The following is a 56451-nucleotide window of genomic DNA, read 5'->3' on the forward strand; positions in this document are numbered from 1 at the left end:
CGCGGCCGGCCAGTAGAAAAAGATCAGGACGATCGCGAGTTGCGGGGCAACCAGCGCGTAAGGCAACAGCTTTGATTGAAAAATGGCTTGCTTTTGCATGATCTCGGAAGAATTGGCAGGCCGCGCTTGCGGCCTGCCGGATGGTCTCAAGGCATCATGTCAGTGGACGGCGGTCTTTTCAAACTGCCGCAGCATCTGATTGCCGCGTTCGACGGCCGAGTCCAGCGCCTGCTTGGCGGTCTTCTTGCCGGCCAGCGCCTGCTCGATCTCCTCCGACCACATGTCGCGCAGCTGCACCATGTTGCCGAGGCGCAGGCCGCGGGAATTCTCGGTCGGCTCCTTGTTGGTGAGCTCGAGCAGCGGGGTCTCGAGATAGGGCTGGTCCTTGTAGAAGCCCTCTTCCTTGGCCTTGGCGTAGGCCGCCTTGGTGATCGGCAGATAGCCCGAGGCCTTGTGGATCCAGACCTGGCGGTCGGTGTCCGAGAGGAAGGTCAGGAACTTGGCGATGCCCTTGTATTCCTCCGCCGACTTGCCGCCCATGATCCAGAGCGAGGCACCGCCGATGATCGAGTTCTGCGGCGCGCCCTTGACGTCGGGATAATACGGCATCGGCGCCGCGGTGAAGTTGAACTTGGCCTGCGCCTTGACGTTGCCGAAGAAGGCCGACGAGGTCAGGTAGATCGGGCATTCACCCGAGGTGAAGCGGCCTTCACCGGTGTTGGTGCGGCCGGCGTAGTCGTAGGTCTTGTCCTTCTGCAGCTCGACCAGGTTCTCGAGATGCTTGACCTGCAGCGGGCCGTTGAATTCGAGCACGGTGTCGAAGCCGTCGAGGCCGTTGGCCTTGCTGGCGAGCGGCACGTTGTGCCAGGCCGACAGCTGCTCGAGATTGACCCAGGTGACCCACGAGCCGGAGAAGCCGCAGGTGGTGTAGCCGGCCGCCTTCAGCTTCTTGGCGTCCTCGAACACTTGCGGCCAGGTCTTCGGGATCTCGGCGATGTTGGCCTTCTTCAGCGCGTCGAGGTTGACCCACATCACGGTCGACGACGAGTTGAACGGGAACGACAGCATCTCGCCCTTCGAGGTCGAGTAATAGCCGGTGATCGCGGGCAGATAGACGCTCGGATCGAACTTCTCGCCGGCGTCGGCCATCAGCTTGTAGACCGGTTTGACGGCGCCGGTGGCGGCCATCATCGTCGCGGTGCCGACCTCGAACACCTGCATGATGTGCGGCGCGTTGCCGGCGCGGAACGCCGCGATGCCGGCATTCATGGTGTCGGCGTAACCGCCCTTGTAGGTCGGGATCACCTTGTAGTCGGACTGCGAGGCGTTGAAGTCGGTGGCCAGCTTGACGATGACGTCGTTGTTGGCGCCGGTCATCGCGTGCCACCACTGGATCTCGGTCACCGCAAATGCAGGCGACGCGAATGCAAGCGTAGCAGCGGCTACCGCAGCAGCGCCTAATCGTCGGAAAATCATCAAAGCCCCTCCCGGTTGGAACGTCATCTTTCGTTGCGCGCGTTATCAGCGCCGGATGACGTTCAAATGACCGTATAAACGAAAGCCATCGTAGGGGGGAAGCCGCGACAAAGGGAAGCGGTAAAAAAGGCGGAGATCGCAGCCGCCGCCCTGCGGTGCAACGCCGGACGCGACGCTGCACCGCGGGGCTGACGGATGGTTGTGTCAGCGCTTGCGCTGGGGACCGCAGACCACGCCCTTGTCGACCAGGCCGTTGATCTCGTCGCTGGAGTAGCCGAACTCGCCGAGCACCTCCGCAGCGTGCTGGCTGAATTTCGGCGGTGTGCGGCGCAGGTTCGGCTTGGTGCGTTCGAGGCGGATCGGCGAGGCGACGCCCTTGTACCAATCCTTCTCGATGACGTCGCCGCGATGGATCGTGTGCGGGTTGGTCAGCGCCTGGTCGATCTTCTGCACCGGGCCGGCCGGCAGGCCGGCGGCGAGCAGCCGGTTGCACAGCGGCTCGGCCTCGTGCTGGCTGAACACGGCGGCCAGCTCGGCCCGCAGCGCATCGCGGTTGGCGATCCGGTCCTTGTTGCGGGCAAAGCGCGGATCGGTGCCGAGCTCGGGCTTGCCGATCTCCTTGGCGAGCTTGCGGAAGGTGCCGTCATTGCCGACGCCGATGAAGATGTTGTCGGTCTTGGTCGGGAAGATCGCATAAGGCACGAGGTTCGGATGCTCGTTGCCGGTCAGCTGTGGCGGCTTGCCGTGCATGAAATAGTTCGCGGTGTGCGGATGCATGATCGCAAGCCCGGTCTCGTACAGCGTGGTCTCGAGGAACTGGCCGAGCCCCGAGCGCTGCCGCTCCGACAGCGCCATCAGGATGCCGATCGCGGCATAGAGCCCGGTGGTGATGTCGACCAGCGGCACGCCGATGCGCATCGGGCCGCTCTCCGGCGAGCCGGTGGCCGCGATCATGCCGGTCATCGCCTGGATGATCGCATCATAGCCGGGATTGCCGCCGCGCGGGCCGTCGGCGCCGAAGCCCGAGATCCGGCAATGCACCAGGCGCGGAAATTTCGCGCGCAGCACGTCGTTGCCGATGCCCCATTTGTCGAGCGTGCCGGGCTTGAAATTCTCGATCAGCACGTCGGCGGTCTCGAGCATCTTCATCAGCACCACGCGGCCGCCCTCGGAGGCGAGGTCGAGTCCGATCGAGCGCTTGTTGCGGTTGATGCCGACGAAATAGGCCGCGTCTTCCTCGTGGAAGGGAGGGCCCCAGTCACGCACCTCGTCGCCGGCGGGCGGCTCGACCTTGATCACGTCGGCGCCGTGGTCGGCGAGGATCTGGGTGCAATACGGGCCGCCGAGCACGCGCGTCAGATCGATCACGCGCAGTCCTGTCATCGCGCCCGTGGCCGCTGGGGTATTCATGGAAACAACCTTCGCTCAGTTGGGATAACGAGGGTCCCAGAGCTAACGGTCTTCAGGCGAGGCAGCAATGCTTTGATCGGCGCTGGCCCATGCAGCGGGCAGCGCGTGCGTTCGCCACGCACCAAAAGTAATGGTCCGCCACGTTGTCGCGTGGCGGACCATTGCGTGATGTGGAATTAGACGACGGTCAGCTTGACGTCGACATTGCCGCGGGTGGCGTTGGAATAGGGGCACACCTGGTGCGCCTTCTCGACCAGTGCTTCGGCGTCCGCGCGCGACAGGCCGGGCAGCGAGACGGCGAGCTCGACGGCGAGGCCGAAGCCGCCTTCCGAGCGCGGGCCGATCCCGACGGTCGAGGTCACCGCGGCGTCGGCGGGAACCTTGGGGCCGCCCTGCGAGGCCACGAACTTCATCGCGCCGATGAAGCAGGCGGCATAGCCGGCCGCGAACAGCTGCTCAGGATTGTTGCCGGCGCCACCGCCGCCACCGAGCTCCTTCGGGGTGGTGAGCTTGACGTCGAGCGCGCCGTCGAGCGTTGCCGCATGGCCGTCGCGGCCGCCGGTTGCCTTGGCGCTGGTCTTGTAGAGCACGTTCACAGACATCGTGGTCTCCCTTGGTTTGGCTTGCTGGTTTCGAGTGGGTTTGAAATCAACGGCCGCATGTATTGCATTCAATTGAATTGTGCGCAATATAAATTGCGCGGCCTCACATTTAATTGTTCGCAATTGAATTGGCGGTCCCGTGAGCCCAAAATGACCCGCAAACGAGATGGATTCGATGGGAATCATGGTCAGGAAACAGACGGCGGCGGATCAGGCGCTGCGGCTCGATAACCAGATCTGCTTTGCGGTCTATTCGACCGCGCACGCCTTCAACCGCGTCTACAAGCCGCTGCTCGACCGGCTCGGGCTGACCTATCCGCAGTATCTCGTGATGCTGGCGCTGTGGGAGCGCGACGACGTGCCGGTCAAGGATATCGGCGAGCGGCTGTTCCTGGATTCCGGCACGCTGACGCCGCTGCTGAAGCGGCTGGAAGCGGCCGAGCTGATCAGGCGGACCCGCAGCACCGAGGACGAGCGCGTGGTGCTGATCGCGCTGACGCAGCAAGGCCACGCGCTGCGCGAAAAGGCCAAAGCCGTCCCGCAGTCGATCCTCGCCGCGTCGGACTGCTCGGTTGGCGAATTGCTGACGATGAAGGACGAGATCGTCGCGCTGCGCGACCGGTTGAATGCGGTGCTGGGGGAGTAGGCGGACGGCGTGGCCGCGGTTAGAGGCGCTTCTTGGCGAAGGCGCAGTACCAGACGAGTTGCCAGGGTTTGAATTTTGAAGTGTGGGCGGACTTGCCGGCGTTGTGCTCGGGAATCCGTCGTTTCAGATCCTCGGTGGCGCCAACATATTCCTGATCAGGGAAGTCGATGCTGCGGATGATATAGACGTACCACATTCGCATCTACGAATAGCCGGAGTACGGACGCCTAGCAGGGACAGCTTAGCCTATCGATCGGGAGCGGACTTAGAAAGTGGCGGTTGAACCAGTCCGTCTTCGCCCTTCGGGCTACGCCGGACACCACGCTTCGCCCTTCAGGCAACCCGTAGCTGCGCCACGCGTAGCCCGAAGGGCGAAGCGTGGTGGAGCCAGGCGGGATCGAACCGCCGACCTCTTGCATGCCATGCAAGCGCTCTCCCAGCTGAGCTATGGCCCCTTATCCCGTGGGACGATCCTGGGGGATCAGTCCCTGCCCGCGCGGCCTAGACGACTCGCGCGGCAGCACCGTTGATCACAGATCTGCGCCGATCTCAAGTCTCTTCGTCGCCTCCGACGTCACCAATGATGTCGGTGACGTCCTCATCGCCCTCTTCCTCGTCGGCGATGAAGGTCGAATCGTCGTCATCATCGTCGTCGATGGTCTCATCGACCTCGATATCGTCCTCGGATTCCGGAACCACGGCCTTGACCTTGCCGGTGTTCTCCTCGGCATCGGCCTCCTCGAGCGAGACCAATTCCTCGGCTTCGGCCGCCTCGGGCTCGGCTGCGGTTGCCGGCGAGTTCACGGGCGCGCCACGGCCCCGCGCCGGCGCGACGGGCGCAATCGGCACGACCTCGCCGGTGTAGGGCGAAATCACCGGATTCTTGTTGAGGTCGTAGAACTTCTTGCCCGTGGTCGGGCAAATGCGCTTGGTTCCGAGCTCGGACTTGGCCAACGTGGTCATCCCAGAATTTTGCTGAAAAACGGTGCTTCACTTGGCTAGTTGAGCAGCCGCTGTCAATAGCGGTTTGCGCGCAAGTGACGGGCGCGTGACGCGGTGTTGCCTATGTGATACCTGCCGCGGCGCGAGAGGACACAATCTTGGCCCATTCTGACACCCCGACCCCGCTGGAATCCCGCGCTTGCGGCCCCCTGGCTGGCAAGGTCCGCGTTCCCGGCGACAAGTCGATTTCCCACCGTGCCCTGATCCTGGGGGCGCTTTCGGTTGGCGAAACCCGGATTTCCGGCCTCCTGGAGGGCGAGGACGTCCTCAATACCGCCCAATCCATGCGCGCGCTGGGCGCAAAAGTGGAGCGGACGGCGCCGTTTGCCTGGTCGGTATCCGGCGTCGGGGTCGGCGGCTTCGCCCAGCCCGCAGCGCCGCTCGATTTCGGCAATTCGGGCACCGGCTGCCGGCTGGTGATGGGCGCGGTTGCAGGCTGTCCGATCGCGGCCGTCTTCGACGGCGATGCCTCGCTGCGGTCGCGGCCGATGCGCCGCATCCTCGATCCGCTCGAGCTGATGGGCGCCCGGGTCAGCGATATCCGGGAGGGCGGCCGGCTGCCGCTCACCCTCCACGGTGCCCGCTATCCGGTGCCGATCGTCTACAAGACGCCGGTCGCCTCGGCCCAGATCAAGTCGGCGGTGCTGCTGGCGGGCCTGTCCGCGCCCGGCATCACCACCGTCATCGAGCAGGAGGCGAGCCGCGACCACACCGAGCTGATGCTGAAGCATTTTGGCGCCGAGATCTCCTCGGAGAAGGAAGGCAGCCACGGCCGCAGAATCACGCTGAACGGCGAGCCCGAGCTGCACGGCGCCGAGGTCGTGGTGCCCGCCGACCCGTCCTCGGCATCGTTCCCGATCGTTGCAGCGCTGATCGTCGAAGGCTCCGACGTCGTGTTCTCCGACGTGATGACCAATCCGCTGCGCACCGGCCTGTTCACCACGCTGCGTGAAATGGGTGCCTCGATCGAGGAGAGCGAGGTGCGCGGCGATGCCGGCGAGCCGATGGCGCAATTGCGCGTGCGCGCCTCGAAACTGAAGGGCGTCGAGGTGCCGCCGGAGCGCGCGCCGTCGATGATCGACGAATATCTGGTGCTGGCGGTTGCGGCTGCGTTTGCCGAGGGCACCACGATCATGCGCGGCTTGCAGGAGCTGCGCGTCAAGGAGTCCGATCGGCTCGAAGCCACCGCGGACATGCTGCGCGTCAACGGCGTCAAGGTCGAGGTCTCCGGCGACGATCTGATCGTCGAGGGCCGCGGCCATGTCCCGGGCGGCGGTCTTGTCGCCACCCACATGGATCACCGCATCGCGATGTCGGCGCTGGTGATGGGCTGCGCGTCGGATCGGCCGGTGAAGATCGACGACACTGCCTTCATCGCCACAAGTTTTCCGGACTTCATTCCGATGATGCGCGCGCTCGGAGCTGATTTCGCATGATCATCGCCATCGACGGACCCGCCGCCTCCGGCAAGGGCACGCTCGGCAAGCGGCTCGCCCACCACTACGGCTACCGCCATCTCGACACCGGCGTGATCTACCGCGCGGTGGCCTATGCGATGATGGCGCAGGGCGCCGACCTCAATGATGAGGCGCTGGCGGTGGCCGTGGCGCTGGAGCTCGACCCCGAGAAATTCGGCAATCCGATCCTGAAGACCCAGAAGGTCGGCGAGGGGGCATCCGTCGTCTCGGCCTTTCCCAAGGTGCGCGAGGCGCTGGTCAGCTTCCAGCGCCAGTTCGCCGCCGATCCGCCCGGTGCGGTGCTGGATGGGCGCGACATCGGCACCGTGATCTGCCCCGATGCCGACGTGAAGATCTTCGTGGTCGCCGATCCGCAGGTGCGGGCGCGCAGGCGCACGCTGGAGGCCCGGGCCCGCGGCGAGGACGCCGACGAGGCGGCGGTGCTCGCGGACATCCTCAAGCGCGACGAGCGGGACCAGAATCGGGCGATTGCGCCGCTGCGGCCGGCCCCGGACGCCCACACGCTGGACAATTCCAACCTCGACATCGAGGCCGGCGTGCGCGCCGCCATCGCCATCGTCGAGGCAGCGCGCGCCAAACGCTAAAGCGCGATGATATTTGGTTGAATCGTCATCGCGCTTTAGCTCTTTGTTTGAGCATGATCTTTTCGGAAAACCGCTTCGCACTTTTCCGGATCATGCTCTAGAATCAGCGGCATCGAAGCGCCCTTTCGGCTCGAAAACCCAGCAAAATGGGGCATTTCCTGCTTGCCGAAAGCAGGGCTCAGGGCTATATCAGCGCCGTTCGGCGCCACCATCGACCATGTCGAGGCCGTGTCTGAGCGGGCCGGTGCTGGGTTTGAGCCCTCGCCGCATCTGGAGGAACGCCCGCTCCCAGGTCTTGCAGTCGATATTTTCGCTTCGGGCTCCGGACTATCAAACGTACCGAACGTGCAGTCTTGCTGCCGGCCCGCTGTTGCTCCTCCTGCAACGAGCGGTCGTCAGGGTTTGCGGAACCCTGACACTTCACGCGCGGTGCGCCCAACAACCCGAACGGCCGGCGAGATCCCGCATCTGGAGAACCAATGGTTTCGAATTCTGCGTCTTCCTATTCCCCGACCCGCGACGATTTCGCGGCGATGCTTGATGAGTCCTTTGCCGGCGGCAATCTGCAGGAAAGCTCGGTCATCAAGGGCAAGGTTGTTGCGATCGAGAAAGACATGGCCGTCATCGACGTCGGCCTGAAGACCGAGGGCCGCGTCGCGCTGCGCGAATTCGCCGGCCCCGGCCGTGAGAGCGACCTGAAGGTCGGCGACGAAGTCGAGGTGTTCCTCGACCGTATCGAGAATGCGCTCGGCGAAGCCGTGCTGTCGCGCGACAAGGCGCGCCGCGAGGAAAGCTGGGGCAAGCTCGAGAAGGCGTTCCAGAACAACGAAAAGGTCAACGGCGTCATCTTCAACCAGGTCAAGGGCGGCTTCACGGTCGACCTCGACGGTGCAGTGGCCTTCCTGCCGCGCTCGCAGGTCGACATTCGTCCGATCCGCGACGTTGCGCCGCTGATGAACAACTCGCAGCCGTTCCAGATCCTCAAGATGGACCGCCGCCGCGGCAACATCGTGGTGTCGCGCCGCACGGTTCTCGAAGAGACCCGCGCCGAGCAGCGCCAGGAGCTGGTGCAGAACCTCGAAGAAGGTCAGGTGATCGACGGCGTGGTCAAGAACATCACCGATTACGGTGCGTTCGTTGATCTCGGCGGCATCGACGGCCTGCTGCACGTGACCGATATCGCCTGGCGCCGCGTCAACCACCCGACCGAGGTGCTGACCATCGGCCAGACCGTGAAGGTCAAGATCATCAAGATCAACCACGAGACCCACCGCATCTCGCTCGGTATGAAGCAGCTGCTGGATGATCCGTGGCAGGGCATCGAAGCCAAGTACCCGCTGGGTGCCCGCTTCACCGGCCGCGTCACCAACATCACCGACTACGGCGCGTTCGTCGAGCTCGAGCCGGGCATCGAAGGCCTGATCCACGTCTCCGAGATGTCGTGGACCAAGAAGAACATGCACCCCGGCAAGATCGTTTCGACCTCGCAGGAAGTCGAAGTGCAGGTCCTGGAAGTGGATTCGGTCAAGCGACGCATCTCGCTCGGTCTCAAGCAGACCATGCGCAATCCCTGGGAAGTGTTCGTCGAGAAGTTCCCGGTCGGTTCGGTGGTCGAGGGCGAAGTCAAGAACAAGACCGAGTTCGGTCTGTTCCTGGGTCTCGAGGGCGACGTCGACGGCATGGTCCATCTCTCCGACCTCGACTGGAAGCTTCCGGGCGAGCAGGTCATCGACAACTTCAAGAAGGGCGACATGGTCAAGGCCGTGGTGCTCGATGTCGATGTCGAGAAGGAGCGTATCTCGCTCGGCGTCAAGCAGCTCGAAGGCGACCCCTTCGCCGAGCCGGGCGACGTCAAGAAGGGCGCGGTCGTGACCTGCGAAGTGCTCGAAGTGAAGGAAAGCGGCATCGAGGTCCGGATCTCGGGCACCGAGTTCACCACCTTCATCAAGCGGTCCGAACTGGCCCGCGATCGCAACGACCAGCGCGCCGAGCGCTTCGCCGTCGGCGAGAAGGTCGATGCCCGCGTCATCCAGTTCGACAAGAAGGCCCGCAAGGTGCAGGTCTCGATCAAGGCGCTGGAAGTTGCCGAAGAGAAGGAAGCCATCGCGCAGTACGGCTCCTCCGATTCGGGAGCGACGCTTGGCGACATCCTCGGCACCGCGTTGAAGAACCGCGGCACCGACAAGTAAGCGTTCGCACCATTCTCGCGAACAATCGGGGCCCCGGCGCAAGCCGGGGCCCTTTTGTTTGCCGGATTGCGGGCCTTGTTTTCTTCATATTGCGTCGCAATTGATGTATTTGGCTAAGCTGATAGTGACGCTGCGACGGCAAAACGCGCGGACCTTCGCGCTGACCATTTCTGGAGAGACCGATGTCGCTGGATTCGGACGTGATCGTCGACCGTCGCCGTATCAGGCGCAAGCTGACATTCTGGCGCGTCGCCGCTGCGGTCATTGCGATCGCGGCCATCGTCGGCGTGGGCGTGATCGCCGCCGGCGGACGCGGCGGCTTGTCGACGTCGAACGCGATCGCGCGGATCAATATCGACGGATTGATCCGCAGCGACCAGCAGCGCGTCGAGGCGCTGGAGCGGCTCGGAAAGTCGAGCTATGCGGCGGTTGTCGTGCACATCAATTCGCCCGGCGGCACCACCGCGGGCTCCGAGCAGCTCTACGACTCGCTGATGCAGTTGAAGGCGAAGAAGCCGCTCGTCGTCGTGGTCGAGGGATTGGCCGCATCGGGCGGCTACATCACCGCGATCGCCTCCGACCATATCGTCGCCCAGCAGACCTCGCTGGTCGGCTCGATCGGCGTGCTCTTCCAGTTCCCCAACGTTTCCGAATTGCTCAAGACCGTCGGCGTGAAGATGGAGGAGATCAAGTCCTCACCGTTGAAAGCGGCGCCCAATGGCATGGAGCCGACCAGCCCCGAAGCCCGTGCCGCGATCGAGGGGCTGGTCAAGGACTCCTATGCCTGGTTCCGTGGATTGGTGAAGGAGCGGCGCGGCATGGACGATGCGCTGTTGGAGAAGGTCGCGGATGGACGCGTCTTCACCGGCCGGCAGGCGGTCGATCTCAAGCTGATCGATCAGCTGGGAGATGAAAAGACCGCGATCGCCTGGCTGGTTGCGGAGAAGAAGGTCAAAAGCGACCTGCCGGTGCGCAATTACACGCTTAATCCGCGATTCAGCGACCTGACCTTCCTGCGCACCGCGGCGTCGATGACGCTCGATGCGTTCGGCCTTGGCGCCATCGCGCGGCGGATCGAGCAGGGTGGCGTGGCCCAGGCCGTCGACCGGTTTGGGCTCGACGGCATGCTGGCGCTGTGGGCGCCGGGAGGAGCCGACTAGTCGGGTGCGAAACGCGTGATGATCAAGGTATTCCCGCTCTGCGGGAATCGCCGCATGCCCCAATTGGGCTATTTGTCACGCGATTTCACGGCGTCCTAAATCGATTTAGCGTCTTGACAGTGCACGGCATTTTCACGGAAATGGGTTTCCGCAAGAGCCCGGATCCCATTTTCGATGATCAAATCCGAACTTGTTCAGCGTATCGCCGAGCACAACCCGCACCTCTATCAGCGGGACGTCGAGAACATTGTGAATGCGATTCTCGATGAAATCGTCGCGGCGCTGGCGCGTGGCGACCGCGTCGAGCTGCGCGGTTTCGGCGCATTCTCGGTGAAGCATCGCCCGGCGCGTGCCGGCCGCAATCCGCGTACCGGCGAGCATGTGCCGGTCGACCAGAAGAGCGTGCCGTTCTTCAAGACCGGCAAGGAAATGCGCGAGCGCCTCAATCGCGACGAGGCCGAGGCGGGAGCCGCCAAGATCGACGCGCCCAAGGCTGATGCTTAAGGCTGAGGCCTGAGCGCCGCCTCCGGCGTTGTCGTGCTGCGGGCGAAGGGCCCGCACTTTCTCCATCGCTGCGAGAGATGGTCATGCGAAAGTTCTTCACGGCAGTGGTCGTCATTCCGCTCGGACTGATCTTCATCATCTTCGCCGTCGCCAACCGTCACTGGGTGACGGTGTCGTTTGACCCGTTCAATTCTGTGACGCCGACGGTTGCGGTCACACTGCCGCTGTTCGTGGTCATCATCGCTTCCGCGATCCTGGGCGTGATCGCGGGCGGCATGGCGACCTGGTTCAAGCAGGGGCGCTGGCGCCGCGCCGCCCGGCAGCACGAGGCCGACGCCCGCCACATCCGCGCCGAGCTCGCCGACCTCAGGGCCGCGGCCTCCCGGGACGACGCGCAGCGCCGCCCGGCCGCGGCCCAGCTCGGCTTTTACGGGCCCAATGGGCGAGACAAGCAGGGCGCGACGTTGTAGAACCCGCCCCGTCCGACCAGGGTTCACCCCGGTTCCGGCCGCCCGAAAACCTGTTTTGAGACCCGTTTCGAGACCATGCCCCTGCTCGTCAAAATCTGCGGCCTGTCAACGCGCGAGACGCTCGACGTCGCGCTGGAGAGCGGCGCCGACATGGTGGGGTTCGTGTTCTTTCCGCCGTCGCCGCGCCATATCAGCCTAGAGACCGCGCGCGAGCTCGGCAAACAGGCCAAGGGCCGCGCCGTGAAGGTCGCGCTGACGGTCGATGCCGACGACGCGACCATCGAGAACATCATCGAGACGCTGCGGCCGGATATCCTGCAGCTGCACGGCAAGGAGACCACCGCGCGGCTGCGTGATCTCAAGCAGAAATTCGGCCTGCCGCTGATGAAGGCGCTGCCGGTCGAGACCGCGGCCGACCTCGCGCCGCTGCCGGGTTATGCCGGCGTCGCCGACAGTATCCTGTTCGATGCCCGCGCGCCAAAGGATGCGACGCGGCCAGGCGGTCTCGGCGCGCCGTTCGATTGGCACGTGCTGGAAAATCTCGACCTCGCGCTGCCCTACATGGTCTCCGGCGGGCTCAACGCCGAGAACGTCGCTGAAGCCGTCCGCGTTACCCGCGCCGGCGGCGTCGACGTCTCCTCGGGTGTCGAGCGCACGCCCGGCGTCAAGGATCCCGAGCTGATCCGCGCCTTCATCCGCGCCGCACGCGCAACCCAAAGTACTACCCAAGAACTGATGGTTCGATGAATCAAAACCTGCCCAATTCCTTCCGCAGCGGCCCCGACGAGCGCGGGCATTTCGGCATTTTCGGCGGACGCTTCGTCGCCGAAACGCTGATGCCGCTGATCCTCGATCTCGAAAAGGCCTATGCCGACGCCAAGGCCGATCCGGCGTTCCAGGCCGAGATGAATGTCTATCTGAAGGACTATGTCGGCCGGCCGTCGCCGCTGTATTTCGCCGAACGGCTCACCGAGCATCTCGGCGGCGCGAAAATCTATTTGAAGCGCGAGGAGCTCAACCACACCGGTTCGCACAAGGTCAACAACGTGCTCGGCCAGATCATGGTCGCGCGCCGCATGGGCAAGAAGCGCATCATCGCCGAGACCGGCGCCGGCCAGCATGGCGTGGCGACGGCGACGCTGTGCGCGCGCTTCGGGCTCGAATGCGTGGTCTATATGGGCGCGGTCGACGTCGAGCGGCAGCAGCCGAACGTGATCCGCATGGAGATGCTCGGCGCCAAGGTCGTCCCGGTGCAGTCGGGCGCGCGCACGCTGAAGGACGCGATGAACGATGCGCTGCGCGATTGGGTCACCAACGTGCACAACACCTTCTATTGCATCGGCACGGTGGCGGGTCCGCACCCCTATCCAATGATGGTGCGCGACTTCCAGTCGATCATCGGCCACGAGACGCGCAAGCAGATGCAGGAGGCCGAGGGCCGCCTGCCGGACTCGCTGATCGCCTGCATCGGCGGCGGTTCCAACGCGATGGGCCTGTTCCATCCGTTCCTCGACGATCCCTCGGTCGAGATCTTCGGCGTCGAGGCAGCCGGCCACGGGCTGACGCAGCTGCATGCGGCCTCGCTTGCCGGCGGCCGCCCCGGCGTGCTGCACGGCAACCGCACCTATCTTTTGATGGACGCCGACGGCCAGATCGAGGAAGCGCATTCGATCTCGGCCGGCCTCGACTATCCCGGCATCGGCCCCGAGCACGCCTGGCTGCACGAGACCGGCCGCGTGACATATCTCTCGGCGACCGACGAGGAGGCGCTGGCCGCATTCCAGCTGCTGTCGCGGCTCGAAGGCATCATCCCCGCGCTGGAATCCGCGCATGCGATCGCGAAATTGTCCGAACTCGCGCCGCAGCGGCCGAAGGATCACCTGATGGTGGTCAACCTCTCGGGCCGCGGCGACAAGGACGTTCCGCAGGTCGGCGACATCTTGAAGGCGAGGCAGAAGTGATGGGCTGGGCGCTCCTTCCTTACCTCTCCCCGTTGGGGAGAGGTCGGCTGCGCAGCAGCCGGGTGAGGGGTCTCTCCACTCATTCGAACCGCAGCGATGTTTCGATCATCTCGAGCACACCCTCGCGATTCTCATACACATCGGTCTTGGTAACCCGCACGACGAGAAAGCCGCAAGCTTCGAGGACTTTGGTCCTGGCTTCGTCGCGTTTCAGTTCTGATGACGTGGAATGTGTTACGCCGTCGACTTCCACGATCAGTTTGCCGTCGAGCGTGACGAAATCGACGACGTATCGGTCAATCGGGTGCTGGCGACGGAATTTCCATCGCGCTAGCCTGCGATTGCGCAGCGCCTGCCAAAGCTTCGCCTCGGCGTTTGTCTGTGACGCGCGGAGGCTTCGCGCTCTTGCTTTGAACTGCTCCATCCCCCTCACCCGGCTGCTACGCAGCCGACCTCTCCCCGGAGGGGAGAGGTATAGCACAGCGACTGTCCAACCATGACTACCCGTATCGACGCACGTTTCGCCGAGCTGAAGCAGCAGGGCCGCTCCGCCTTCGTCACCTTCGTGATGGCGGGCGACCCCGACGCCAAGACCTCGCTCGATATCCTCAAGGCGCTGCCGAAGGCCGGCGCCGACGTCATCGAGATCGGCATGCCCTTCACCGATCCGATGGCCGACGGCCCGTCGATCCAGGCCGCCGGCCTGCGTGCGCTCAAGGGCGGCATGACCTTGCGCAAGACGCTGGCGATGGTCCGCGACTTCCGCAAGGAGGACAACGCCACGCCGATCGTGCTGATGGGCTACTACAATCCGATCTACATCTACGGCGTCGACGGCTTCCTGACTGACGCCAAGACCGCCGGCGTCGATGGCCTGATCATCGTCGACCTGCCGCCGGAGGAAGACACCGAGCTCTGCATCCCGGCGATGAAGGCCGGGTTGAACTTCATCCGGCTGGCGACGCCGACCACTGACGACAAGCGCCTGCCGGCGGTGCTCGCCAACACGTCGGGCTTTGTCTATTACGTCTCGATCACCGGCATCACCGGCAGCGCTGCGGCCGACTCCAACGCGGTTGCGGAAGCGGTCGCGCGCATCAAGCGGCACACCAAGCTGCCGGTCTGCGTCGGCTTCGGCATCCGCACCCCTGAGACGGCGCGCGCGATCGCCGAGAGTGCCAACGGCGCCGTGGTCGGCACCGCAATCGTCGATGCGGTGCGTGCCAACCTCGATGCCGAGGGCCGCGCCACGCCGAAGACCGTGAGTGCGGTGGCGGACCTGGTGTCCGCGCTGGCGCAGGGGGTCCGGGGCGCCAAGCAGGCCGCTGAATAAGCCACATTTTGCGGCAACAAGGCCGCAGACGGCGGCTTGCCGGGTTCGCCCGGCCCGCCATATATCCAGCTGGTGCGGGACCGACCCGCATTTCGGAGCGAACCATGAACTGGCTCACCAACGTCGTCCGGCCGAAGATCCGCAACATCCTGCGCCGCGAGACGCCGGAGAATCTCTGGATCAAGTGCCCGGATTCCGGGCAGCTCGTGTTCTACAAGGACGTCGAGGCCAACCAGTTCGTGATCCCCGGCTCGAACTACCACATGCGCATGGGCGCGGTGGCCCGGCTCAAGTCGATCTTCGACAATGAGACCTGGTTCGACGTCGCGCTGCCTGACGTCGCGGCCGATCCGCTCAAGTTCCGCGACGAGCGCAAGTATGTCGACCGCATCAAGGACGCGCGCGCCAAGACCGGACTGAACGACGCGATCAAGGTCGGCTACGGCAAGTTAGAGGGAGCCGGCGTCGTGGTCGCGGTGCAGGATTTCGATTTCATGGGCGGCTCGCTCGGCATGGCGGCCGGTGAAGCGATGGTGCGCGGGCTCGAGCTCGCGGTCGAGAAGAAGTCGCCGTTCATCGTGTTCGCCGCCTCCGGCGGCGCGCGGATGCAGGAAGGCATTCTGTCGCTGATGCAGATGCCGCGCACCACGGTCGGCGTGCAGATGCTGCGCGAGGCGCGCCAGCCCTACATCGTCGTGCTGACCAATCCGACCACCGGCGGCGTCACCGCCTCCTATGCGATGCTCGGCGACATCCACATCGCCGAGCCCGGCGCACTGATCGGCTTTGCCGGCGCGCGCGTGATCGAGCAGACCATCCGCGAGAAGCTGCCCGAAGGTTTTCAGCGCGCCGAATACCTGCGCGAGCACGGCATGGTCGACATGGTCGTGCATCGCCATGAGATGAAGGCCACGCTGGCGCGGCTGTGCCGGCTGCTGACCAAGGCGCCGGCGCTTGAAACCGCATCGAAGCCCGCAACTCCGGTCACCGAGCCGGCCCAGATCGTGACGGCCCCGGAGACGGTGCCGGCCGCGCCGCACGCGTGACCGCAAGCGCCGCCCCATCGCAGGCCTCGTTCGAGGCGCTGATCGCGCGGATATCGGCGCTGCATCCCAAGCGCATCGATCTCAGCCTCGATCGCATGCGCGGCCTGATGGAGCGGCTCGATCATCCCGAGCGCAAGCTGCCGCCGGTGATCCATGTCGCCGGCACCAACGGCAAGGGCTCGACGGTCGCATATCTGCGCGCGATCCTCGAAGCATCGGGCCTGCGGGTGCACGTCTTCACCTCGCCCTATCTGGTGCGGCTCAACGAATGCTACCGGCTCGGCGCCGTCGGCGGCGGCAAGCTGGTCGGCGACGATGAGCTGCACGCGACGTTCGAGCATTGCGAGCGTGCCAATGCCGGCAATCCCATCACCATCTTCGAGATGGAAACGGCGGTCGCGTTCTGCCTGTTCGCGAAGCATCCGGCCGACGTTGCGTTGCTCGAGGTCGGCCTCGGCGGCCGGCTGGATTCGACCAATGTGGTCGAGATGCCGCTGGCTTCGGTGATCACGCCGGTCAGCATGGACCATATGGAATTCCTCGGCGACACGCTGGCCCTGATCGCCAGCGAGAAGGCCGCGATCATCAAGCGCAAGGTGCCGGTAGTGTGCGCCGAGCAGGCGCCCGATGCGATGGCGGTGATCGAGGCGGAGGCGCACCGCATGCGGGCGCCGCTGCACGCCGCCGGCCAGCAATGGCATGTCGGCGTCGAGCGTGGCCGCCTGGTCTATCAGGACGAGCGCGGCCTGATGGATCTCGCTGCGCCAAAACTGTTCGGTCGCCACCAGTTCGACAATGCCGGCCTTGCGATCGCGACGTTGCGCGCGATCGACGCGTTCAAGCTCAACCTCGCCGCCTTCGAGACCGGCATCGTCAGTGCGGAATGGCCGGCGCGGATGCAGCGGCTGGTCTCCGGCACGCTCGTTTGCCAGGGACCGCAGGGCTCCGAGGTCTGGCTCGATGGCGGCCACAATGCCGAGGGAGGCCGGGTTGCGGCCGCCGCGCTCGGCGATCTCGAGGAGCGCGTGTCGCGGCCGCTGGTCGTGATCGCAGGCATGATGGCCAACAAGGATGCCAGCGCATTCCTCGCCAATTTCGCCGGATTGACGCGCCACATCATCGCGGTCCCGGTGCCCGGCCGCGACAACGGCATGGCGCCGGACAAGCTTGCCGACGCCGCGCGTGCGCTCGGCATGCGCGTCGAGATCGCGACCGGCGTCGACGCCGCGCTGCGACGGCTCGCTACGCTGGCCTATGAGGTGCCGCCGCGCATCCTGATCACCGGCTCGCTGTACCTCGCCGGCCCGGTGCTTGCGGCCAACGGCACGCCTCCTGCATAACAGGCCTCGCGTCCCTGCTGCGGTACGCATGAGGGAGGACGAGACACATGCGTTTTGCTGCGATCGCCGACATCCACGGCAATCATCTCGCGCTCGAAGCCGTACTGTCGGACATCCGCGCCCAAGGGATTTCCGACATCGTCGATCTCGGCGACATGGTCAGCGGACCGCTCGACGCGCAGCCGACCATCGATATGCTGATGGCGCTCGATGCGGTCCATCTGCTCGGCAATCACGACCGCTATCTGATCGACCGCCCGCATGAGAAAATGGGCGCATGGGAGCGGCTGGTCCATACCCAGCTCGAGCAGCGGCATTTCGACTGGCTGCGCACGCTGCCGGCCAATGCGGTCTATCGCGACGCGGTGTTCCTCTGTCACGCAACGCCGCAGGATGACGAGACCTATTGGCTCGACACGGTGCTGCCGGGCGGCGAGGTGTGCATCTCTTCGCCCGGATCAATCGAGGCGAGGGCCGCAGGCATTGCGCAGTCGCTGATCCTTTGCGCCCATACGCATACCGCGCGCGCCGTGCGGCTTCGCGACGGGAGGCTGATCGTGAATCCCGGCAGCGTCGGCTCGCCCGGCTATCGCGACGTCCATCCGTATCCGCATGTGGTCGAAGCCGGCTCACCCGACGCGCGCTACGCGATCCTCGAAAGGGTTGGTGGCGACTGGGATGTCACCTTCCGCCACATCCCCTACGACCACGAAGCGATGGCGGCGCTGGCGCGGCGCAATGGCGAGGCCGAGCTCGCCTCGGCGCTCGCGACCGGATGGATCAGGTAAAACAAAACGGCCGGCTTTCGCCGGCCGTGTCGCAAATCAGCTAATTCAAAGCGGATCAGACCGCAGCGGTGATCCACTGCTGCAGCTTGGCCTTCGGCGCGGCGCCGACCTGACGCGACGCCATCTCGCCGCCCTTGAAGATCATCAGGGTGGGGATCGACATCACGCCATACTTCGACGCGGTCTTCGGGCTCTCGTCGACGTTGAGCTTGACGATCTTGACCTTGTCGCCCATCGCGCCGGAAATCTCATCGAGAGCGGGCGCGATCATGCGGCAGGGGCCGCACCATTCGGCCCAGAAGTCGACGACCACCGGCCCGGTCGCCTTGAGCACTTCGGCTTCGAAATCGGCGTCAGAAACCTTGCCAACGGCCATGTGAGTACCTCGTTCAGTTGAGACAAAAGGGCGCGGTGGAGAATCGCGCCCGGGAGCATGCGGCAAACGTATGAACGCCCCCTTGCCGGGTCAAGCTCGCTCACGCCGACATGAACTTATGCCAGCCCGGCGTCCAGCGCGGAGGCGGAAATCTCCATCATTTCAGGGGTTTCGGTCCAGAGCAGGGCGGCGTGGATGATCCTTTGGGGATAAAGTTTCGCCAGCACCGCGCGGTACAGCGCGAGCTGCCGGATATAACCCTTGGGGGCGTCGGCGGCGGTCCTTGGCGGGGCGTTGTTGGTCTTGAAATCGACGATCAGGACCTCGTTCGGCGTCACCACCAGCCGGTCGATCTGGCCGGAGACCAGCGCCTTCGGCAGGCCCGGCCGCTCCAGCCGGCCGACGATCGACACTTCGGCACGGCTGCCGGGGGCAAATACCGGCGCGAAGCGCAGGTCGACGGTCAGGGCGACCACCTGCCGGGCCAGCGCCGCGCGTTCGTCTTCGCTCCAGCCATCGGCGTTGCGCGCAAGATAACCGAGCGCCGCGCCGAGCCGCCGTTCCAGCGCGATTTCGGGCAGCGATTGCAGCAGGCGATGCACCAGCGTGCCGCGTTGCAGGGCGCGGGCGCGCAGCTGCACCGATTCGCCGGATCGTATCGGATGGCTGTCGCCGTCGGACGGATCGGACGGGCGCAGCACGCCCGCGGCTGAGGCTTCGGGTGCGGCCGCTTCACGAAGCCAGGACGGCAGCGCGACCGGGGCCGCTTCCGTTGGCGCGGCCGGGCCCGAGAGATCCGCGATGTCATCCGGCCGTGAATAGCGCATCACCTTGCCGGCCGGCGTCTCCTCTTCCTCGAGCTTGAGCCCGGCATTGGCGAGCCCCCTGGTGATCAGATCGTACCAGGAGGATTTCCGCACCGTGCTCATGTTGCCGGGCATGCAGCCGCCGACGATCAGCCGGTCGGCGGCACGGGTCATCGCGACATAGAGCAGGCGGCGATATTCGTCCTCGGTGTCGCCGAGCATCGCCTTGCGCGCATCGGCGACGGCGGGCGGATCCTCGGCCTTCTTGCCGGCCCACACCACGACGCCGGGCGCGTTCGGCGCGGCATTGCCCTGCGGCAGATGGATCAGCCGCAGCCGCTGGGTGTCCGACGGCGAGGTCGTGGTGTCGACCAGGAACACCACCGATGCCTCGAGGCCCTTGGCGCCGTGCACGGTCATCACGCGCACCTCGTCGCGCGAGATCTCCATGTCGCGCTTCACCTCGGTGTCGGCGGCGCGCAGCCAGGCGACGAAGCCCTGCAGCGAGGCCGGCGCCTTGCGCTCATAGCCCAGCGCCAGTTCGAGGAATTCGTCGAGCGCGTCATTGGCCTCGTGGCCGAGCCGGCGCAGCATGCGCGCCCGCCCGCCGTCGCCGCCGAGCAGCCAGGCGTAGAACGCGAACGGCGTCTCCTGGGTGAAGCGGCGCTCGCACTCTTCCAGGCGCTGCAGCGCCGCCGAAAAACGCTCGTCGGTCGGCGCCTGCGCGGTCAGTGCTTCGCGCAGCGAGCCGCGGCGCTGATAAGCGAGCTTGAACAGATCGTCGTCGTCGAGCCCGAACAGCGGGCTCTTCAGCGCCACCGCGAGCGCGAGGTCGTCCTGCGGCAGCAGCAGCGCGTCGGCAAGGTTCATCAGGTCGATGATCGCGATGTGCTCGGTCAGCTTCAGCCGGTCGGCGCCGGCGACCGGAATGCCCGCGTGCTTCAGCGCCTGGATCACCGCGTCGAAGGCGTTGCCGCGCCGCCGCACCAGGATCAGCATGTCGCCGTAACGCAATGGCCGTCGTCCACCGGCGCTCCCGGTCATGGTGCCGCTGGTGACCAAGCGCTTGATCTCGGCCTGGATGCGCCGTGCCAGCTTCACCTCGGGGCTGGTCACCGCGACGCCGTCGAACGGCGCGCGCCAGCCCTCGATGTCCTGGCGGTCGTCGGCAACCGCGAGATCCCACAGCTCGATCAGGCTGGGGCCGGCGTCAGTCATCGCATTGTGGATCGGATAACCGTTCTCGACCGCATGGATGCTGCGGAAGATCTCTTGCTCGCGGAACACATGGTCGACCGAATGCAGGATCACCGGTCCCGAGCGGAACGAATAGGTGAACGACACCGGATCGAATTTCAGCCCGGCCTCCTCGAACCGCCGCCTCAGCTCGCGGCGGCGCAGATCGAACTCACGGGGCGCCGCGCCCTGGAACGAGAAGATCGACTGCTTCTCGTCACCAACCGCGAACACCGTGCGCACCAGGCCGTCGCGCGCGCCGGCGCCGGAGGTGAATTCCGAGATGATGTGGGCGACGATGTCCCACTGCCGCGGGCTGGTGTCCTGCGCCTCGTCGATCAGCACGTGATCGACGCCGCGGTCGAGCTTGTAGTGCACCCAGCCGGAGGAGACCCGGTCGAGCATCGCAAGCGTCTTGTCGATCAGATCGTCATAGTCGAGCAGGCCGCGTTCCAGCTTCTCGCGCCGGTAGTGCGCAGCCGCTGCCGTGGCGATGTGGATCAGCGCCTCGGTGCGGTCGCGCGCCACCACGGCGCGTCGGCGTTCGATCAGCGGACCGAGCCGGTCGATCTCTGCATCGAACCTGTTGCCTGCGACCGGATTCTTCTTGATGAAACTGTTGGTGATGACGGAGGCGCGCGGCGCGCGGTCATCGGTCAGGAACACGCCGAGATATTCGTCCACTTGAGCTGCACCGGTGAAGGTCAGCGCCGCCCGCAGCCGCTCGGCCTGCTTCTGATCCGCCTTGCTGCTGGTGTCGAGCAGCGTTGCCATCTCCTTCCAGCTCGACCGCGGCAGGTTCGGCCCGTCGACGATCTCGCGTTCGACATCCTCGATGCGATCATCAGCGGAGACGCCGAGCGCGGCCGACATCTGCGCGGCGGCGGCGGTGGCGTTGCCGGCGGCATCGGTCCAGGCCATGAAATGGTCGCGGCTGAGGCAGGCCTCTCGGACCACCTCCTTGAAGGTGACGTCGGCGGCATTCGCCATCGCGGTCCGCAGCGCGCGGCCGATCGGACTGTCGGGAATCCGCGACGCCTCCAGGAACACCGCTAGATTGGCGCGTTCCATCATCTCGTTCTGGTCGCGGTCGTCGAGCACGGCGAAGCGCGCCGGCACGTTGGCCTCGAACGGGAACTGTTGCAGCAGACGGGTGCACAACGCGTGGATGGTCTGCACCTTCAGACCGCCGGGCGTCTCCAGCGCGCAGGCAAACAGTTTTCGCGCCTCGCGCCGCAGCGAAGCGGATGGATGCGCGATGCCGGCCTCGCGGATCGCGGCATCGAGCCCGGCGTCATCGAGCGTCACCCAATGGCCGAGCGTCGTGAACACGCGCTCCGCCATGTTGGCCGCGGCGGCCTTGGTGAAGGTGATGCAGAGGATCTTCTCCGGGGGCACGCCTGACAGCAAAAGGCGGATCACGCGCTGCACCAGCACATGGGTCTTGCCCGAGCCGGCATTGGCCGACACGAAGGTCGATGCCTTCGGATCGGACGCGCGTGCCTGCGCATCGCGCACGGCCGGCGGGATCGGACGTGGGGCCTTCACCATTCCTCGATCCCCAATCCGCCTGCAGCGGACCATTCCTTGATCCGCGCAAGGTCGTCATAGGCGCCGTAGCGGTTCGCCCACATCGAGAGGTTCAGCGAGGTGTAGGGCTGCTGCTCGTCGTCGAAGGCGCGGATCAGCGCTTCGAGCTTGCGCCGCGCAGTGTCGGCGGCTTCGTCGGGCGGCTGCGGCGTGTCGCTGGTCTTGATCTTCAATTCCAGCGAACGCTGCTCGCCCGGCGGATTGTTGCCGCTCAGCCTGACATAGACGAGGTCGCCGACCGAGGCGTCCGCCGGAATCCCGGCGAAGCCGCCCTCGCGCAGGATCGCGGCCTCCAGCGTCAGCTGCGGCGACAGGCCCATGCGCACCTGCTTGCCGGTCGGCGGCTGGCCGGTCTTGTAGTCGAGGATCGCAAAGCTGCCGTCGTCGCGCCGCTCGATGCGATCGGCGCGCGCGGAGAGCACGAATGTCCTGGCGTCGTCGAGCGGAATGCCGATCTCGCCGCGGATCTCGGCCTTGATGGCGTCGATGCTGCCGCGCCGCGCCTGTTCCCATTCGGCAAACCACGCCGCGATGCGCTGGAAGCGCGGCCACCACAGCGCGCGCGCTTCGGGCCGTTCCATCAGCGGCTTGAAATGCTTGGCTCCGATATCGCGCAGCGCGCTCTTGATGTCGTCGGGCAGCGCGTCGGCATAGGTTTGCGTGAACTCGCCGAGCGATTCGTGGATTGCCGAGCCGCGATCGGCCGCCGACAGCGGCATGTCGACCGGGTCGAGCGGATCGAGCCTGAGGATGTAGCGCGCGTAGATCGTGTAGGGATCGCGCAACCAGTCCTCGATCGCGGTGACCGACATCTTCAGCGGCCGCGCCTCGCGCGGCGGCCGCGGCTCCGGCTGCGGCATCGGCTCGACCTTGTCGGGCTGGTCGAGCTCGGCGGCATATTTCACATAAGTCTCGCCGGCCGATGTAGCGGCCTTCCAGCGCGCTTCGCCCGCGACTGCTTCGAGCCGGTGCAGGAAGCGCGAGGCGACCGCCGGCGCGCCGCCGACCTTGGCGGCATGGGTGAGGATCACCTCGTCATGGCCGAGCAGCTGCGCGAAGTCGTGTGCGGACAGGCCGATGCGTCGCTCGGGAAGATCGAGCCCGAGCTCGTGCCGCATCGGCCGGCTCAGCCACGGATCGATCCGCGGCGCCGGCGGCCAGACACCCTCGACCAGGCCGCCGAGGATCACGCGATCGGATTCGGTCAGACGCGCCTCGAGCTGGCCGAAGATGTTGAGCTGCGCGCGCGCCGATTCCGGCCGCCGCACCATGCGGTCGGCGAACGCGGTCTGGAACACCTCGGGATAATCCGACAGCGGCGTCATCAGCCCGCTCGGCTGCTGCCTGGCGAGCAGCTCGTCGAAGGCAGACGCCAGCGACGCACCGGCGCGTTCCTCGAACACGATGGCGACGTCGTTCTGATCGGCCGACAGCGCGATCAGCGCCTCGCGGTGGCGCGCCGCCAGCTCGGCAAAATCATACGGCTTTGACGCGGCCATGCCTTCCAGCGGCGCCAGCGCCGCCTGCAATCGGGTTATCAGGCCCTCGGCCTGATTGAGCTCGTTGTCGCGCAGCCGGGCGCGCGGCTCCATGGCATGCAGCGACGAGGTCTCGCCGCCGTGCAGCTTGACCAGCTCGGCGCGGAAGCGGGCGAAGTCGCGCGCAAGCCCGCCGGTCCCTGGTTGCGGCCGCGTGCCGCGCAGCAGCGCGATCTCCAGCACCTCGATCGCGCGCTTCAGCGCGCCATGCGAGCCGCCGAGCCGGAACAGCGGATGCTTGAGCAGCGCGAGCAGCGTCGGCGGCTCCAGCCCCTTGGCGGCGGCCTCCGCGGTGAGGCGGGCGAACACGCCGGCCGGCGTTTCCATCAGAGCGTCGCCGCCGGAATCATCGAACTCCAGCTTCCAGCGGGTCAGCGAGGCCATCACGCGGCGTGCCAGCGCGCGATCCGGCGTCACCAGCGCGGCCGATTTGCCGAGATGCCGCGCCTCGCGCATCGCGACCGCGATTGCCAGCGCCTCCATTTCCGGATTGGGCGCCTCGACCACGGTGAGATTGGTCATCCCGGCGGAAATCCGCGCCACGATCTCGGGCCGCTCCAGCCGGTCATGCCATTGTGCCGTGGCGGTCGACGGACGCATCGTCTCCGACACCAGCACCTCGCGCCCCTGCGGTGCCGGCTCGGCGAGGCTCTCGACGTCGCGGCGCTTGATGCCGAAGCGATCGAGCAGGGCGTGCATCGCGAACTGCGGATGGTTCGACGACGGCGGCAGGGTGAAGCGACCGTCGTCGCCGCGCTCGCCGCCGATCGTATCCCAGGACTCTTCGTCGAGATCGGTGTCAAGCCCGGGCAGCACCACGGCGCCGTTCGGCAGCTTCGCCACCGCGTGCAGGAATTTCGCCGTGGCCGGCATCGAGCCGGTCGAACCGGCGGCGATCACCGGGCCCGTGGGATGCGCGGTCAGCCGCGCCGCTTCCGCCTCGATCAGGAGATCGCGCCGTGCCGCGGGTTCGATCCGGCCGATCTCCTTCAGATAATTCGGCCAGGCGTCGCGCGCGATGCGCAGGAAGTCGAGCGAATGCTGCCAGTATTTGTCGAGCTGGTCCGGCACCAGGCGGTCGAGCGCGCGCCAGTCGACGCCGCGCGTCACCATGTCGTCCATCAGCCGCGCCAGGTCGCCGGCGAGCTGCAAGGTCGAGGCCGGGCCGCCGACCACCAGCGGCGCTGACACCGGCGTCTTCGCCCAGGCCGCGACCAGATGCGCCAGGGTCAGCCGTCGCTCCAGCTCGCCGAGCCGGGGCGGAATCTCCAGCGGCGCGGCGCCGCCGACCTCGTCGCCCTGGTCGGCGAAGGCGAGCTCGTCCTCGTCGATCTCGCCGAGCGCTATGATGCGCGGCAGCACAGCGGCGTCGGAATCGAGCACGTCGAGGAAGATTTCGCGCGCCAGCCGTCCGGCGCGGCGGGTCGGCAGATACAGTGTGGCGTTGGCGAGCTTGGCGGGATCGTTGCGCGCCTCGAATCCCGCCACCAGGCGGCCGTCGACCAGCGCCGCGATGACGGTGCGCAGGAACGGCGCGGAAACGGGAACGCTGAAAACGCGCATGGGCTGCCTTGTTCGAATCAGGCGCCAATATAGGAAGTGGCGACGGTCGTTAGCCACCCCTGCCGGTCAGCCATGACAGCTCAATGTCGCAGCCGGCCGGCGCAGCGATCGACGGCATCCAGGAACCAGCGCAGCGCCGGATCGTCAGCGGCACGGCTGGTATGGATCAGGTCGATCGCGAAGGCGGGAATCTCGATCGGCGGCGCGACGACGGCGATGTCGGCGAGATGCGTGAAGCGCCGGGCGACGCGTTCGGACAGCGTGGCTATGAGATCGGTGCCGGCCACGGCGAACGGAACGGCCACCACATGCGCAAGCGTCACGGCCAGCCGCCGCTTCAGCCCGTGGCGCGCCAGCAGCGCATCGATCACGCTCGGCAGGCCGTCGCCGCCCGCCGCCGAGAACAGCGCGTGCGGGAGGCCGGCATAGTCTTCCAGGCTCAGGCGTTCCGATCGGCTCGCGCGCGCGCCGTCGCGGATGCAGACAAAGCGTTCCTCGAACAGCCGGTGCCGGATACAGCGCGGCGTCTCCGGCAGATGGCCGCCGATCACCGCATCGAGTTCACCGCGCTCCAGCTTGGCCAGCGCCACGGTCGGATCGGTGAGCGGACGCACGGCAAGATCGATGCCTGGTGCTTCCATGCGCAACAGACGGGTCAGTTCCGGCACCAGGACGAGATCGCCGTAATCGGTCGCAGCGATCGTGATGCGCCGCCGCGCGGTGGCCGGATCAAAGCCCCGGTCAGGCGCCAGCGCGCCCCGGATCTGCCGCAGTGCCTCGCCGATCGGGCCCGCCAGTGCCAGCGCCCTCTCGGTCGGCTGCATGCCGGCCCCGGCGCGCAGGAACAATTCGTCCGCAAACAGCGCGCGCAGCCTCCGCAACGCGCTGCTCATGGACGGTTGGGCGAGGCCGATGCGTTCGGCCGCGCGGGTGACGTGGCGCTCCTCCATCAGCGCCTCGAAGGCGACCAGCAGGTTGAGATCGACAGTGGCTAAATTCATCACAGCAATAATGGACATAATAATAATCGATTTCAACAATGATCTGGCTAAGCCTAGGGTGTAGCGGGCATGACGACGAGGCCGGAAGATTTGGGACAATCATTTGCGAGACTGATGCCGCGCGGGCCGACCTTGCTGATCATCGGCGTGCTGGCCGGGCTGGCCTTCCCGGCCCTGGCGCAGGGCGTGCGCCCGCTGATGACGGTCGCGATCTTCGTGCTGGTGCTCGGCACCTTCCTCCAGGTCGATGGCGCGGCGTTCCGCCGTGCGTTGCTGCGTCCACGGGTCTGGCTGCTGTTGCCGGCGCTCGCGATGGTGGTGTGTCCGCTGGCGGTCGGTTTCGCGGCGCGCGGCGCCGGATTTGCGCCAGAGCTGATCGTCGCGCTGCTGCTGTCGGTCTGTGCGCCGCCGTCGAGCGGCACCGCGGCGGTCGCACGCATGCTCGGCTTCGATGCCACCGTTCCGCTCGCCGTGACGCTGCTGTCGATGGCGCTGGCCCCGGTCACCGTGCCGCTGATCGCCGCGGCATTTGCCGGCCTTGCGCTCGATCCGCTGGCGCTTGGTGCGCGGCTGGCGCTGCTGGTCGGTGGTGCCGGCGCACTGGCGTTGCTGCTGCGCCGTCAGGCGGCGGCACATTTGGCGCGGCATTCGGGCACCATCGACGCCCTCGTGCTCGCCTCGCTTTTACTGTTCGCAATTGCCACCATGGCCGGGGTGCGCGCGCAGATCGCGGCCCAGCCGATCGCCGCGGCGACTTGCGTCGGGCTTGCCTTCGCCTGCAATCTTGCCTTGCAAGGGCTTGGCGCGCTGCTGACGCCGGGTCCGCTGGCCGAGCGGTTGACCACGGGCCTCGTTCTCGGCAACCGCAACGTCGGACTGGTGTGGTCGGCGATGGGTGCGGCGGTGTCGCCGATGACGGCGCTGTTCTTCGCGGCGACCCAGTTTCCGATCTACATGACGCCGCGCCTGATCGAGATGCTGGTTCGGCGCGGGCGAAAAGAGGAAGCCTCACCATGAGCGAGATCATTCTGACCGAACAACTCGCCGTCCGCTTCGCGCGCATCGCGCTCGGCCATGTCGGCCGCGAATATCCGAACAAGCCGGATCACGTGTTGGCAGGGCCGCAGGATGCGCGCACGCCGCGCGAATTGCATCCGGTGTTCTTCGGCAGTTACGACTGGCACTCCTGCGTCCACAGCTACTGGATGCTTGCCCGGCTGCTGCGCCGTTATCCGGCCTCCGATGCGGCAGATGCGATCCGCGCTTTGTTCGACGAACAGTTCGTCGTGGAAAAGATCGCTGCCGAGTGCGCCTATCTCGCAGCCCCGACCGCGCGCGGCTTCAAGCGGCCCTATGGATGGGGCTGGCTGTTGAAGCTCGCGGCCGAACTCTGGCGGCTCGAGGATACGCGGTGGCGCGAGCAAATTGCTCCACTCGCCGAAATCTTCGCGCAGCGCTTTCGCGATTTCCTGCCGCTCGCGACCTATCCGGTGCGGGTCGGCACCCATTTCAACACCGCGTTCGGGCTGCGCATGGCCGCCGACTACGCCGCGGCGACGCAGGACGATGCGTTCAGCGCGCTGCTGCGCGACACGGCGCTGCGCTGGTACGGCGCCGACCAGGATTGTCCTGCCTGGGGCGAGCCGAGCGGCGACGATTTTCAATCGTCCGCGCTGATCGAAGCGGAATGCATGCGCCGGCTGCTGGCGCCTCGTGACTTCCTGCCCTGGTTCGACCGCTTCCTGCCGCACCTCGCGCAGCGCGAGCCGGCAACCCTGTTCCGGCCGGCCAAGGTGACCGATCGCAGCGACGGCAAGCTTGCGCATCTCGATGGACTCAATCTCAGCCGTGCCTGGTGCTGGCGTGCGCTGGCCGGTGCATTGCCGGAGGGCGATGCCCGTCGCCCGGTTCTGATGGAAGCCGCGCGACACCATCTCGATGCCGGCCTGCCGCATATCGCCGGCGACTATATGGGCGAACACTGGCTCGCGAGTTTTGCAGTCCTCGCGATCGATGCAGATGGCTAACGACAACTTTGCTTAAAGCGGGATGAGTTTCGGTCGATCGGCTTGGCATGGTCTCGGTTCACCTCTCCCCATCGGGGAGAGGTGAGCTCGCGACGTCGTTCTAGCTCAAGCTAATCTCATCAGACTCTAAGCGACGCTTTCCAGGAAGGCTTCTTCCGCGGCCTGGATCGCGTCGGGGGTCCCGACATGCATCCAGACGCCGTCGAGGCGGAGGCCGAACAGGCGCTCCTGCTCGTTGGCGCGATCGAACATCCGGGTCAGCGAGAACTCGCCGGCCGGAGCGTCGGCGAACAGCGCCGGCGACATGATCGCGGCGCCGGCATAGACGAACGGCACCACCTGGTTTTCCCGCCGCTTGCGCAGCGCGCCATCGGGCAGCATCGAATAGTCGCCGCGTCCGCTGTAGCCGATGCTCGAGGCGGTCGGCGCCATCAGCAGCAGGATATCCATCCGCGCCGGATCGAAGGTTTCGGCCAGCCGCGCCAGATTGGAGCGCACGCCGTCGATCCACATCGTGTCGGCATTGAGATGGAAGAACGGCGCATCGCCGAGCAGCGGCAGCGCCTTGACGACCGCGCCGCCGGTGCCGAGCACCTGGTCGCGCTCGTCGGAGATGATCACGTGCGGGCGGCTACGGGTCTTGACGTGCTCGATGATCTGGTCGGGCAGGTAATGCACGTTGACGACCGCTTCGCTGACGCCGGCGCCGGCGAGCTTGTCGAGCACATGGTCGAGCAGCGGCTGGCCGGCGACGCTGACCAGCGGCTTCGGCATCGTGAGGGTCAAGGGGCGCATGCGCACGCCGAGGCCCGCAGCTAGCACCATAGCCTTGTGGGGAGTGACAGGCATTTTCCGGATATTCTCGGTCATCATCTCTCGGCGCCGATCCTATCACGGCGATTCGGCAAGCACATCAACCAGACGCCATAGTCATAGGACATGACGGCCGTAAGACGGCATTAACGACGAGCCTTTGTTGGAGCATGATCTTGCCGGAAAGCCGTCTCCAATTTTCCGGATCATGCTCTAGACGTCGGCTTGCGCACCGCGTCTGGCAGTTTTCTTCTTCTTGTCGCCTTGTTTGAGGAAGTTGACTCCAATCTGGTCGCCGTTGACCCAGGCCAGTTCGCAGCGGCGATAGGCCAATCCTGTGGACGACAGCAGCAGAAAAAACTCCTTCAGGGCGAGGCCCTCGACCGAACCCTCGACGGTCAGCTTGGCGCCCGTCTCGGATACGTCTTCCATGGTGCAGTCGCGCCGCCAGGTGCCGTCAATGCCCATCATGTGCGCGGCTATGCCGCGCTCAAACGTGACACGATCGCCCCTGCGACGTTCCGTCCCCATCGTGTGGTCCCGCTCCCGATCCGGCCACGCCATGAGGTGCGGCCTCGACAATCTTAGGGGACCCAAGGCTAACAAGCCGTAAACTAAGGTACTGGGGGAGGGACGTTGGCGGTGTACCAGATGCGGAAGGTCGTCAGCGCCGGATGGGCGAGCGAGCGCTCCAGATAGGTCCAGATCCGCGGCTGATGCTTGAGATACTGCGGTTTGCCGTCGCGGCGGTTGAGCCGCGCGAAGGTGCCGAGCAGGCGGGTGTTGCGCTGCGCCGACATGATCGCATAGAGCTCGGCGAAACCGGCCGGATCGAAGCTCTCGTCGGTGGCGCGCCGTGCCTTGATGTAGCGGGTCAACAGCGACAGTTCGAGCTGCTCGGGCACGTCGATCCGCGCATCCTGCAGCAGCGACACCACGTCATAGGCCGCGGGGCCGAGCAGCGCGTCCTGGAAGTCGATGATGCCGACGCGCAGGATGCCGGTGCGCTCGGCCAGCCAGATGATGTTCGGCGAATGGAAGTCGCGGATCACCCAGGTCCGCGGCGCCGCGGCGGGCTTTTCCAGCAGGCCACGCCACATCCCGAGGAAATCGGTGCGCAGCTCCTCGCTCGGCTGCACGCCGCGGTCGGGCAGATACCATTCCAGCATCAGCCCGATCTCGATCAGCCAGGCGTCGATGTCGAACACCGGGATGTCGTAGCTCTCGTCCGGTGTCACCGGCAGCTGCCGCGGCAGCGCCTCGCGGTGCAACGCGGCCAGCATGTCGACGGCGGCCTCGTAGCGCTCGGCGATCGGGCGCGGCGGATCGCCCTCGATCACGCCTTCGCCGCCGAGATCCTCGGTGATCAGAAAGCCGGATTCCAGATCGGCGTGCCGGATCGCAGGCGCGGAGAAGCCGTGCTTGCGCAGGCCGTTGCCGATCGCAACGAACGGCCGGACGTCTTCGGCGAGATGCACCGCTGCACTGTAGGGCCGGCCGTTGTAGATCGCCGGGCCGTCGGGGCGGCGCGGCGAGTTCATCAGGATGACGCTGCCGTCGTCGTTGCGCAGCCGCGCGTAGGAGCGCGTCGAGGCGTCGCCCGGCATGCGCTCGCGCCGCGCGCTGAGGAAGCCTGCGCGCTCGAGGAATCGGCGCAGCTCATTGAGCCGCGCGACCTTGGCCGCGGCCTTGCCGTAGCCGGTGATCTCGGCGGCGCGCGCGGCCGATCCGAGCGCCGGGCGGTGGCTGAGTGCGATGTCGATGCGATCAGCGGGCATCGCGTCCGGCGCGCGCTCCGGCCACTCGATCAGCACCACGATGTCGTCGGGCAGCGGCGCCAGCCCGATCTCCTCGAGCTCGCTCGCATCATTGATGCGGTAGAGATCGGCATGAACCAGTGGGAACGACGGCAGCTCGTAGCTCTGCGCCAGCGTGAAGGTCGGGCTCGGCACTTCCAGCGTATCGTCGGCGGCGAGGTAGCGGATCAGGGCGCGGGCGGCCGCGGTCTTGCCGGCGCCGAGGTCGCCCGACAGCGTGATGACGTCGCCGGCGCCGATCAGGAGCGCGAGGTCCGCCATCAACTCGGCCGTCGCGGTTTCGTTCGCGAGCGCCACCGAGAATGTCGAGGTCGCCGTCATTCCGCGGCGTTGCGATGTGCGGTCTGGTCGATCGGGAAGTCGCAGGTCACGGTCGTGCCGCGGCCGACGGTCGAATCGACGCGGACCCTGCCGCCATGCAGCTCGACGAAGGAGCGGACCAGCGACAGGCCGAGCCCGGCGCCACGATGCCGCGAGCCGTGCGAATGGCTCTCGAACCAGTTGAACACCTTGTCGCGCATCTCGGCTGGAATGCCGGGACCGGCGTCGGTCACCGCGAACACTACGCTGTGCGCGGTGCGGTGCGCGCTGATGGTGACGGTGGCGTCATGCGGCGAGAAGCCGACGGCGTTGGCGAGCAGATTGTACAGCACCTGCACCACGCGCCGCTCGTCGCCGACGAAGGCGCCGATGTTGGGCTCGATATCGACCTTCAGCGTGATGCGGTCGGTGGCGAGGCGATCCTGGATGCCTTCGGCGGCGGCCTCGATCGCCTGGCCGATATTGACCGGGCCGAGCTCGAGCTTCATCGCGCCGGCGTCGATGGTGGCGAGATCGAGGATGTTGTTGGTCAGCGCCAGTAGCGCGTTGGTCGATTTGGTGACGTAGTCGAGATACTCGGCCTGCTTCGGCGTCAGCGGTCCGGTCGAGGGATCGCTGAGGAAATGCGCGAAGCCGATGATCGTGGTGAGCGGCGCGCGCAGCTCGTAGGAGACGTGGTGGACGAAATCCACCTTCATCTGGTCGGCGGTTTCCAGCGCCTCGTTGCGTTCGCGCAGCGCCCGCTCGACATTCTCGGTGTCGGTGATGTCCTGGAAGGCGAGCAGGGTCTTGCCGTCGGGCAGCGGGATGGTCATGCAGTTCAGCACGCTGCCATCCTTGCGCTCGAGCTTCAGCGCGACCTGGGCGCGGTTCTCGATCGCGGTGATCTGCTCGCGCAGCGTCCGCCAGGTCAGGGCGTCGTCGAACAGCGGCCGGCACAGCGCTTCCACCTGCTCGATATGCGGTTCGCCCTGCAGCGCATCGGCCGGCAGCTTCCACATCTTGGCGAACGGCGGATTGAACAATTCGGCGCGGCCGTTGCTGCCGAACACCGCGACCGCTTCGCCGAGATTGTCGAGGGTCTCGCGCTGCACCCTCGTCAGGCGGTCGTAGCGGCGCGCGAGGTCGAGGCTCTCGGTGACGTTGTCGAACAGGTAGGTGACGCCGCCTTCGAGGTTCGGCGTGGTGACGACGCTGATGGCGCGGCCGTCGGGCAGGAACCAGGTGTAGGTCTCGGATTCGACCGCGCGATAGGCCTCGTGCAGCTTGGCCTTCCAGGCCCGGAAGTCCGGCTGCTCGGGCAGCTTGCGGTTGGCGCGCAGGCGATCGAGGACACTGGAATCGTCGGGGTTGCTGTCGAGGAAGGCCTGGTCGAGGCCCCACAGCCGCCGATAGGATTCGTTGTAGAAAGTGAGCCGCCGGTCGGCATCGAACACCGCGACGCCGGAGGACAATTGGTCGAGGGTGCGGCGGTGCGCTTCGACCATCCGCGCGATCGCCGCGCGCAACGCCGCCGCCTCGCTGGCGTCGATCGCGATCCCGGCGCTGCCGCCGGAGAGCTTCAGCGCCTGGACGTCGTAGATCCGCCGCTCGCCGCTGACCACGATCGGCAGCCGCGCGGCATAGCTCGCATTGTCATTGAGCGCGCGCGTCAGTTCGCTGCGCTGGTCGCTTTCGAGCAGCTCGAGATTGCGCTGCAACGCGTCCGACACGCTCTTGCCCTCGGTCGCGCGGACATAGGCGGCGTTGGCATAGCGCAGATTGCCCTCGAGGCTCTTGGCCCAGATCGGCCACGGCGCGGCGGCGGCGAAATCGCGCAGCAGCTCGGTCTCCTCCTGCAGCGTCTTGTAGCGCAGGTTGGATTCGGCAAGCTCGCGGCGCAGGCCGCCGAGCTCGCGGATCCGCACGATGGCCTGGCCGCCGATCGCGCGGCCCATCGCCTCGATGGCGCGGCCGGCCGAGGTCGAGAGGTTGAGCAGGAACGCCTCGCCCTTGTCGCGCAACGCGTCGACCGCGTGGTCCATCTGCAGCGCCGGCTCCGGCGGCAGCCAGGTTCCGAAGGCGAGGATGCGTTGCGGCGAGCCCTCCTGCGACATCACCAGCGAGATATCGCCCGAGATCTGCGGCCGGTTGTCGCCGGCGGCCCAGGAGATCAGGACCTGCGGCTCGACGAACAGCAATGCGCGCAGCCGGTCGGATTGCGCCTGCAGGTCCGTGATCTCGGATTGCAGCTGCTGCTCGTTGCGGGTCGCGCGCAGGCGGGTGCGCATCAACAGGATCGCGGCGACGACGGAGAAGCCGACCAGCGCGAACGAGGTCGCGAGAACCGCAACCTCCTGATGGTTGAAACCGAAATGCTCCGACATCGCCTGGGCCACCAGGCCCTCGGCGGCGAACGAGCTGCGGGCCGGCAGCAATGCCGACATGGCGAGCCCAAGCATGCCGTCGCGCGCCAGTGAGGTGCATGACAGCAGGGTTCGACGCATTGCCGCGACTACGCCCGACATATGTTGCCCCAGAACGCACAAACCTTAAGGCATGATCCGGAAACGAGGAGACCGGTGTTCCCCTACGGCAAACGTTTCGCGTTTGTCCGGGGATCATGCCCAAGCAAGATCAGACAGCCCGACGAAGACCCCCCGTCGTGCTCGAATCAAAGCAGAATAATCCCAACGGGACTCGGCGAGTAAGAGTCCAGACCGTGAACGCAGAATCCGCTGTGAAAAAATGCGGCCGGCTGGTGTGGATTTTTACGCGAATTGACTCCGTAATCGTGCGGGGAGCGCGCGCGAAGCGTGATCTCCGCACAGTTCGCGTGCTTAACGGCCGGTCGAGCCGAAGCCGCCGCTGCCGCGCTCGGTCGACGACAGCACGTCGACCGGAACCAGCTCGGCCCTCGTCACCGGCGCGATCACCATCTGCGCGATGCGCTCGCCGCGCCGGATCGAAAACACCTGCTCGCCGTGATTGATCAGCAGCACGTTGATCTCGCCACGATAATCGGCGTCGACCGTGCCGGGCGAATTCAGCACCGTGACGCCGTATTTGGCGGCAAGGCCGGAGCGCGGCCGGATTTGCGCCTCATAGCCCGGGGGCAGCGCGATCGTCAGCCCGGTCGGAACCATCTCGTAGCGGCCCGGCAGCAGCAGCAGCGGCGCCGACCGCGGCACCGCGGCCAGGAGGTCGAGCCCGGCTGCGCCGTCGGTCTGATAGATCGGCAGCAGGAGGTCCGCGCCGTGCGGCAATTGGTGGACTTCGACCTTGATGGTGGCGCTCACGATCCGGTTCCTACTTCTCTTGCGATCCGCGACACCAGCGCGGTCGCGACTTCTTCCTTGGTCATCACCGGCCAGGAGTCGACGGTGACCTCCTTGCCCTCGCGCGACAGCAGGTGGACGGTGTTGCGGTCGCCGCCCATCACACCGGTCGCCGGCGAGACGTCGTTGGCGACGATCCAGTCGCAGCCCTTGCGCGCGAATTTGGCCTTGGCGTTCTCGATCAGGTGCTCGGTCTCGGCGGCAAAGCCGATCACCAGCGGCGGCCGCTTCTCCTTCAGCTTCGCAATCGTCGCGAGGATGTCGGGGTTCTCGACCAGCTGCAGCGGCGGCATGCCGGCCGCGGTCTTCTTCAGCTTCTGGCTGCCTTCGCTGGCGACCCGCCAGTCGGCGACCGCGGCGGCGAAGATCGCGACGTCGACCGGCAGCGCGGCCTCGACCCGGTGCAGCATGTCGCGCGCGGATTCCACGCGCATCACGGCGATACCCTGCGGGTCGTCGAGCTCGACCGGACCGGTCACCAGCACGACCTCGGCGCCCGCGGCACGCGCCGCGGCGGCGATCGCAAAGCCCTGCTTGCCGGACGAACGGTTGGCGATGTAGCGGACCGGGTCGATCGCCTCATGGGTCGGCCCGGCGGTGATCAGTACGCGCTTGCCGGCGAGCGGGCGCGGCTGCGGCGGGCGCAGCATGCGGTCGGCGGCGGCGGCGATCTCGACAGGCTCGGCCATCCGCCCGACCCCGGCCTCGCCGGCCTCCGCCATCTCGCCGGCATTGGGGCCGATCGTATGAACGCCGTCGCGGCGGAGCTGCAGCACGTTGCGGCGGGTGGCGGGGTTGTTCCACATCAGCGGGTTCATCGCCGGCGCCAGCAGGATCGGCCGGTTGGCCGCCAGCAGGGTCGCGGTGGCGAGATCGTCGGCGTGGCCCTGCGCCATCTTGGCCATCAAATCGGCGGTGGCCGGCGCCACCACGATCAGGTCGCAGTCGCGCGCCAGCCGGATATGGCCGGCGTCGAACTCGCTCTCGGCGTCGAACAGGTCGGTGTAGACGCGCTCATGCGACAGCGCGCTGGCGGCCAGCGGGGTCACGAACTGCTGGGCCGCCTTGGTCAGCACGCAGCGGACCTGGATGTGCCGCTCCTTGAGCCGCCGGATCAGATCCAGCGCCTTGTAGGCCGCGATTCCGCCGCCGATGATCAGGGTCACCCTGGGCTCGCCGGCCACGCTGGCGGCCCGTGGTGCCTGAGCTGCAGGCGTCTGGGAACCGGCACTGGGCGCCCCGGCGGGCTCCGCACCGCCTTCTGCGAGTTCCCGGAGGATCACCCGGACCTCCTCCTCGACCGAGCGCCCGTTCTTGGCGGAGCGCAGCCGCAGATAGGCCTTCAGCGTGTCGTCGAGTTTACGGATGGTCAGGCTGGCCATGGCGTGCCCCGGGCATCATGCTCAAGCAATGATAGCGATGCTATCACACGATGCATGCATTGCAATCAATGCGCGCGGATGGCGAAGAAGATTCCGATCAGCGCTGCGGCAATGACCCAGAGGCCGACGGTCTGGATGCGTGCCTTCTTGGCCTCGGCGCGGGCCATTTCGTCGATCGAGTCCGATGACAGCATGTGGCCCTCCCGGGTCATGGTCTCGAGCTGCTCCAGCACCGTCACGGCGCGGCTGGCGATCGACGGCAAATTGGCGAGCACGCGGCCGAGCTCGCCCGCGCCCGAGAGCGCGCCCTGGATCCGGCCGGCCGGGCCGAGATTGTGCGTGATCCATTCGCGCACCACGGGGTCGGCGATCTTCCAGATGTCGAGCTTGGGGTCGAAGCCGCGCGCCACACCCTCGACCACCACCATGGTCTTCTGCAGCAGGATCAGTTCGGGCCGCGTCTGCATGTCGAACAGGCCGGTGACCTCGAGCAGAAGCGAAAGCAGCTTCGCCATCGAGATTTCCTCGGCGGTGCGGTTGTGGATCGGCTCGCCGATGGCGCGGATCGCTTGCGCGAAATTCTCCACCGAATGGTGGCCCGGCACATAGCCGGCCTCGAAATGCACCTCGGCGACGCGGCGATAGTCGCGGGTGATGAAGCCGAGCAGGATCTCGGCCAGGAAGCGCCGCTCCTTCAGCCCGAGCCGTCCCATGATGCCGAAATCCACCGCAACGAGGCGGCCGGCGTCGTCGAGGAACAGATTGCCCGGATGCATGTCGGCATGGAAGAAGCCGTCGCGCAGCGCGTGGCGCAGGAAGCTCTGGATCACCTTGCGGCCGAGATCGGGCAGGTCGACCTGGGCCTGCGCCAGGCGGGCGTGATCGTTCAGCGCGATGCCGTCGATCCATTCCATCGTCAGCACGCTGTGCGCGGTGCGATCCCAATCCACCGTGGGCACGCGGAAATCCGGATCGTCGCGCGTGTTCTCGGCCATCTCGGACAGCGCGGCCGCCTCTAACCGCAGGTCCATTTCCATCGCGACCGAGCGCGACATCGTGTTGATGACTTCGATCAGCCTTAAGCGCCGCGCTTCGGCGGAATGCGCCTCGGCCTTGTGTGCGACGAAGAAGAAGTCGCTGAGGTCGCGGCGGAAGCGCGCGGCGACGTTGGGCCGGAGCACCTTGACCGCTACCTGCTGCCGCCTGCCGTCGCGCTCGACCTCGGCGCGATGCACCTGCGCGATCGAGGCCGCGGCAACCGCGGGACCGAGGTGCACGAAGGCTTGCGCCAGCGGCCGTTCCAGCGATTGCGCGATGACGGCTTCGGCTTCCTGCTGTGCGAACGGCGGCAGCCGGTCCTGCAGGCTTTCGAGATCGCGCGCCATCGCGACGCCGACCACGTCGGGACGGGTCGCGAGGAATTGCCCGAGCTTGAGATAGGCGGGCCCGAGCCGGGTCAGCGCGCGCGACAGCCGCGGGCCTGACTTGGCCGAGCGGCGCTCGATCAGTCGCGCCATTTTCAGCGCGAGCTGTCCCGGCGGCGGCACCAGCACGGGATCGACGACGCCGAACACGCCTTCGCGCGCAAATACGAAACCGGCGCGGGCGAGGCGCGCGATGTGGGTCAGTGCAGAGATCACAAACGCCAGCCCGAATGCAGCGCCACGATGCCGCCGGAGAGGCTCTGCCATTTCACGCGGGCAAAGCCGGCGGCGCTGATCATCTCGGCGAAGGCGTTCGGCCGCGGGAATTTGCGGATCGACTCGACGAGATATTGATAGGACTCGGCATCGCCGGTGACGGCGCGGCCGAGCGGCGGGATCACCTTGAAGGAAAACAGGTCGTAGATCTTGTCGAGACCGGGCACGTCGACGGTGGAGAATTCCAGGCACAGGAAGCGGCTGCCCGGCTTGAGCACCCGATAGGCCTCGCGCAGCGCCAGCTCGATCTGCGGCACGTTGCGGATGCCGAACGCGATGGTGTAGGCGTCGAACGAACGGTCGGCGAAAGCCAATGTCTCGGCATTGCCCTCGACGAACGACACGCGGTCGTCGAGGTGCTGCCTGGCGGCGCGCTCGCGGCCGACCGCGAGCATCTCGGTGTTGATGTCGCAGACGGTGGCATGGAAGCCGGTGCCCGCGGCCTTGGCGGCCCGGAACGAGATGTCGCCGGTACCGCCGGCGACGTCGAGCAGCGCGAACGGCCGGTCGCCCTTCGGCGGATCGAGCGTCGTGATCATGACGTCCTTCCAGGCCCGGTGCAGGCCGCCCGACATCAGATCGTTCATCAGGTCATAGCGCGACGCGACGCTGTGAAACACCTCGTTCACCAGCGTCTGTTTCTCGCCCAGGGGCACGTCCCTGAAGCCGAAATGGGTGGTCTGCTCCGGCCGATCCATCACTCAGAACTCTTACCTTTTCGGTCGCGTTTTCTTCACGCGAACCGGTGCCCGCTTCGCTCGAAATCGCTCCAGCCAAACCATAGCGCGGCGGCCGCAATGGCGCTATCACGTCAGTCCCAAAAGGTGAATGCCTGCCATGCCGGAATTACCCGAAGTCGAGACCGTCCGCCGCGGCCTGCAACCGGCCATGGAAGGCTCCAAAATCCTCAAGGCCGAGGCCCGCCGCAAGGATCTGCGGTTTCCGTTTCAAAAAGACTTTATCGCCCGGCTCGAGGGCCAGACCATCACCGGGCTCGGCCGCCGCGCCAAATATCTGATGGCGGACCTCAACTCCGGCGACGTGCTGCTGATGCATCTGGGCATGTCGGGCTCATTCCGCGTGCTGAAGCAGGAAGGCGCGGCGACGCCGGGGCAATTCCATCATCCGCGCAGCGACGACCGTGCGCATGATCATGTCGTGTTCCACATGTCCTCGGGCGCGGCCGTCGTGTTCAATGATCCCAGGCGCTTCGGCTACATGAAGATCATCGCCCGCAACGCCATCGAGGATGAACCGCTGCTGAAGGGGCTCGGGCCCGAGCCGCTCGGCAACGAATTCGACGCCGCGATGCTGGCGCGTTCCTGCCACAACAAGAAGACCAGCCTGAAGGTCGCGCTGCTCGATCAGCGCGTGGTGGCGGGACTTGGCAACATCTATGTCTGCGAGGCGCTGTTTCGCTCGCATCTGTCGCCGCGGCGATTGGCCGCCACGCTCGCGACCAAAAAGGCCGAGCCCACCGATCATGCCAAGCGGCTGGTCGACGCGATCCATTCGGTGCTCAACCAGGCGATCAAGGCCGGCGGCTCCTCGATCAGCGACCATCGCCTGACCAACGGCGATCTCGGTTATTTCCAGCATTCGTTTCAGGTCTACGACCGCGAGGGCGAGACCTGCCGCACCTCGGGCTGCGAGGGCATCGTCCGGCGCTTCACCCAGAACGGCCGTTCGACGTTCTGGTGCCCGAAGTGCCAAAAATAACAACAAGGGAGTGCGGATGATGAACGGCAATTGGCGCGATCGCGCCGCGACCACCTTCCAGTGCGAGAAGCAGCCGGCGACCTCCAGCCGCGGCATGGTGGTGAGCAATCACCCGCTGGCATCGAGCGCCGGCGCCGAGATGCTGGCGGCCGGCGGCAATGCGATCGATGCGGCGATCGCCACTCTGTTCACGCTGACCGTGGTCGAGCCGATGATGGTCGGCATCATCGGCGGCGGCATGGCGCATATCCGCCTCGCCGACGGCAGCCATCGCTTCATCGACGGCCAGAGCACGGTGCCGCAGGCGGTAAAGCCGGATACCTACACCTCGAAGCCCGGTTCGGCGCATGACGTGTTCGACACGGTCGGCAACGAGAATCTGAACGGGCCGAAGGCGGTCGCGGTGCCGGGCTCGCTGAAGGCGTGGTGCGAAACGCTGCGCCGGTTCGGCACCATGAGTCTCGCCGACGTGATGCAGCCGGCGATCAAGCATGCCGCGCGCGGCTATGCGGCGACGCCTTATCTGCACGAATGCATCACCGACGGCGCCGCGGAGATGCTGAAGGACAAGCCGATCTCGGCGATCTATCTGCCCAACGGCACGCCGCTGAAGCCTGGCGAGCGCGTGGTGCAGGCGGAATATGCCGAGACGCTGAAATACATCGCCGATCACGGCGACAACGCGCTCTACCAGGGGCCGCTCGGCGACATCCTGGTCGACTACATGAAGAAGAATGGCGGCTTCATCGCGCAGGAGGATCTCGCGACCTACAAGACCGTCGAGCGGCAGCCGATCCGCTGCGACTATCGCGGCTGGGAAATCCTCGGGCCGCCGCCGCCGGCAGCGTCAGGCGTGCATATCACGGAGATGCTCAACATCCTCGAAGGCTACGACATCGCCCGCCTCGGCTTTGGCACGACGGAGACGATCCATTATCTCGCCGAAGTGCTGAAGATCGCTTTTGCCGATCGTGAAGCCGCGAGCGGCGATCCCGCCTATATCAACGTCCCGGTGGAGCAGCTGACCTCGAAGGCCTATGCCGAGGAGCGCCGCCGCGCCATCGATCCGGACCGCGCACAGGCGTGGGGTGCCGGCGTCACGCAGCTTGAAAGCGCGCACACCACGCACATGACCGCGGCGGATGCGTTTGGCAATGTGGTCGCGACCACCCAGACCATCAACAATCTGTTTGGGGCCAAGATCCTGATCCCGGGCCTCGGCACCGTGCCGAACAATTACATGAACCTGTTCGATCCGCGGCCGGGGCACGCGCTGTCGCTCGCGGCAGGCAAGCGCGTCACCACGTCGATGTCGCCGATGATGGCGCTGCGCGACAACAAACTGGTTTACGCGCTCGGCCTGCCCGGCGGAAAGCGCATCTTCCCGAGCGCGATGCAGGCGCTGATCAATCTGATCGACCACGGCATGAGCCTGCAGGAAGCGGTCGAGGCGCCGCGGGTCTGGACCGAGGGCAATGCGCTGGAAGTCGAGCAGGCAGTGCCGGAGGCCGTGCGTACGGCGCTATCGGCGAAAGGCCACAAGGTGCAAGTCGTGCCGACCGTTGCCGGCGGCATGAACGCGATCCAGTTCCACGCCGACGGCACCATGTCGGGTGCAGCCTGCTGGCGCGCCGACGGCACGCCGGTCGGCATCGCCGGTGGTCTTGCCCGCGCAGGCGTGCGGTTCATGCTGCGGTAACGCCGACTAGGCTGTTTGGCAGATTGAAGCGAGCGCCATCCTCAACGTCGTCCCGGCGAAGGCCGGGACCCATTACCCCAAACCTCAATGTTGTGCCGCGCTGGGGCCGCGATCCGGTTTCATCGCCGAGTGCGGTGGCTATGGGTCCTGGCTTTCGCCAGGACGACGTGTGGGAAGAGCCGTGGCTGAATCAAAGGAGCCTTGCAATATCCGATCACCCGCATGCGCGCGCGATGAATTACTTCCTGACGCAGATCACACGCACCACGGCGGCCTTGGCGTCCGCCGATTCCCCCGCCGCGTTGATGCCGTGCGCCTTCAGGAAATTGCGTACCGTGTCGGCCGGCACCAGCGTGGCCTGCGCCGGCGGCGCTGCGTTTGCCGGGCCGGCAACGATGACAGGTTTCAGCAATGCGATGCCGGCGAACTTGCCGCCACCGTCCTGCGCCGCGGCGCCGGAGAACCCGATCGCAGGTGCCGGCGACAGCGTGGCATCGCCGCCGCCGAGTTGCGCCACCGCAGCCTTGACGCTGCTCGCCGCGGCGCCGCCGCCCTGGCTCTGCGGATCGACGATGCCGGTGATGTCGAGCGCGGTCTGCGTCGCCTGGCCCGCGATGTTGAGCGGCTTCAGCCCGCGCGCGCCGTAGATCCGCAGCAATGCGAGCTCGTGGTCCTTGTCTTCTGCGACCCGGTCGGCATTGCCGTAACCCGGGATCGTCAGCGCGAGGCAATCGCCGGTCGCCACGCGATCGGCGACAATGGTGCCGTCGTCGCTGACCACGACGCCGGTGCTGTATTCCACGGTCTTGCGCGGCGGCGGGCCGGCCTGCACGGTGGACGGAAACGCGTTGAAGGCGCTCGACATCGCGATCACCACCGGTTCGACCGTGGTCTGCGTCGCCTGGTCATAGAGGATGGTGAGGATGCGGACCTCGTCGCCCTTCAAGGTGCCGCGCAAATAGAACTTCTTCAGCCCCTGCATGCCCGACAGCACGAAGAAATCCGGCTTCACCACGGTGTAGTCGATGGTGCGGCCGGCCGGCTCCTTCTTTTCCTGCTCGGCAAGCTTGGCGGTCGTCGGACTGGCTTCCTTGCGCCGGGTCAGCAGCACCTGGACGGTGCCGGTCGGCGAGGTCCATTTGGCGCCGGAGGCATCGCTGGTGAGCTGCGGCACCAGTTTTGTCGGAATGCCGAGCCGCGCCCCGGTGGCGGGCTCGGTGACGATCCGCCAGCCGACGCTCTCCTGCTTCCGCCGCGCGGTGTCGGCGAGCACGCCGCGCTCCTGCGGGTTCAGCACGCCGGTCGGCTTGCCGCCGCGGTTCTTCTGGAATTCCTTGATCGCATTGACCATGCGCTCGCTGACGTCGCCGGTAATCGCGCCGTTATATTCGCCGACCCAGGCAAGGTCGGATTGCAGCGCCAGCCGCTCGGCCTGCGCCATCGCGCCCGCGGTATCCTCCGGCTTCTGCAACGCGGGGCGAACCGGCACCGTCGTCACGATCTTCGGCTTGGCCCCCGCGGTCGACGGCGGCGTCATCTGGGCGTGCGCCGCACCGATGGTTGCGAACATCAACGTTGCCGAAAGCACCGATCTCATGACAAATCCGGGGGAAATGACTGATACCATTGACGTCGACGCAATTAAGCACATCTGCTTGGTCGGCAACAACCGCGCTCCGGTTCAGGGAACAGCGCGCAGGACATCAAGATGCTGAGTGCCGACGAGCTCGAACGCTATGCCCGCCACATCGTGCTGCGGGAGGTGGGTGGCCCCGGCCAGAATGCGCTGAAGCAGGCCTCTGTGCTGGTGATCGGCGCCGGCGGCCTCGGCGCGCCGGTGCTGATGTATCTCGCCGCCGCCGGCGTCGGCCGTCTCGGCGTGATCGACGACGATGTCGTGTCGCTATCCAATTTGCAGCGCCAGATCATCCATACGACGTCCGACATCGGCAAGCGCAAGGTCGACAGCGCGGCGGCGCAGATTCACGCGCTCAATCCGCACGTGACGTTCGAGGCGCATCCGATGCGGCTCACCGCCTACAATGCGATGGCGCTGATTTCAAACTACGATCTCGTGCTCGAAGGCTCCGATAATTTCGAGACCCGCTATCTCGTCGCCGATGCCTGCTTCCTGGCGAAGCGGCCGCTGATAACAGCGGCGCTGGGCCAGTTCGACGGCTCGCTGACCACGATCCGCGCCCACGAGAAGAATGCGGACGGCGTATTCAATCCGACCTATCGCTGCCTGTTCCCGGAGGCGCCGCCGCCCGGCACGGTGCCGGCCTGCGCCGAGGCCGGCGTGATGGGCGCGCTGGCCGGGCTCATGGGCTCGATGATGGCGCTGGAAGCGATCCGCGAGATCGTCGGCTTCGGCGAGGGCCTGGTCGGCCGCCTGCTGATGGTGGATGCGCGCGCGATGCGGTTCGAGACCCTGCGCTACGCGCGCGACCCGCAGAACCCGCTCAATGGTGATGCGCCTGGCATCACCGACCTGAGCGGGCATCGGTAGAGTTCATCAGGACGCTGTCGCGGACTTCTCGCTGTCCATGTGCCGCAGATGCTCCTCCGGATAGCGTCCGCCGGCGGCGGCGCCGGGCGGAAATGCGTCGGCGAGCGCGGCATGGATGGTGGCGATGCTCTCGCTGCGGTCGGCGGGGTCGTAGAAGTCCGACACGCCCATGCAGCCGAGGCCGAGCTGTTCGGGATGCTCTGGACAATCAAGAATGGGTTGTTCACTATACCGAACAATGCAGGATTTCGATCTTCGCGACCTCGACGCCTTCGTGGCGGTGGCACGCACCCGCAACTTCCGGCGCGCCGCGCTGGAGAGCCGCGTCTCGGTCTCGAGCCTCAGCCAGCGGCTGCGCGACATGGAGGAGCGGCTCGGCGTCCGCCTGATGAACCGCACCACCCGCAGCGTCGCGCTGACCGAGGCCGGCGAACTGTTGCTCGCCCGTGTCGCGCCGGCGATCGCCGATGTTGGCGATGCGATCACGGAGGTGCGTGGCTTGCGCGCGGAGCCGTCCGGGCGCCTGCGCATCAACGCGCCGCCGCCTGCGGTCGATCTCGTGCTGGCGCCGATGATCGCGCCGTTCCTCGCCAGATATCCGAAGGTCGACCTTGACCTCGTGGCCGAGAGCGCGTTCGTCGACATCGTCGCGCAGGGCTTCGACGCAGGCGTGCGCTATGGCGAGCATCTGGCGCAGGATATGGTCGCGGTCCCGCTCGGCGCGCCGCAGCGCTACGCGGTCGTGGCGTCGCGTGACTATGTGGCAAAGCATGGCCGGCCGATGCATCCGAAGGATCTGCTGGCGCATGCCTGCATCCGCACCCGCTTCAGCAACGGCGTGATATTCGATTGGGAGTTCGAGAAGAACGGTCGCGTGGTGAAGATTTCGCCGCCGGCCAAGCTGATCGCGACCCATCTCGGCCTCGCGCTGCGTGCGGTCCATGACGGCGTCGGCTATTGGGCGACATTCGAGGGCTATGTCCGCTACGGCGTCAAGTCCGGCGCGCTGGTCAGCGTGCTCGACGACTGGTGCCCGCCGTTCGACGGCCCGTTCCTCTATTATCCGAGCCGCCGCCAGCCGCGGCCCGCGCTCGCCGCCTTCGTGTCGTTCGTCGCCGACTGGCGTAAGCAGGCGAGGCGGAAGACGAGGAAGTCGAGCTAGATCCACACCGTCGTCCCGGCCCCCGTGCGCAATTGCGCACTAGGCCGGGACGACACTGAATGCGTGATTCCAGCGTGCCCGGCAGTCGCCGTGACTTCACCCGCTACCTTTGCCGGGCGTGCCGAGTTGCCTGGCCGGCCGCACCGGCTGCTTTGCATGGGGTTGTTTTCGATATTTTGCTGGCAGCTCCATCCCGGCTGCAGGTTCCCCTACAGCATGCTGGGCAGCACGCGGTCCGGCGGCTTGTGGGCGTCGAGGAAGGTCCGGATGTTGATGATCACCTTTTCGCCCATCTCGACGCGGCCTTCGATGGTGGCCGAGCCCATGTGCGGCAGCAGGGTCACCTTGCCGGCCCTGGCGAGCCGCACCAGCTTCGGGTTCACCGCGGGCTCGTGCTCGTAGACGTCGAGGCCGGCGCCGCCGACATCGCCGGCTTCGATCAGCTTGATCAGCGTGTCCTCGTCGATCACCTCGCCGCGCGCGGTGTTGACGATATAGGCCTCTTTGCGGATCAGCTTGAGCCGCCGCGCCGAGAGCAGATGATAAGTCGCCGGCGTGTGCGGGCAGTTCACCGAGATGATGTCCATCCGCGCCAGCATCTGGTCGAGGCTTTCCCAATAGGTCGCCCCGAGCTCGTCGGCGATCATGGGCGCCACCGGGCGGCGGTTGTGATAGTGGATCTGCAGGCCGAAGGCACGGGCGCGGCGCGCCACCGCCTGGCCGATGCGGCCCATGCCGATGATGCCGAGCCTTTTTCCCCCGATGCGGTGGCCGAGCATCCAGGTCGGCGACCAGCCGGCCCAGTGCTGCTTGCCCTCGGTCAGGATCGAGGCACCCTCGATCATCCGTCGCGGCACCGCGAGGATCAGCGCCATCGTCATGTCGGCGGTGTCCTCGGTCAGCACCTTCGGCGTGTTGGTCACGGTGATGCCGCGGGCATGCGCGGCCGCGACGTCGATATTGTCGACGCCATTGCCGAAATTGGCGATCATCTTCAGCCTGCAGTCGGGCTGGTTGATCACGTCCTCGCGGATCATGTCGGTCACGGTCGGCACCAGCACGTCGGCGGTCCTTGCCGCTTCCGCGATCTGTTCCGGCGTCATCGGCGTGTCGTCGAGATTCAGTCTGGCGTCGAACAGCTCGCGCATCCGGGTCTCGATCGAGTCCGGCAGCTTGCGGGTGACGACGACGAGTGGCTTTTTCTTCACCGACATGTCCTGCTTTCATGAGGCGCACGGCTCGCCAAAAACCGAGCCGTTGAGGCCTCATTAACCCGGTTGTTCGACACTGCTGATAGCCGCGCAGTCCCGGCGTTTCCTTCGCGTTTCCTAGGGTTCCCCGATACTTGCCCCAGCTTTCGTCGGGGGAAATTCGGGTGTTCTGGCGCTTTGGCGTTCCGTCCTCTCTAGCAGAAGGCCGGGCCAAGACAAGAACCCCTCGGATCCTCGAATGCCGGAACGAATGGCGCAGGGCCTGCGGGCGCGGGTCTGGATTTGAGTTGCAGCTCGCCGAATGCGGGTTGGGCATCTCGGCAGGAGACGAGTTGATGGTGTGGCGTTTCGGTTCATTGGTGGCGCTGGTCGGGAGCGTGCTGAGTGCGTCGGTCAGCCCCGGACATTCCGCCAAGGATTTGAGCCCGACCACCAGCGGCCTGCCGATCCCGCGCTATGTCAGCCTGAAATCCGATCACGTGAACGTCCGCGCCGGCCCGACCAAGGACAACGACGTCGCCTGGGTCTACACGCGTTCGGGGCTGCCGGTCGAAATCACCGCCGAGTTCGAGAACTGGCGCCGGGTGCGCGATTCGGAAGGAGCGGAAGGCTGGGTCTATCACTCGCTGCTGTCCGGCCGCCGCACCGCGGTCGTCACAATGAAGAACAAGGACGACCTGGCCTCGCTGTACGATCGTCCCGATGCCACCAGCGCCATCGCGGCGCGCCTGCAGGCCGGCGTCGTCGCGCAGGTCAAGAAATGCGCCAACAACTGGTGCCGGGTCACCGGCAGCGGGTTCGACGGCTGGATTGAGCAGCAGCGCCTGTGGGGCGTCTACGCCGATGAGAAAGTGGACTGAGGCAGTCCTGAAACGACAATGGCCGGGACGAGCCCGGCCATCACGTCTTAATCCGTAATAGATCGGGTCAGCGCTTCTTGCGCAGCCGCACCACCATGTCGACGCGGGAAATCTCGTAGCCTTCCGGCACGTCGGGCATCTTCGACAGCACGAGGTTCGGGTCGGGAATGTCGACCAGCTCGTGGTTATGCTCGAGATAGAAGTGGTGATGCGTCGACACGTTGGTGTCGAAATAGGTCTTGGTGCCGTCGACACTGACCTGGCGCAGCAGGCCGGCATCGGTCAGCTGGTTGAGCGTGTTGTACACGGTCGCCAGCGACACCGGAACCTTGGCCAGCGTGGCTTCCTCGTACAGCATCTCGGCGGTCAGGTGGCGCGCGCCCTTGCCGAACAGCAGCCAACCCAACGCCATGCGCTGGCGGGTCGGCCGCAGGCCGGCCGACTGCAACATCTCGTTGACGTCATGCCACGGACAGCCGGTCAGGGCAGGGTGGTGCCCGCCGCCACGGACGGTCGGGTGCACGACATCATCGTTCACAGCCGGTACTTCCTCGTTCATATCCACTCTATGCACCCAACTCAGGCAATATTCCTCATAAATATAAAAAGGATGCCTGTCAGATGCAAGTTTTTCGCAACTAGAACAAATCCAAGCAGCGGTAGAAACCTATTGGATGACGGCCATTTGTCATCGGAATGCCGCTTTGCCGCCCAGTTAGCCCTATGTTAGAGAGCGCGCGGACCACATATGCGCTTTCGGCAGAGATAACAGGCCGGTAGCGTACCCAGGTAGCGCCAAGATGCGGGACAGGTTATTCCGGTTCCCGTGGGTAGATTAAGGTCCGACCAAGCAAAAGCGCTTCATCGGGATATCAGAGGTGGATAGAGGATGCTGGATCGGCGCGGCGGTTACGAATACGAGGATTTGCTGGCTTGCGGGCGGGGCGAGCTGTTTGGTCCCGGCAATGCCCAGTTGCCGCTGCCGCCGATGCTGATGTTCGATCGCATCAGCGATATCTCGGAGAACGGCGGCGAGTTCGGCAAGGGGCTGGTGCGCGCCGAGCTCGAAGTGAAGCCGGATCTCTGGTTCTTCGGCTGCCATTTCAAGAACGATCCGGTGATGCCGGGCTGTCTCGGCCTCGATGCCATGTGGCAAATGGTCGGCTTTTACCTTGGCTGGATCGGTGGCGAAGGTCGTGGCCGCGCGCTCGGCCTCGGCGAGCTGAAGTTCTCCGGACAGGTGCTGCCGCACGCGCGCAAGGTTGTGTACAACATCGATATCAAGCGCGTGATGCGGTCAAAGCTCGTGCTCGGAATTGCCGACGGGTGGCTTTCCATGGACGACGAGATTATCTATCGCGCCAAGGACTTGAAGGTCGGTTTGTTCAAGCAGGGCACGGCGCCGTCTTGAGCAGGATCATCATGCGGCAACATAAAGGCAGGGCGAGGCGAACATGAGGCGGGTTGTCATCACGGGGATGGGTATCGTCTCGTCCATCGGTAACAACACCCAGGAAGTGCTTGCGAGCCTCTATGAGGCGAAGTCGGGCATTTCACGCGCAGAGAAGGCCGCCGAGCTTGGCTTCCGGTCGCAAGTGCACGGTGCGCCGACACTCAATCCCGCCGAGGTGATCGATCGCCGTGCGATGCGATTCCTTGCAGAAGGTGCTGCCTGGAATCACGTCGCGATGGAGCAGGCGATCCGTGATTCCGGCCTCGAGGAGAACGAGGTCTCCAACATCCGCACCGGCATCATCATGGGATCCGGCGGACCGTCGACGCGCACGCTGGTCGAGGCCGCCGACATCGCGCGCGCCAAGGGCCCGAAGCGCGTTGGTCCGTTTGCGGTGCCGAAGGGCATGTCCTCGACCGCATCGGCGACGCTCGCGACCTGGTTCAAGATCAAGGGCGTGAACTACTCGATCTCCTCGGCCTGCGCGACGTCGAACCACTGCATCGGCAACGCCTATGAGACGATCCAGATCGGCAAGCAGGACGTCATCTTCGCCGGCGGCTGCGAGGAGCTCGACTGGACGCTGTCGGTGCTGTTCGACGCCATGGGCGCGATGTCCTCGAAATACAACGACACGCCGGCCACCGCCTCACGTCCCTACGATATCAGCCGCGACGGCTTCGTGATCGCCGGCGGCGCCGGCGTCGTGGTGCTGGAAGAGCTCGAGCACGCCAAGGCGCGCGGCGCGCGGATCTACGGCGAGGTCGTCGGCTACGGTGCGACCTCGGATGGATACGACATGGTGGCGCCGTCGGGCGAGGGTGCCGAGCGCTGCATGCGCATGGCGATGTCGACGGTGGACACGCCGGTCGACTACATCAACCCGCACGCCACCTCGACGCCGGCCGGCGATCCGCCGGAGATCGAGGCGATCCGCAAGGTGTTCGGCACCGGCGACAAGTGCCCGCCGATCTCGGCGACCAAGGCGCTGACCGGCCATTCGCTCGGCGCCACCGGCGTGCAGGAAGCGATCTACTCGCTCTTGATGCTGAACAACGGCTTCGTCTGCGAGAGCGCGCATATCACCGAGCTCGATCCCGTGTTCGCCGACATGCCGATCGTGCGCAAGCGGATCGACAACGCCAAGCTCACGACCGTGCTGTCGAACTCGTTCGGCTTCGGCGGCACCAATGCCACGCTGGTGTTCAGGCGGCTTGACGCCTGATTTCGCCTCTCTTCGCCTGCTGAGGGAGGTCCGCAGCCGGCGCATGGGGATATTGCAACGATCCGGAATGGGGTGGGAATGATTATTGAACCGCGCGTGCGAGGCTTCATCTGCACGACGGCGCATCCCGTCGGCTGCGCCACGAATGTCCGTGAGCAGATCGCTTACGTTCTGAAGCAGGGCCCGATCGCGGACTGCCCCAAGCGCGTCGCCGTGCTCGGCTGCTCGACCGGCTACGGCCTCGCCAGCCGCATCGTCGCGACCTTCGCCGGCGGCGCCGATACGATCGGCGTGTCGCTGGAGCGCGAGCCTTCGGAAAAGAGAAGCGCCAGCGCCGGCTGGTACAACAACCGCGCCTTCGAGATCGAGGCCGAGAAGATCGGACGGTCTCCGCTCACGCTGGAAGGCGATGCCTTCTCCGACGAGATGAAGAAGGACTTCATCGAGCGCGTGCGCGAGAAGTTCGGGCAGCTCGATTTGCTGGTCTACAGCATGGCCGCGCCGGTCCGCACCGATCCCGACACCGGCAAGACCTATCGCTCGGTCATCAAGCCGCTCGGCGCGCCGGTCGAGATCAAGACGCTCGACACCGAGACCGGCGAGGTGTTCCAGACCACGCTCGAGCCGGCGAACGAAGAGCAGACCGCGGCGACCGTCGCCGTGATGGGCGGCGACGACTGGAAGCGCTGGATCAACCAGCTTGCGGACGCCGGCGTGCTGGCGCCGGGCTTCCGGACGCTCAACTACACCTATATCGGCAGCGAGCTGACCTGGCCGATCTACTGGAACGGCACGCTCGGCCGCGCCAAGGTCGACCTCGACAGCAAGGCGCAAGCGATCCGCGGCCGGCTCGGCGCGGACGCCGCTCGCGTCGTGGCGCTGAAGGCCGTGGTGACCCAGGCGAGCTCGGCCATTCCGGTGGTGCCGCTCTACGGCACCGTGCTGTTCAAGGTCATGAAGCAGCTCGGGCTGCATGAGGGCTGCATCGAGCAGATCGATCGCCTGTTCCGCACCCGGCTCGGCAAGGACGTCGCGCTCGACGATGCGCAGCGCATCCGGGTCGACGATTGGGAGCTGTCACCCGAGGTGCAGACGGAAGTGTCGCGGCGCTGGCCGCTGCTCACCACCGAGACGCTCGGCGAATTGGCTGATCTCGGCGAGTACAAGAGCCAGTTCCTGCGCCTGTTCGGCTTCGGCATCGACGGTGTCGACTACACCCAGGACGTCGACCCGCGCGTCGTCCCGGGCTAGGCCGTTCGGAAAATCACACGAGTAGCCACGGACCTGTCTTTTCCTTCCCCTGAAAGGGGGAAGGTCGGGATGGGGGTTAGCCGCAGGCGATGCTGCGAGCAGAGAGAGCAGATCCCCACCCGCTTTGCTCTGGCGAGCAAAGCGACCTCCCCCTTTTCGAGGGGATGTTAAGAGTGACCCCGCGATTGCGCTACGCGAGATGGCAAATTGGCCATGTCATCGTCGTTGCCTTGGTGCTCGCCACCGTGCGTAAAGCCTCGCGGTGCTTCGCGGGGTCTTCAATTCTAGCGCAGCTATGCGTAATGAACGGCCTTACCGGCTCATACCCCGAGCGTCCCGGCCTTCGCCGCCGCATAACGCTCGGCCACGGCTTTCCAGTTCACCGCATTCCACCACGCCTTGAGATAATCCGCCCGGCGATTCTGGTAGGTCAGGTAATAGGCGTGCTCCCAGACGTCGTTGCCGAGCAGCGCACGCTTGCCGTCCATGATCGGATTGTCCTGGTTCGGCCGGGTCTCGATCGCGAGCTTGCCGTCCGTGGTCACGGTGACGAACACCCAGCCGGAGCCGAACACGCGGCCGCCTGCGGCGTTGAAATCGGTCTGCAGTTTCTCGATGCCGCCGAGGTCGCGATCGATCGCGGTCAGCACCTCGCCATCGGGCTTGCCGCCGCCGGGTCCCATGATCTGCCAGAACATCGTGTGGTTGGCGTGGCCGCCCATGTTGTTGCGCACGCCGGTGCGGATCGTCTCCGGCACGCTGCCGAGATTGGCGAGCACGTCGGTGATCGGCTTCTCCGCGATCTGCGGATTGTCCTTGGCGAAATTATTGAGGTTGGTGACGTAGGCCTGATGATGCCGGTCGTGATGGATTTCCATCGTCCTGGCGTCGATATGCGGCTCCAGCGCATTGGTGGGATAGGTCAGCGGATCGATCTTGAATGGCCCGGCTGGGGCCTGCGCCGTGGCCTGGGCGAAAACGAAGCGTGGCGCGGCTGCGACCGCGGCAGCCGTGGTTGCCGCAAGCACAAGATGGCGGCGGGATATGGGTGACATCGATTCCTCCTGACCTGAAGCGCTATCGTCGTCTACGACAGCGCATGGCGAGATACGTGCAAGCAACCTTAAGGCGTTTCAAAGACGGTCATTGTGACGCTGCGTCGGAATCTCGCATTGTCCCGGCAGAGGCCGCGTGCGTCGAAGCATCGGACAAAGCAAAAAGGGCGGCCTTTCGGCCGCCCTTCGTCGTTTCGTTTCAGGCAGGCTTACTCGCCGGCGGCTTCGCGCGGCGCCGGAGCGTCGCTCTTCTGCTTGGCCTCGAGGTCCTCGCCGGTCTCCTGGTCGACCGCCTTCATCGACAGGCGGGTCTTGCCGCGATCGTCGAAGCCGAGCAGCTTGACCTTGACCTTGTCGCCTTCCTTGACGACGTCGGAGGTCTTCTGCACGCGGCTGGCGGCGAGCTGGCTGATGTGGACGAGGCCGTCCTTGGCGCCGAAGAAATTCACGAACGCGCCGAACTCCATCACCTTGACGACGGTGCCCTCGTAGATCTGGCCGATCTCCGGATCGGAGGCGATCGACTTGATCCACTTGATCGCAGCCTTCATCGCCTCGCCGTCGTTGGAGGCGACCTTCACGGTGCCGTCGTCCTCGATGTTGACCTTGGCGCCGGTCTTCTCGACGATCTCGCGGATCACCTTGCCGCCGGTGCCGATCACTTCGCGGATCTTGTCGGTGGCGATCTTGAAGGTCTCGATGCGCGGAGCATATTCGCCGAGCTCGGCGCGCGCCGCGGTCAGGGCCTTGGACATTTCACCCAGGATGTGGATGCGCCCTTCCTTGGCCTGGCCAAGCGCAACCTTCATGATCTCCTCGGTGATGCCCTCGATCTTGATGTCCATCTGGAGCGAGGTGATGCCCTGGTCGGTGCCGGCGACCTTGAAGTCCATGTCGCCGAGATGATCCTCGTCGCCGAGGATGTCCGACAGCACCGCGAAGCGCTGACCCTCGAGGATCAGGCCCATGGCGATACCGGCGGTCGGCCGCTTCAGCGGCACGCCGGCGTCCATCAGCGACAGCGAAGCGCCGCAGACCGAAGCCATCGAGGACGAGCCGTTCGACTCGGTGATCTCGGAGACCACGCGGATCGTGTACGGGAACTCGTGATGCGGCGGCAGCACCGGGTGGATCGCGCGCCAGGCGAGCTTGCCGTGGCCGATCTCGCGGCGCTTGGTGCCGCCGAGCCGACCGGTTTCACCGACCGAGTAGGGCGGGAAGTTGTAGTGCAGCAGGAACGTTTCCTTGTACGTCCCCGACAGCGCGTCGATGTACTGCTCGTCCTCGCCGGTACCGAGCGTGGTCACCACCATCGCCTGGGTCTCACCGCGGGTGAACAGCGCCGAGCCGTGAGCGCGCGGCAGCACGCCGGCTTCGGCGATGATGTTGCGCACGGTCTTGACGTCGCGGCCGTCGATGCGCTTGCCGGTGTCGAGGATGTTCCAGCGAACGATCTTGGCTTCCAGTTCCTTGAACACCGCGGCAACGCGGAGCTTGTCGTATTTCGGCTCCTGGCCTTCCGGGAAGAAGTGCGCGAGCACCTTCTCCTTGACGGCGCCGACCGCGGCATAGCGTTCCTGCTTGACCGGGATCGCGTAGGCCTTGCGCAGCTCCTGCTCGGCAAGGCCGAGCATTTCCTTCTCGATCTCCGAATTGTCGATCGTGGTGACTTCGCGCGGTTCCTTGGCGGCCTTCTCGGCGAGCTCGATGATCGCGTTGATGACAGGCTGGAAGTGGCGGTGGCCGAACATGACCGCGCCGAGCATCACATCTTCGTTGAGCTCCTTGGCTTCCGACTCGACCATCAGCACGGCGTCGGCAGTGCCGGCGACGACGAGGTCGAGCTGGGTCTCGGTCATCTCGTCCAGCGTCGGGTTGAGGATGAACTCGTCATTGGCGAAGCCGACGCGGGCGGCGCCGATCGGGCCCTTGAACGGGGCGCCCGACAGCGTCAGTGCGGCGGAGGCGGCGACCAGCGACACGATGTCCGGATCGTTCTCCATGTCGTGCGAGAGAACGGTGACGATCACCTGGGTCTCGTTGCGCCAGCCGTCGACGAACAGCGGACGGATCGGACGGTCGATCAGGCGGGAGACCAGCGTCTCCTTCTCGGTCGGACGACCTTCGCGCTTGAAATAGCCGCCGGGAATGCGGCCCGCGGCGTAGGTCTTCTCCTGGTAGTCGACCGTCAGCGGCAGGAAGTCGACGCCTTCGCGCGGCGTCTTCGCCGCGACGACGGTGGCAAGCACCACGGTCTCGCCGTAGGTCGCCATCACGGCGCCGTCGGCCTGGCGGGCGATCTTGCCGGTTTCAAGTTTGAGGGGACGTCCACCCCAGTCGATCTCGACGGAATGCGAATTGAACATTTCGGTTTCTTTCATGGTTTCACGAAAGCACGGCGCCCTGGAACACAAAGACCATGCCAAGACGGCGAGACACTGACGCGCTGCTGCGGTCAGCATCCGGCGATCCTGCCATGGTCCCTGGATTTCGGATGGCGTCCATCCTTTCGGTCATTTGGGCATCTTGCCCGGTCCAGCGGCCGGATTGCTGCTGGACGCTAGTTGGCATGGCGCGACTGCCATGCTGCGCATGATCATCTTTCGACAATTCGAAAGCCCGGGTTCACGGACGACCATGCGAAAACGCGCGCGAACCTTCGCGCGCGTGCTTCTCAAATCAACGACGGATGTTGTGCTTTTCGAGCAGCGCCTTGTAGCGCGCCTCGTCCTTGCGCTTGATGTAGTCGAGCAGGGAGCGGCGCGTCGACACGAGCTTCAGGAGGCCGCGGCGTGAATGGTTGTCCTTCACATGGCTCTTGAAGTGCTCGGTGAGGTTATTGATGCGTTCCGACAGGATCGCGACCTGAACCTCGGGCGAGCCGGTGTCGCCGGCCTTGTTGGCATTCGTCTTGATGACTTCCGCTTTGCGTTCTGCGGTAATCGACATCGTCAGTTACTTTCATTGTTGCGAGCCGGACCGGCAGTCAGTCCGTTCAGGTTGAACACGCGCTTGGGGATGAGTTCGCCATTGCCAATTTCGGCAAGCGCGAGAAGTCGGCCTGCCACCGTGACATAGACTGTGCCGCTGGTATTGGGCGCATCCCGTCCGCGCAACAAAACGGCTTGGCCCCGGTGGAGCCTTGCCGCATCAGCCCGTGTGACGGCCAGTGCCGGGATGTCGTCCAGCGCGGTCTCAACGGGCATAAGCGCGTCGGCGAGGCTGCCCTCGCCAGACGCGGCTCTATTGCATAAAGCCTCCAAATGTTCCAGCGGAATCATGTCCGCTTCGGTAAACGGACCGACCAGGGTCCGCCGCAGGGCGCAGATATGGCCGAAACAGCCCAGAATCCGGCCCATATCGCGGGCCAGCGCTCGGACATAGGTTCCCTTGCCGCACTCGGCCTCGAACACGGATTGTCCGTTATCTCCATGTTCCACAAGGGCTAATTCGTGAATCTCGACCGGGCGGGGCTTTAGTTCCACGGTCTCGCCGTCGCGTGCCAGATCGTAGGCCCGCTCGCCCTGCACCTTGATCGCCGAATATTGCGGCGGGATCTGCTCGATCACCCCGGTGAAGCGCGGCAGCAGCTCGCGGATCGAATCGGCAGTCGGCCGGCTCTCGCTGGTCCGGACCGGCCGCCCCTCGGTGTCGTCGGTGTCGCGCTCCTCGCCCCAGCACACCGTGAAGCGGTAGCGCTTGCGGCCGTCCATCACGAACGGCACCGTCTTGGTGGCCTCGCCGAGCGCGATCGGCAGGCCGCCCGAGGCGAGCGGATCGAGGGTGCCGGCATGGCCGGCGCGCTTGGCCTGGAACAGGCGCTTGAGCACGGCAACCGCCTGCGTCGAGGTCATGCCGATCGGCTTGTCGAGCACCACCCAGCCATGGACGTCGCGCTTGTCGCGGCGCGGTTGCTGGTTCTGCCGGCCCTGCTTCTGGCGCGGGTCGTTGTTGGTGCGGCGCGCATCGTCGCTGCGCTGCCCGGCAAAGGCATCCCGCTCAGCGTCGCGCGCGTCGGCATCCTTCGCGTCGATAACGCTGTTGGTCGTCATCACAGTCATTCCTCGTCGTCCGAATCGGGTGCAAGGTCTCGCTGCACCGCAGGTGTCCGCAGTAGTTTCTCGATGCGCGCCGCCTCGTCGAACCGCTCGTCGACGCGGAAGCGAATGTCGGGTGCAAATTTCAGGTTGACGCGGTGCGCGATCTCGCCGCGAAGGAACTTCTTGTTGCGCTCGAGCGCTGTGATCACCGTGTCGGTGTCGCGGCCGCCGAGCGGCATCACGTAGATCGTCGCGAGCTTCAGGTCCGGCGACATACGCACCTCGGGAACGGTGATGATGTGGCCTTCGAGATCGGGATCGTGGACCTCACCCTGCGACAGAATCTCGGCAACTGCATGGCGAACGGTTTCGCCGACGCGCAGCTGACGTTGTGAGCCGCCGGGGCTGGAACTCTTCTTTTGACGGGGCATGACCTTCTTCCAAAACCGTCGCGCCCGCAGGCCGTGGCCGCGGGCATCAATGTCCTGACTTTGCTTTCAATCGGGCAATGCGCTGGTGGCCGGACCAGAGTCCGGCCACGTCGGCGCATTTCAGTTAAATGGACCCAACGCTGAGCTTCGTAAGATTTGGACTTACAGAGAGCGTTGGATCGTCTCGATACGGTAACACTCGATCACGTCGCCGACGCGCATGTCGCCGTAGTTCTCGAAGGCCATGCCGCACTCCTGGCCGGACTGCACTTCCTTCACTTCATCCTTGAAGCGCTTCAGCGTCGACAACTTGCCTTCGTGCACCACGACGTTGTCGCGGATCAGGCGAACGTTGGCGCC

At 65.8% G+C, this 56451-nt stretch carries 51 protein-coding genes, 1 tRNA gene and 1 pseudogene (2 of these 53 cut by a window edge); 23 read left to right on the top strand and 30 right to left on the bottom strand.

The genetic code is table 11. The annotated features are described in order from the left end of the window. From ugpA to ACTUWL_RS15850, 4 genes are all read right to left on the bottom strand, one after another. A protein-coding gene (ugpA, locus tag ACTUWL_RS15835) for a sn-glycerol-3-phosphate ABC transporter permease UgpA (protein ID WP_021082595.1) crosses the window boundary here: on the bottom strand, positions 1-99 show its 5' portion. It extends 783 nt beyond the left edge of the window; only the first 99 of its 882 coding nucleotides appear in the window; it begins with the start codon at positions 97-99; its stop codon lies beyond the left edge, outside the window. A gap of 60 nt (positions 100-159) precedes the next feature. Further along, positions 160-1476 (bottom strand): sn-glycerol-3-phosphate ABC transporter substrate-binding protein UgpB, encoded by a 1317-nt coding sequence (ugpB, locus tag ACTUWL_RS15840; protein WP_021082596.1) that lies wholly within the window; start codon positions 1474-1476, stop codon positions 160-162. Between the two features lie 204 nt (positions 1477-1680). Next, entirely contained in the window at positions 1681-2886 is a 1206-nt protein-coding gene (locus ACTUWL_RS15845; protein ID WP_021082597.1) for a CaiB/BaiF CoA transferase family protein, read from the bottom strand. A gap of 176 nt (positions 2887-3062) precedes the next feature. Then, entirely contained in the window at positions 3063-3488 is a 426-nt protein-coding gene (locus ACTUWL_RS15850; RefSeq protein WP_021082598.1) for an organic hydroperoxide resistance protein, read from the bottom strand. 184 nt (positions 3489-3672) lie between these two features. Here ACTUWL_RS15850 and ACTUWL_RS15855 point away from each other — a divergent pair, with 184 nt between their 5' ends. Continuing rightward, the gene (locus ACTUWL_RS15855; protein WP_035653755.1) at positions 3673-4134 is read left to right on the top strand and encodes a MarR family winged helix-turn-helix transcriptional regulator; all 462 of its coding nucleotides are present in this window, start codon (positions 3673-3675) and stop codon (positions 4132-4134) included. Positions 4135-4162: 28 nt separating this feature from the next. Here ACTUWL_RS15855 and ACTUWL_RS15860 read toward each other — a convergent pair. From ACTUWL_RS15860 to ACTUWL_RS15870, 3 genes and pseudogenes are all read right to left on the bottom strand, one after another. Continuing rightward, positions 4163-4330: pseudogene (locus ACTUWL_RS15860) on the bottom strand (GIY-YIG nuclease family protein); the annotation flags it as partial. A 183-nt stretch (positions 4331-4513) separates the two neighbouring features. Continuing rightward, positions 4514-4589: transfer RNA gene (locus ACTUWL_RS15865), tRNA-Ala, on the bottom strand. A gap of 94 nt (positions 4590-4683) precedes the next feature. Next, the gene (locus ACTUWL_RS15870) at positions 4684-5088 is read right to left on the bottom strand and encodes a TIGR02300 family protein (RefSeq protein WP_035653758.1); all 405 of its coding nucleotides are present in this window, start codon (positions 5086-5088) and stop codon (positions 4684-4686) included. 146 nt (positions 5089-5234) lie between these two features. Here ACTUWL_RS15870 and aroA point away from each other — a divergent pair, with 146 nt between their 5' ends. The 8 genes from aroA to trpB all read left to right on the top strand — a co-directional run bounded on the left by aroA (position 5235) and on the right by trpB (position 13482). Beyond that, the gene (gene aroA, locus ACTUWL_RS15875) at positions 5235-6572 is read left to right on the top strand and encodes a 3-phosphoshikimate 1-carboxyvinyltransferase (RefSeq protein WP_021082602.1); all 1338 of its coding nucleotides are present in this window, start codon (positions 5235-5237) and stop codon (positions 6570-6572) included. Then, positions 6569-7198: a (d)CMP kinase gene (cmk, locus tag ACTUWL_RS15880; protein WP_021082603.1), complete on the top strand. Its 630-nt coding sequence runs from the start codon at positions 6569-6571 to the stop codon at positions 7196-7198. Before aroA ends, cmk begins: the two co-directional genes overlap by 4 nt. Positions 7199-7677: 479 nt before the next feature. Next, the gene (gene rpsA / locus ACTUWL_RS15885; protein ID WP_021082604.1) at positions 7678-9387 is read left to right on the top strand and encodes a 30S ribosomal protein S1; all 1710 of its coding nucleotides are present in this window, start codon (positions 7678-7680) and stop codon (positions 9385-9387) included. Between the two features lie 182 nt (positions 9388-9569). Continuing rightward, the gene (gene sppA, locus ACTUWL_RS15890; RefSeq protein ID WP_021082605.1) at positions 9570-10547 is read left to right on the top strand and encodes a signal peptide peptidase SppA; all 978 of its coding nucleotides are present in this window, start codon (positions 9570-9572) and stop codon (positions 10545-10547) included. A gap of 174 nt (positions 10548-10721) precedes the next feature. Beyond that, on the top strand, positions 10722-11051 hold the full coding sequence (locus ACTUWL_RS15895) for an integration host factor subunit beta (protein WP_021082606.1): 330 nt from the start codon (positions 10722-10724) through the stop codon (positions 11049-11051). A gap of 83 nt (positions 11052-11134) precedes the next feature. Then, a complete protein-coding gene (locus ACTUWL_RS15900; protein ID WP_021082607.1) occupies positions 11135-11521 on the top strand; it encodes a LapA family protein in 387 nt (128 codons plus the stop codon). 75 nt (positions 11522-11596) lie between these two features. Next, the gene (locus ACTUWL_RS15905) at positions 11597-12268 is read left to right on the top strand and encodes a phosphoribosylanthranilate isomerase (protein ID WP_021082608.1); all 672 of its coding nucleotides are present in this window, start codon (positions 11597-11599) and stop codon (positions 12266-12268) included. Continuing rightward, positions 12265-13482, top strand: coding sequence for a tryptophan synthase subunit beta (gene trpB / locus ACTUWL_RS15910; RefSeq protein WP_021082609.1), 1218 nt, complete (start codon positions 12265-12267; stop codon positions 13480-13482). Before ACTUWL_RS15905 ends, trpB begins: the two co-directional genes overlap by 4 nt. A gap of 79 nt (positions 13483-13561) precedes the next feature. Here the strand turns inward: trpB and ACTUWL_RS15915 are convergent, their stop codons facing one another. After that, positions 13562-13906, bottom strand: coding sequence for an endonuclease domain-containing protein (locus ACTUWL_RS15915; RefSeq protein WP_021082610.1), 345 nt, complete (start codon positions 13904-13906; stop codon positions 13562-13564). A 72-nt stretch (positions 13907-13978) separates the two neighbouring features. On the opposite strand from ACTUWL_RS15915, the gene trpA reads away from it, so the two are divergent. From trpA to ACTUWL_RS15935, 4 genes are all read left to right on the top strand, one after another. Further along, positions 13979-14815, top strand: a complete 837-nt coding sequence (gene trpA, locus ACTUWL_RS15920) for a tryptophan synthase subunit alpha (protein ID WP_021082611.1) — start codon at positions 13979-13981, stop codon at positions 14813-14815. Between the two features lie 104 nt (positions 14816-14919). Further along, a complete protein-coding gene (gene accD / locus ACTUWL_RS15925; RefSeq protein ID WP_021082612.1) occupies positions 14920-15861 on the top strand; it encodes an acetyl-CoA carboxylase, carboxyltransferase subunit beta in 942 nt (313 codons plus the stop codon). A gap of 95 nt (positions 15862-15956) precedes the next feature. After that, positions 15957-17201 (top strand): bifunctional folylpolyglutamate synthase/dihydrofolate synthase, encoded by a 1245-nt coding sequence (locus ACTUWL_RS15930; protein ID WP_291739014.1) that lies wholly within the window; start codon positions 15957-15959, stop codon positions 17199-17201. A 47-nt stretch (positions 17202-17248) separates the two neighbouring features. Further along, positions 17249-17989: a metallophosphoesterase family protein gene (locus ACTUWL_RS15935; protein ID WP_021082614.1), complete on the top strand. Its 741-nt coding sequence runs from the start codon at positions 17249-17251 to the stop codon at positions 17987-17989. Positions 17990-18044: 55 nt separating this feature from the next. Here the strand turns inward: ACTUWL_RS15935 and trxA are convergent, their stop codons facing one another. The 4 genes from trxA to ACTUWL_RS15955 all read right to left on the bottom strand — a co-directional run bounded on the left by trxA (position 18045) and on the right by ACTUWL_RS15955 (position 26198). Beyond that, the gene (trxA, locus tag ACTUWL_RS15940; protein WP_016847387.1) at positions 18045-18365 is read right to left on the bottom strand and encodes a thioredoxin; all 321 of its coding nucleotides are present in this window, start codon (positions 18363-18365) and stop codon (positions 18045-18047) included. 116 nt (positions 18366-18481) lie between these two features. Then, the gene (gene addA, locus ACTUWL_RS15945) at positions 18482-21958 is read right to left on the bottom strand and encodes a double-strand break repair helicase AddA (RefSeq protein WP_021082615.1); all 3477 of its coding nucleotides are present in this window, start codon (positions 21956-21958) and stop codon (positions 18482-18484) included. After that, a complete protein-coding gene (addB, locus tag ACTUWL_RS15950) occupies positions 21952-25098 on the bottom strand; it encodes a double-strand break repair protein AddB (RefSeq protein WP_021082616.1) in 3147 nt (1048 codons plus the stop codon). The genes addA and addB overlap by 7 nt, the downstream gene beginning before the upstream one ends. 80 nt (positions 25099-25178) lie before the next feature. Continuing rightward, a complete protein-coding gene (locus ACTUWL_RS15955) occupies positions 25179-26198 on the bottom strand; it encodes a LysR family transcriptional regulator (protein ID WP_291730649.1) in 1020 nt (339 codons plus the stop codon). A gap of 15 nt (positions 26199-26213) precedes the next feature. Between ACTUWL_RS15955 and ACTUWL_RS15960 the strand changes: the two genes are divergently transcribed. Both ACTUWL_RS15960 and ACTUWL_RS15965 read left to right on the top strand, forming a co-directional pair. Further along, the gene (locus ACTUWL_RS15960) at positions 26214-27116 is read left to right on the top strand and encodes a membrane protein (RefSeq protein WP_035653709.1); all 903 of its coding nucleotides are present in this window, start codon (positions 26214-26216) and stop codon (positions 27114-27116) included. After that, positions 27113-28126: a DUF2891 domain-containing protein gene (locus ACTUWL_RS15965; protein ID WP_021082619.1), complete on the top strand. Its 1014-nt coding sequence runs from the start codon at positions 27113-27115 to the stop codon at positions 28124-28126. The genes ACTUWL_RS15960 and ACTUWL_RS15965 overlap by 4 nt, the downstream gene beginning before the upstream one ends. A 126-nt stretch (positions 28127-28252) precedes the next feature. On the opposite strand, the gene ACTUWL_RS15970 is transcribed toward ACTUWL_RS15965, so the two are convergent. The 8 genes from ACTUWL_RS15970 to ubiE form a co-directional block, all read right to left on the bottom strand. Beyond that, complete coding sequence (locus ACTUWL_RS15970; RefSeq protein WP_035653760.1) at positions 28253-28975, bottom strand: nucleotidyltransferase family protein; 723 nt, start codon at positions 28973-28975, stop codon at positions 28253-28255. A 177-nt stretch (positions 28976-29152) separates the two neighbouring features. Next, positions 29153-29470, bottom strand: a complete 318-nt coding sequence (locus tag ACTUWL_RS15975) for a PilZ domain-containing protein (protein WP_035653764.1) — start codon at positions 29468-29470, stop codon at positions 29153-29155. 83 nt (positions 29471-29553) lie between these two features. Continuing rightward, on the bottom strand, positions 29554-31077 hold the full coding sequence (gene tsaE, locus ACTUWL_RS15980; RefSeq protein ID WP_021082622.1) for a tRNA (adenosine(37)-N6)-threonylcarbamoyltransferase complex ATPase subunit type 1 TsaE: 1524 nt from the start codon (positions 31075-31077) through the stop codon (positions 29554-29556). Beyond that, complete coding sequence (locus ACTUWL_RS15985) at positions 31074-33584, bottom strand: sensor histidine kinase (RefSeq protein WP_035653710.1); 2511 nt, start codon at positions 33582-33584, stop codon at positions 31074-31076. The genes tsaE and ACTUWL_RS15985 overlap by 4 nt, the downstream gene beginning before the upstream one ends. 312 nt (positions 33585-33896) lie before the next feature. Next, positions 33897-34355, bottom strand: coding sequence for a dUTP diphosphatase (dut, locus tag ACTUWL_RS15990; protein ID WP_021082624.1), 459 nt, complete (start codon positions 34353-34355; stop codon positions 33897-33899). Continuing rightward, positions 34352-35776: a bifunctional phosphopantothenoylcysteine decarboxylase/phosphopantothenate--cysteine ligase CoaBC gene (gene coaBC / locus ACTUWL_RS15995; RefSeq protein ID WP_021082625.1), complete on the bottom strand. Its 1425-nt coding sequence runs from the start codon at positions 35774-35776 to the stop codon at positions 34352-34354. The genes dut and coaBC overlap by 4 nt, the downstream gene beginning before the upstream one ends. A gap of 65 nt (positions 35777-35841) precedes the next feature. After that, positions 35842-37416: a 2-polyprenylphenol 6-hydroxylase gene (ubiB, locus tag ACTUWL_RS16000; protein ID WP_021082626.1), complete on the bottom strand. Its 1575-nt coding sequence runs from the start codon at positions 37414-37416 to the stop codon at positions 35842-35844. After that, the gene (gene ubiE / locus ACTUWL_RS16005) at positions 37413-38174 is read right to left on the bottom strand and encodes a bifunctional demethylmenaquinone methyltransferase/2-methoxy-6-polyprenyl-1,4-benzoquinol methylase UbiE (protein WP_021082627.1); all 762 of its coding nucleotides are present in this window, start codon (positions 38172-38174) and stop codon (positions 37413-37415) included. The genes ubiB and ubiE overlap by 4 nt, the downstream gene beginning before the upstream one ends. 139 nt (positions 38175-38313) lie before the next feature. On the opposite strand from ubiE, the gene mutM reads away from it, so the two are divergent. Both mutM and ggt read left to right on the top strand, forming a co-directional pair. Next, entirely contained in the window at positions 38314-39195 is an 882-nt protein-coding gene (gene mutM, locus ACTUWL_RS16010) for a bifunctional DNA-formamidopyrimidine glycosylase/DNA-(apurinic or apyrimidinic site) lyase (protein WP_021082628.1), read from the top strand. Between the two features lie 19 nt (positions 39196-39214). Further along, entirely contained in the window at positions 39215-40894 is a 1680-nt protein-coding gene (ggt, locus tag ACTUWL_RS16015) for a gamma-glutamyltransferase (RefSeq protein WP_021082629.1), read from the top strand. A 238-nt stretch (positions 40895-41132) separates the two neighbouring features. On the opposite strand, the gene ACTUWL_RS16020 is transcribed toward ggt, so the two are convergent. Further along, complete coding sequence (locus tag ACTUWL_RS16020; protein WP_021082630.1) at positions 41133-42491, bottom strand: peptidoglycan-binding domain-containing protein; 1359 nt, start codon at positions 42489-42491, stop codon at positions 41133-41135. Positions 42492-42602: 111 nt separating this feature from the next. On the opposite strand from ACTUWL_RS16020, the gene ACTUWL_RS16025 reads away from it, so the two are divergent. Beyond that, positions 42603-43403: a HesA/MoeB/ThiF family protein gene (locus ACTUWL_RS16025; RefSeq protein ID WP_021082631.1), complete on the top strand. Its 801-nt coding sequence runs from the start codon at positions 42603-42605 to the stop codon at positions 43401-43403. Positions 43404-43409: 6 nt separating this feature from the next. Here the strand turns inward: ACTUWL_RS16025 and ACTUWL_RS16030 are convergent, their stop codons facing one another. Further along, a complete protein-coding gene (locus ACTUWL_RS16030; RefSeq protein WP_021082632.1) occupies positions 43410-43574 on the bottom strand; it encodes a hypothetical protein in 165 nt (54 codons plus the stop codon). Between the two features lie 67 nt (positions 43575-43641). Between ACTUWL_RS16030 and ACTUWL_RS16035 the strand changes: the two genes are divergently transcribed. Further along, the gene (locus ACTUWL_RS16035; RefSeq protein WP_021082633.1) at positions 43642-44565 is read left to right on the top strand and encodes a LysR family transcriptional regulator; all 924 of its coding nucleotides are present in this window, start codon (positions 43642-43644) and stop codon (positions 44563-44565) included. A 209-nt stretch (positions 44566-44774) separates the two neighbouring features. On the opposite strand, the gene ACTUWL_RS16040 is transcribed toward ACTUWL_RS16035, so the two are convergent. Continuing rightward, positions 44775-45779, bottom strand: coding sequence for a 2-hydroxyacid dehydrogenase (locus ACTUWL_RS16040; protein WP_035653711.1), 1005 nt, complete (start codon positions 45777-45779; stop codon positions 44775-44777). 332 nt (positions 45780-46111) lie between these two features. On the opposite strand from ACTUWL_RS16040, the gene ACTUWL_RS16045 reads away from it, so the two are divergent. Then, positions 46112-46636 (top strand): SH3 domain-containing protein, encoded by a 525-nt coding sequence (locus tag ACTUWL_RS16045; RefSeq protein ID WP_021082635.1) that lies wholly within the window; start codon positions 46112-46114, stop codon positions 46634-46636. A 67-nt stretch (positions 46637-46703) separates the two neighbouring features. On the opposite strand, the gene irrA is transcribed toward ACTUWL_RS16045, so the two are convergent. After that, complete coding sequence (gene irrA, locus ACTUWL_RS16050; RefSeq protein ID WP_021082636.1) at positions 46704-47195, bottom strand: iron response transcriptional regulator IrrA; 492 nt, start codon at positions 47193-47195, stop codon at positions 46704-46706. 330 nt (positions 47196-47525) lie between these two features. On the opposite strand from irrA, the gene fabA reads away from it, so the two are divergent. From fabA to fabV, 3 genes are all read left to right on the top strand, one after another. Continuing rightward, positions 47526-48047, top strand: coding sequence for a 3-hydroxyacyl-[acyl-carrier-protein] dehydratase FabA (gene fabA / locus ACTUWL_RS16055; protein ID WP_021082637.1), 522 nt, complete (start codon positions 47526-47528; stop codon positions 48045-48047). A 43-nt stretch (positions 48048-48090) separates the two neighbouring features. Then, positions 48091-49314, top strand: coding sequence for a beta-ketoacyl-ACP synthase I (gene fabB / locus ACTUWL_RS16060; RefSeq protein ID WP_021082638.1), 1224 nt, complete (start codon positions 48091-48093; stop codon positions 49312-49314). 78 nt (positions 49315-49392) lie between these two features. Next, positions 49393-50565 (top strand): enoyl-ACP reductase FabV, encoded by a 1173-nt coding sequence (fabV, locus tag ACTUWL_RS16065; protein WP_021082639.1) that lies wholly within the window; start codon positions 49393-49395, stop codon positions 50563-50565. A 320-nt stretch (positions 50566-50885) separates the two neighbouring features. On the opposite strand, the gene ACTUWL_RS16070 is transcribed toward fabV, so the two are convergent. The 6 genes from ACTUWL_RS16070 to infB form a co-directional block, all read right to left on the bottom strand. Beyond that, entirely contained in the window at positions 50886-51620 is a 735-nt protein-coding gene (locus ACTUWL_RS16070; protein ID WP_021082640.1) for a superoxide dismutase, read from the bottom strand. Between the two features lie 209 nt (positions 51621-51829). After that, positions 51830-53986 carry a polyribonucleotide nucleotidyltransferase gene (gene pnp, locus ACTUWL_RS16075; protein ID WP_035653773.1) on the bottom strand — a complete coding sequence of 719 codons (2157 nt, stop codon included), beginning with the start codon at positions 53984-53986 and terminating at the stop codon, positions 51830-51832. A 313-nt stretch (positions 53987-54299) separates the two neighbouring features. Continuing rightward, positions 54300-54569, bottom strand: a complete 270-nt coding sequence (gene rpsO, locus ACTUWL_RS16080) for a 30S ribosomal protein S15 (protein ID WP_016844725.1) — start codon at positions 54567-54569, stop codon at positions 54300-54302. Between the two features lie 2 nt (positions 54570-54571). Continuing rightward, entirely contained in the window at positions 54572-55681 is a 1110-nt protein-coding gene (gene truB, locus ACTUWL_RS16085; RefSeq protein WP_035653714.1) for a tRNA pseudouridine(55) synthase TruB, read from the bottom strand. Beyond that, positions 55678-56091: a 30S ribosome-binding factor RbfA gene (gene rbfA / locus ACTUWL_RS16090; protein ID WP_021082643.1), complete on the bottom strand. Its 414-nt coding sequence runs from the start codon at positions 56089-56091 to the stop codon at positions 55678-55680. The genes truB and rbfA overlap by 4 nt, the downstream gene beginning before the upstream one ends. Positions 56092-56253: 162 nt before the next feature. Then, positions 56254-56451: the final stretch of a translation initiation factor IF-2 gene (gene infB, locus ACTUWL_RS16095; RefSeq protein WP_021082644.1), read on the bottom strand. It continues 2505 nt past the right edge of the window; only the last 198 of its 2703 coding nucleotides appear in the window; its start codon lies beyond the right edge, outside the window — the gene reads right to left on this strand; it ends in the stop codon at positions 56254-56256.

This window comes from Bradyrhizobium sp. WCU1 (assembly GCF_053474805.1).

Coding starts and splice junctions, on each gene's coding strand:
- ugpB (WP_021082596.1), bottom strand. CDS start 1,476: ATGATTTTCCGACGATTAGGCGCTGCTGCGGTAGCCGCTGCTACGCTT.
- ACTUWL_RS15845 (WP_021082597.1), bottom strand. CDS start 2,886: ATGAATACCCCAGCGGCCACGGGCGCGATGACAGGACTGCGCGTGATC.
- ACTUWL_RS15850 (WP_021082598.1), bottom strand. CDS start 3,488: ATGTCTGTGAACGTGCTCTACAAGACCAGCGCCAAGGCAACCGGCGGC.
- ACTUWL_RS15855 (WP_035653755.1), top strand. CDS start 3,673: ATGGTCAGGAAACAGACGGCGGCGGATCAGGCGCTGCGGCTCGATAAC.
- cmk (WP_021082603.1), top strand. CDS start 6,569: ATGATCATCGCCATCGACGGACCCGCCGCCTCCGGCAAGGGCACGCTC.
- rpsA (WP_021082604.1), top strand. CDS start 7,678: ATGGTTTCGAATTCTGCGTCTTCCTATTCCCCGACCCGCGACGATTTC.
- sppA (WP_021082605.1), top strand. CDS start 9,570: ATGTCGCTGGATTCGGACGTGATCGTCGACCGTCGCCGTATCAGGCGC.
- ACTUWL_RS15895 (WP_021082606.1), top strand. CDS start 10,722: ATGATCAAATCCGAACTTGTTCAGCGTATCGCCGAGCACAACCCGCAC.
- ACTUWL_RS15900 (WP_021082607.1), top strand. CDS start 11,135: ATGCGAAAGTTCTTCACGGCAGTGGTCGTCATTCCGCTCGGACTGATC.
- ACTUWL_RS15905 (WP_021082608.1), top strand. CDS start 11,597: ATGCCCCTGCTCGTCAAAATCTGCGGCCTGTCAACGCGCGAGACGCTC.
- trpB (WP_021082609.1), top strand. CDS start 12,265: ATGAATCAAAACCTGCCCAATTCCTTCCGCAGCGGCCCCGACGAGCGC.
- ACTUWL_RS15915 (WP_021082610.1), bottom strand. CDS start 13,906: ATGGAGCAGTTCAAAGCAAGAGCGCGAAGCCTCCGCGCGTCACAGACA.
- trpA (WP_021082611.1), top strand. CDS start 13,979: ATGACTACCCGTATCGACGCACGTTTCGCCGAGCTGAAGCAGCAGGGC.
- accD (WP_021082612.1), top strand. CDS start 14,920: ATGAACTGGCTCACCAACGTCGTCCGGCCGAAGATCCGCAACATCCTG.
- ACTUWL_RS15930 (WP_291739014.1), top strand. CDS start 15,957: ATGCGCGGCCTGATGGAGCGGCTCGATCATCCCGAGCGCAAGCTGCCG.
- ACTUWL_RS15935 (WP_021082614.1), top strand. CDS start 17,249: ATGCGTTTTGCTGCGATCGCCGACATCCACGGCAATCATCTCGCGCTC.
- trxA (WP_016847387.1), bottom strand. CDS start 18,365: ATGGCCGTTGGCAAGGTTTCTGACGCCGATTTCGAAGCCGAAGTGCTC.
- addA (WP_021082615.1), bottom strand. CDS start 21,958: ATGGTGAAGGCCCCACGTCCGATCCCGCCGGCCGTGCGCGATGCGCAG.
- addB (WP_021082616.1), bottom strand. CDS start 25,098: ATGCGCGTTTTCAGCGTTCCCGTTTCCGCGCCGTTCCTGCGCACCGTC.
- ACTUWL_RS15960 (WP_035653709.1), top strand. CDS start 26,214: ATGCCGCGCGGGCCGACCTTGCTGATCATCGGCGTGCTGGCCGGGCTG.
- ACTUWL_RS15965 (WP_021082619.1), top strand. CDS start 27,113: ATGAGCGAGATCATTCTGACCGAACAACTCGCCGTCCGCTTCGCGCGC.
- ACTUWL_RS15970 (WP_035653760.1), bottom strand. CDS start 28,975: ATGCCTGTCACTCCCCACAAGGCTATGGTGCTAGCTGCGGGCCTCGGC.
- ACTUWL_RS15975 (WP_035653764.1), bottom strand. CDS start 29,470: ATGGGGACGGAACGTCGCAGGGGCGATCGTGTCACGTTTGAGCGCGGC.
- tsaE (WP_021082622.1), bottom strand. CDS start 31,077: ATGACGGCGACCTCGACATTCTCGGTGGCGCTCGCGAACGAAACCGCG.
- ACTUWL_RS15985 (WP_035653710.1), bottom strand. CDS start 33,584: ATGTCGGGCGTAGTCGCGGCAATGCGTCGAACCCTGCTGTCATGCACC.
- coaBC (WP_021082625.1), bottom strand. CDS start 35,776: ATGGCCAGCCTGACCATCCGTAAACTCGACGACACGCTGAAGGCCTAT.
- ubiE (WP_021082627.1), bottom strand. CDS start 38,174: ATGGATCGGCCGGAGCAGACCACCCATTTCGGCTTCAGGGACGTGCCC.
- mutM (WP_021082628.1), top strand. CDS start 38,314: ATGCCGGAATTACCCGAAGTCGAGACCGTCCGCCGCGGCCTGCAACCG.
- ggt (WP_021082629.1), top strand. CDS start 39,215: ATGAACGGCAATTGGCGCGATCGCGCCGCGACCACCTTCCAGTGCGAG.
- ACTUWL_RS16020 (WP_021082630.1), bottom strand. CDS start 42,491: ATGAGATCGGTGCTTTCGGCAACGTTGATGTTCGCAACCATCGGTGCG.
- ACTUWL_RS16025 (WP_021082631.1), top strand. CDS start 42,603: ATGCTGAGTGCCGACGAGCTCGAACGCTATGCCCGCCACATCGTGCTG.
- ACTUWL_RS16030 (WP_021082632.1), bottom strand. CDS start 43,574: ATGGGCGTGTCGGACTTCTACGACCCCGCCGACCGCAGCGAGAGCATC.
- ACTUWL_RS16035 (WP_021082633.1), top strand. CDS start 43,642: ATGCAGGATTTCGATCTTCGCGACCTCGACGCCTTCGTGGCGGTGGCA.
- ACTUWL_RS16040 (WP_035653711.1), bottom strand. CDS start 45,779: ATGTCGGTGAAGAAAAAGCCACTCGTCGTCGTCACCCGCAAGCTGCCG.
- ACTUWL_RS16045 (WP_021082635.1), top strand. CDS start 46,112: ATGGTGTGGCGTTTCGGTTCATTGGTGGCGCTGGTCGGGAGCGTGCTG.
- irrA (WP_021082636.1), bottom strand. CDS start 47,195: ATGAACGAGGAAGTACCGGCTGTGAACGATGATGTCGTGCACCCGACC.
- fabA (WP_021082637.1), top strand. CDS start 47,526: ATGCTGGATCGGCGCGGCGGTTACGAATACGAGGATTTGCTGGCTTGC.
- fabB (WP_021082638.1), top strand. CDS start 48,091: ATGAGGCGGGTTGTCATCACGGGGATGGGTATCGTCTCGTCCATCGGT.
- fabV (WP_021082639.1), top strand. CDS start 49,393: ATGATTATTGAACCGCGCGTGCGAGGCTTCATCTGCACGACGGCGCAT.
- ACTUWL_RS16070 (WP_021082640.1), bottom strand. CDS start 51,620: ATGTCACCCATATCCCGCCGCCATCTTGTGCTTGCGGCAACCACGGCT.
- pnp (WP_035653773.1), bottom strand. CDS start 53,986: ATGTTCAATTCGCATTCCGTCGAGATCGACTGGGGTGGACGTCCCCTC.
- rpsO (WP_016844725.1), bottom strand. CDS start 54,569: ATGTCGATTACCGCAGAACGCAAAGCGGAAGTCATCAAGACGAATGCC.
- truB (WP_035653714.1), bottom strand. CDS start 55,681: ATGACTGTGATGACGACCAACAGCGTTATCGACGCGAAGGATGCCGAC.
- rbfA (WP_021082643.1), bottom strand. CDS start 56,091: ATGCCCCGTCAAAAGAAGAGTTCCAGCCCCGGCGGCTCACAACGTCAG.